The 56,775-nt window shown below is 55.9% G+C and carries 53 protein-coding genes (2 of these 53 only partly in view); 22 read left to right on the forward strand and 31 right to left on the reverse strand.

Going from position 1 to position 56,775, the window contains the following annotated elements:
- Window positions 1-1,074, forward strand: the 3' portion of a protein-coding gene (locus BFV65_RS13715) for a pyridoxal phosphate-dependent decarboxylase family protein (RefSeq protein WP_038416407.1). It extends 393 nt beyond the left edge of the window; the window shows 1,074 of its 1,467 coding nt (coding positions 394-1,467); its start codon lies beyond the left edge, outside the window; it ends in the stop codon at window positions 1,072-1,074.
- 52 nt (window positions 1,075-1,126) lie between these two features.
- On the opposite strand, the gene BFV65_RS13720 is transcribed toward BFV65_RS13715, so the two are convergent.
- The 3 genes from BFV65_RS13720 to BFV65_RS13730 are packed head-to-tail and all read right to left on the reverse strand — an operon-like array spanning window position 1,127 to window position 4,895.
- On the reverse strand, window positions 1,127-3,316 hold the full coding sequence (locus BFV65_RS13720; protein ID WP_069596768.1) for a polysaccharide biosynthesis tyrosine autokinase: 2,190 nt from the start codon (window positions 3,314-3,316) through the stop codon (window positions 1,127-1,129).
- Entirely contained in the window at window positions 3,316-3,765 is a 450-nt protein-coding gene (locus tag BFV65_RS13725; RefSeq protein WP_022648670.1) for an arsenate reductase/protein-tyrosine-phosphatase family protein, read from the reverse strand. The genes BFV65_RS13720 and BFV65_RS13725 overlap by 1 nt, the downstream gene beginning before the upstream one ends.
- On the reverse strand, window positions 3,765-4,895 hold the full coding sequence (locus tag BFV65_RS13730; protein ID WP_022648671.1) for a polysaccharide export protein: 1,131 nt from the start codon (window positions 4,893-4,895) through the stop codon (window positions 3,765-3,767). Before BFV65_RS13730 ends, BFV65_RS13725 begins: the two co-directional genes overlap by 1 nt.
- A gap of 455 nt (window positions 4,896-5,350) precedes the next feature.
- On the opposite strand from BFV65_RS13730, the gene BFV65_RS13735 reads away from it, so the two are divergent.
- Both BFV65_RS13735 and BFV65_RS13740 read left to right on the forward strand, forming a co-directional pair.
- The gene (locus tag BFV65_RS13735; RefSeq protein ID WP_022648672.1) at window positions 5,351-5,683 is read left to right on the forward strand and encodes an RcnB family protein; all 333 of its coding nucleotides are present in this window, start codon (window positions 5,351-5,353) and stop codon (window positions 5,681-5,683) included.
- Entirely contained in the window at window positions 5,634-6,110 is a 477-nt protein-coding gene (locus BFV65_RS13740; protein ID WP_045620917.1) for a GNAT family N-acetyltransferase, read from the forward strand. Before BFV65_RS13735 ends, BFV65_RS13740 begins: the two co-directional genes overlap by 50 nt.
- Before the next feature lie 89 nt (window positions 6,111-6,199).
- Here the strand turns inward: BFV65_RS13740 and apbC are convergent, their stop codons facing one another.
- A complete protein-coding gene (gene apbC / locus BFV65_RS13745) occupies window positions 6,200-7,309 on the reverse strand; it encodes an iron-sulfur cluster carrier protein ApbC (RefSeq protein ID WP_023300574.1) in 1,110 nt (369 codons plus the stop codon).
- Between the two features lie 137 nt (window positions 7,310-7,446).
- Here apbC and metG point away from each other — a divergent pair, with 137 nt between their 5' ends.
- Window positions 7,447-9,480 (forward strand): methionine--tRNA ligase, encoded by a 2,034-nt coding sequence (gene metG, locus BFV65_RS13750; RefSeq protein ID WP_023300575.1) that lies wholly within the window; start codon window positions 7,447-7,449, stop codon window positions 9,478-9,480.
- Between the two features lie 109 nt (window positions 9,481-9,589).
- On the opposite strand, the gene BFV65_RS13755 is transcribed toward metG, so the two are convergent.
- From BFV65_RS13755 to BFV65_RS13765, 3 genes are read right to left on the reverse strand one after another with little or no spacing between them, the layout of a single operon-like run.
- Window positions 9,590-10,060, reverse strand: coding sequence for a YehS family protein (locus BFV65_RS13755; RefSeq protein ID WP_015572337.1), 471 nt, complete (start codon window positions 10,058-10,060; stop codon window positions 9,590-9,592).
- Between the two features lie 46 nt (window positions 10,061-10,106).
- Window positions 10,107-10,826 (reverse strand): two-component system response regulator BtsR, encoded by a 720-nt coding sequence (btsR, locus tag BFV65_RS13760; RefSeq protein WP_022648676.1) that lies wholly within the window; start codon window positions 10,824-10,826, stop codon window positions 10,107-10,109.
- Window positions 10,820-12,505, reverse strand: a complete 1,686-nt coding sequence (locus tag BFV65_RS13765) for a sensor histidine kinase (RefSeq protein ID WP_003859271.1) — start codon at window positions 12,503-12,505, stop codon at window positions 10,820-10,822. The genes btsR and BFV65_RS13765 overlap by 7 nt, the downstream gene beginning before the upstream one ends.
- Before the next feature lie 218 nt (window positions 12,506-12,723).
- Between BFV65_RS13765 and mlrA the strand changes: the two genes are divergently transcribed.
- Both mlrA and BFV65_RS22920 read left to right on the forward strand, forming a co-directional pair.
- Window positions 12,724-13,464 carry an HTH-type transcriptional regulator MlrA gene (gene mlrA, locus BFV65_RS13770; protein ID WP_022648677.1) on the forward strand — a complete coding sequence of 247 codons (741 nt, stop codon included), beginning with the start codon at window positions 12,724-12,726 and terminating at the stop codon, window positions 13,462-13,464.
- A gap of 68 nt (window positions 13,465-13,532) precedes the next feature.
- Window positions 13,533-13,646, forward strand: coding sequence for a protein YohO (locus tag BFV65_RS22920; protein WP_022648678.1), 114 nt, complete (start codon window positions 13,533-13,535; stop codon window positions 13,644-13,646).
- Here the strand turns inward: BFV65_RS22920 and BFV65_RS13775 are convergent.
- From BFV65_RS13775 to bglX, 5 genes are all read right to left on the reverse strand, one after another.
- Window positions 13,621-14,358: an ABC transporter permease gene (locus BFV65_RS13775; protein WP_069596769.1), complete on the reverse strand. Its 738-nt coding sequence runs from the start codon at window positions 14,356-14,358 to the stop codon at window positions 13,621-13,623. The genes BFV65_RS22920 and BFV65_RS13775 overlap by 26 nt on opposite strands.
- Complete coding sequence (locus BFV65_RS13780) at window positions 14,342-15,292, reverse strand: ABC transporter ATP-binding protein (RefSeq protein WP_022648680.1); 951 nt, start codon at window positions 15,290-15,292, stop codon at window positions 14,342-14,344. Before BFV65_RS13780 ends, BFV65_RS13775 begins: the two co-directional genes overlap by 17 nt.
- Window positions 15,285-16,442 carry an ABC transporter permease gene (locus BFV65_RS13785; protein ID WP_045620886.1) on the reverse strand — a complete coding sequence of 386 codons (1,158 nt, stop codon included), beginning with the start codon at window positions 16,440-16,442 and terminating at the stop codon, window positions 15,285-15,287. Before BFV65_RS13785 ends, BFV65_RS13780 begins: the two co-directional genes overlap by 8 nt.
- Before the next feature lie 12 nt (window positions 16,443-16,454).
- Window positions 16,455-17,372 (reverse strand): glycine betaine ABC transporter substrate-binding protein OsmF, encoded by a 918-nt coding sequence (gene osmF / locus BFV65_RS13790; RefSeq protein ID WP_045620887.1) that lies wholly within the window; start codon window positions 17,370-17,372, stop codon window positions 16,455-16,457.
- 136 nt (window positions 17,373-17,508) lie between these two features.
- Window positions 17,509-19,806, reverse strand: a complete 2,298-nt coding sequence (gene bglX / locus BFV65_RS13795) for a beta-glucosidase BglX (RefSeq protein WP_023300580.1) — start codon at window positions 19,804-19,806, stop codon at window positions 17,509-17,511.
- A gap of 189 nt (window positions 19,807-19,995) precedes the next feature.
- On the opposite strand from bglX, the gene dld reads away from it, so the two are divergent.
- Window positions 19,996-21,753 (forward strand): D-lactate dehydrogenase, encoded by a 1,758-nt coding sequence (gene dld, locus BFV65_RS13800; RefSeq protein ID WP_038416416.1) that lies wholly within the window; start codon window positions 19,996-19,998, stop codon window positions 21,751-21,753.
- Window positions 21,754-21,855: 102 nt separating this feature from the next.
- Window positions 21,856-22,410, forward strand: coding sequence for a GNAT family N-acetyltransferase (locus tag BFV65_RS13805; protein WP_022648685.1), 555 nt, complete (start codon window positions 21,856-21,858; stop codon window positions 22,408-22,410).
- Between the two features lie 105 nt (window positions 22,411-22,515).
- Here the strand turns inward: BFV65_RS13805 and pbpG are convergent, their stop codons facing one another.
- Window positions 22,516-23,439, reverse strand: coding sequence for a D-alanyl-D-alanine endopeptidase (gene pbpG, locus BFV65_RS13810; protein ID WP_069596770.1), 924 nt, complete (start codon window positions 23,437-23,439; stop codon window positions 22,516-22,518).
- 167 nt (window positions 23,440-23,606) lie between these two features.
- Complete coding sequence (locus BFV65_RS13815; protein WP_003859296.1) at window positions 23,607-24,194, reverse strand: Yip1 family protein; 588 nt, start codon at window positions 24,192-24,194, stop codon at window positions 23,607-23,609.
- Between the two features lie 157 nt (window positions 24,195-24,351).
- Here BFV65_RS13815 and BFV65_RS13820 point away from each other — a divergent pair, with 157 nt between their 5' ends.
- The gene (locus BFV65_RS13820) at window positions 24,352-24,924 is read left to right on the forward strand and encodes a DedA family protein (RefSeq protein ID WP_022648686.1); all 573 of its coding nucleotides are present in this window, start codon (window positions 24,352-24,354) and stop codon (window positions 24,922-24,924) included.
- 101 nt (window positions 24,925-25,025) lie between these two features.
- Here the strand turns inward: BFV65_RS13820 and BFV65_RS13825 are convergent, their stop codons facing one another.
- Window positions 25,026-25,790 (reverse strand): SDR family oxidoreductase, encoded by a 765-nt coding sequence (locus tag BFV65_RS13825; RefSeq protein ID WP_022648687.1) that lies wholly within the window; start codon window positions 25,788-25,790, stop codon window positions 25,026-25,028.
- 50 nt (window positions 25,791-25,840) lie between these two features.
- Window positions 25,841-27,259: a multidrug resistance outer membrane protein MdtQ gene (mdtQ, locus tag BFV65_RS13830; protein ID WP_069596771.1), complete on the reverse strand. Its 1,419-nt coding sequence runs from the start codon at window positions 27,257-27,259 to the stop codon at window positions 25,841-25,843.
- A gap of 205 nt (window positions 27,260-27,464) precedes the next feature.
- Between mdtQ and yohP the strand changes: the two genes are divergently transcribed.
- Window positions 27,465-27,548 (forward strand): small membrane protein YohP, encoded by an 84-nt coding sequence (gene yohP, locus BFV65_RS23185; RefSeq protein ID WP_000698460.1) that lies wholly within the window; start codon window positions 27,465-27,467, stop codon window positions 27,546-27,548.
- A gap of 45 nt (window positions 27,549-27,593) precedes the next feature.
- On the opposite strand, the gene dusC is transcribed toward yohP, so the two are convergent.
- On the reverse strand, window positions 27,594-28,529 hold the full coding sequence (gene dusC, locus BFV65_RS13835) for a tRNA dihydrouridine(16) synthase DusC (protein ID WP_022648689.1): 936 nt from the start codon (window positions 28,527-28,529) through the stop codon (window positions 27,594-27,596).
- 168 nt (window positions 28,530-28,697) lie between these two features.
- Between dusC and BFV65_RS13840 the strand changes: the two genes are divergently transcribed.
- The 4 genes from BFV65_RS13840 to sanA all read left to right on the forward strand — a co-directional run bounded on the left by BFV65_RS13840 (window position 28,698) and on the right by sanA (window position 31,636).
- On the forward strand, window positions 28,698-29,093 hold the full coding sequence (locus tag BFV65_RS13840; RefSeq protein WP_022648690.1) for a CidA/LrgA family protein: 396 nt from the start codon (window positions 28,698-28,700) through the stop codon (window positions 29,091-29,093).
- Entirely contained in the window at window positions 29,090-29,785 is a 696-nt protein-coding gene (locus BFV65_RS13845; RefSeq protein ID WP_038416419.1) for a CidB/LrgB family autolysis modulator, read from the forward strand. Before BFV65_RS13840 ends, BFV65_RS13845 begins: the two co-directional genes overlap by 4 nt.
- Window positions 29,786-29,913: 128 nt before the next feature.
- Window positions 29,914-30,798 (forward strand): cytidine deaminase, encoded by an 885-nt coding sequence (gene cdd, locus BFV65_RS13850; protein ID WP_022648692.1) that lies wholly within the window; start codon window positions 29,914-29,916, stop codon window positions 30,796-30,798.
- A 127-nt stretch (window positions 30,799-30,925) separates the two neighbouring features.
- Window positions 30,926-31,636 (forward strand): outer membrane permeability protein SanA, encoded by a 711-nt coding sequence (gene sanA, locus BFV65_RS13855; RefSeq protein ID WP_022648693.1) that lies wholly within the window; start codon window positions 30,926-30,928, stop codon window positions 31,634-31,636.
- 127 nt (window positions 31,637-31,763) lie between these two features.
- Here the strand turns inward: sanA and mglC are convergent, their stop codons facing one another.
- From mglC to BFV65_RS13890, 7 genes are all read right to left on the reverse strand, one after another.
- The gene (gene mglC, locus BFV65_RS13860) at window positions 31,764-32,774 is read right to left on the reverse strand and encodes a galactose/methyl galactoside ABC transporter permease MglC (RefSeq protein ID WP_022648694.1); all 1,011 of its coding nucleotides are present in this window, start codon (window positions 32,772-32,774) and stop codon (window positions 31,764-31,766) included.
- Window positions 32,775-32,789: 15 nt separating this feature from the next.
- Window positions 32,790-34,310 (reverse strand): galactose/methyl galactoside ABC transporter ATP-binding protein MglA, encoded by a 1,521-nt coding sequence (gene mglA / locus BFV65_RS13865; RefSeq protein ID WP_003859320.1) that lies wholly within the window; start codon window positions 34,308-34,310, stop codon window positions 32,790-32,792.
- A gap of 79 nt (window positions 34,311-34,389) precedes the next feature.
- A complete protein-coding gene (mglB, locus tag BFV65_RS13870; RefSeq protein WP_022648695.1) occupies window positions 34,390-35,388 on the reverse strand; it encodes a galactose/glucose ABC transporter substrate-binding protein MglB in 999 nt (332 codons plus the stop codon).
- Window positions 35,389-35,683: 295 nt separating this feature from the next.
- A complete protein-coding gene (galS, locus tag BFV65_RS13875) occupies window positions 35,684-36,706 on the reverse strand; it encodes an HTH-type transcriptional regulator GalS (RefSeq protein WP_003859324.1) in 1,023 nt (340 codons plus the stop codon).
- Window positions 36,707-36,861: 155 nt separating this feature from the next.
- Entirely contained in the window at window positions 36,862-38,019 is a 1,158-nt protein-coding gene (yeiB, locus tag BFV65_RS13880; RefSeq protein ID WP_023300585.1) for a DUF418 domain-containing protein YeiB, read from the reverse strand.
- 18 nt (window positions 38,020-38,037) lie between these two features.
- Window positions 38,038-38,706: a GTP cyclohydrolase I FolE gene (gene folE, locus BFV65_RS13885; protein WP_017383384.1), complete on the reverse strand. Its 669-nt coding sequence runs from the start codon at window positions 38,704-38,706 to the stop codon at window positions 38,038-38,040.
- Window positions 38,707-38,808: 102 nt separating this feature from the next.
- Window positions 38,809-39,957 (reverse strand): YbfB/YjiJ family MFS transporter, encoded by a 1,149-nt coding sequence (locus BFV65_RS13890; RefSeq protein WP_069596772.1) that lies wholly within the window; start codon window positions 39,955-39,957, stop codon window positions 38,809-38,811.
- A gap of 137 nt (window positions 39,958-40,094) precedes the next feature.
- On the opposite strand from BFV65_RS13890, the gene fghA reads away from it, so the two are divergent.
- Complete coding sequence (gene fghA, locus BFV65_RS13895) at window positions 40,095-40,922, forward strand: S-formylglutathione hydrolase (protein WP_038416422.1); 828 nt, start codon at window positions 40,095-40,097, stop codon at window positions 40,920-40,922.
- A 261-nt stretch (window positions 40,923-41,183) separates the two neighbouring features.
- Complete coding sequence (locus tag BFV65_RS13900; protein WP_032623906.1) at window positions 41,184-43,169, forward strand: ligand-gated channel protein; 1,986 nt, start codon at window positions 41,184-41,186, stop codon at window positions 43,167-43,169.
- Window positions 43,170-43,223: 54 nt separating this feature from the next.
- On the opposite strand, the gene BFV65_RS13905 is transcribed toward BFV65_RS13900, so the two are convergent.
- On the reverse strand, window positions 43,224-44,693 hold the full coding sequence (locus BFV65_RS13905) for an amino acid permease (RefSeq protein WP_022648700.1): 1,470 nt from the start codon (window positions 44,691-44,693) through the stop codon (window positions 43,224-43,226).
- A 170-nt stretch (window positions 44,694-44,863) separates the two neighbouring features.
- The gene (gene yieE / locus BFV65_RS13910; protein WP_045308655.1) at window positions 44,864-45,730 is read right to left on the reverse strand and encodes a DNA-binding transcriptional regulator YeiE; all 867 of its coding nucleotides are present in this window, start codon (window positions 45,728-45,730) and stop codon (window positions 44,864-44,866) included.
- Window positions 45,731-45,827: 97 nt separating this feature from the next.
- On the opposite strand from yieE, the gene BFV65_RS13915 reads away from it, so the two are divergent.
- Both BFV65_RS13915 and nfo read left to right on the forward strand, forming a co-directional pair.
- A complete protein-coding gene (locus tag BFV65_RS13915) occupies window positions 45,828-46,874 on the forward strand; it encodes a YeiH family protein (RefSeq protein ID WP_069596773.1) in 1,047 nt (348 codons plus the stop codon).
- A gap of 64 nt (window positions 46,875-46,938) precedes the next feature.
- On the forward strand, window positions 46,939-47,796 hold the full coding sequence (nfo, locus tag BFV65_RS13920; protein ID WP_023300589.1) for a deoxyribonuclease IV: 858 nt from the start codon (window positions 46,939-46,941) through the stop codon (window positions 47,794-47,796).
- A 74-nt stretch (window positions 47,797-47,870) separates the two neighbouring features.
- Here nfo and fruA read toward each other — a convergent pair whose 3' ends face one another.
- From fruA to fruB, 3 genes are read right to left on the reverse strand one after another with little or no spacing between them, the layout of a single operon-like run.
- On the reverse strand, window positions 47,871-49,556 hold the full coding sequence (gene fruA, locus BFV65_RS13925; protein ID WP_022648704.1) for a PTS fructose transporter subunit IIBC: 1,686 nt from the start codon (window positions 49,554-49,556) through the stop codon (window positions 47,871-47,873).
- Between the two features lie 16 nt (window positions 49,557-49,572).
- Window positions 49,573-50,511 (reverse strand): 1-phosphofructokinase, encoded by a 939-nt coding sequence (gene fruK / locus BFV65_RS13930; protein WP_006811313.1) that lies wholly within the window; start codon window positions 50,509-50,511, stop codon window positions 49,573-49,575.
- On the reverse strand, window positions 50,511-51,641 hold the full coding sequence (gene fruB / locus BFV65_RS13935; protein WP_045308656.1) for a fused PTS fructose transporter subunit IIA/HPr protein: 1,131 nt from the start codon (window positions 51,639-51,641) through the stop codon (window positions 50,511-50,513). Before fruB ends, fruK begins: the two co-directional genes overlap by 1 nt.
- 75 nt (window positions 51,642-51,716) lie before the next feature.
- On the opposite strand from fruB, the gene BFV65_RS23190 reads away from it, so the two are divergent.
- Together BFV65_RS23190 and setB are read left to right on the forward strand one after the other, a co-directional pair.
- Entirely contained in the window at window positions 51,717-51,896 is a 180-nt protein-coding gene (locus BFV65_RS23190) for a hypothetical protein (protein ID WP_139154318.1), read from the forward strand.
- 103 nt (window positions 51,897-51,999) lie between these two features.
- Complete coding sequence (gene setB, locus BFV65_RS13940) at window positions 52,000-53,181, forward strand: sugar efflux transporter SetB (RefSeq protein ID WP_038416423.1); 1,182 nt, start codon at window positions 52,000-52,002, stop codon at window positions 53,179-53,181.
- On the opposite strand, the gene BFV65_RS13945 is transcribed toward setB, so the two are convergent.
- A complete protein-coding gene (locus BFV65_RS13945) occupies window positions 53,178-53,432 on the reverse strand; it encodes a YkgJ family cysteine cluster protein (protein WP_069596774.1) in 255 nt (84 codons plus the stop codon). The two genes, setB and BFV65_RS13945, sit on opposite strands and share 4 nt — an antisense overlap.
- Before the next feature lie 164 nt (window positions 53,433-53,596).
- Here BFV65_RS13945 and yeiP point away from each other — a divergent pair, with 164 nt between their 5' ends.
- On the forward strand, window positions 53,597-54,169 hold the full coding sequence (gene yeiP / locus BFV65_RS13950) for an elongation factor P-like protein YeiP (RefSeq protein ID WP_003859355.1): 573 nt from the start codon (window positions 53,597-53,599) through the stop codon (window positions 54,167-54,169).
- 116 nt (window positions 54,170-54,285) lie between these two features.
- On the opposite strand, the gene uxuA is transcribed toward yeiP, so the two are convergent.
- Entirely contained in the window at window positions 54,286-55,476 is a 1,191-nt protein-coding gene (uxuA, locus tag BFV65_RS13955; protein WP_022648722.1) for a mannonate dehydratase, read from the reverse strand.
- Between the two features lie 205 nt (window positions 55,477-55,681).
- Here uxuA and BFV65_RS13960 point away from each other — a divergent pair, with 205 nt between their 5' ends.
- Window positions 55,682-56,775, forward strand: partial view of a mannitol dehydrogenase family protein gene (locus tag BFV65_RS13960; RefSeq protein WP_069596775.1) — the 5' portion only. It continues 373 nt past the right edge of the window; the window shows 1,094 of its 1,467 coding nt (coding positions 1-1,094); its start codon is at window positions 55,682-55,684; its stop codon lies beyond the right edge, outside the window.

The raw sequence follows: 56,775 nt of genomic DNA on the forward strand, positions 1-56,775 counted from the left end.
CGTACCCGCGTGGGTTATCAGGCTGGCGACGCAGGCGTCTTCACCAGCGGCGGCACCCAGAGTAACCTGATGGGCCTGATGCTGGCGCGTGATGCGTTCTTCGCGCGTCAGGGCCACTCGGTACAGCAGGACGGTCTGGTGGGCGATCTGCGCAAAATTCGCGTGCTGTGCTCTGAAAACGCCCACTTCTCCGTGCAGAAAAACATGGCGCTGATGGGCCTGGGCTACCAGTCCGTGGTGCAGGTGAAAACTGATGAATTCTCCCGCATGGATCTCACCGATCTGGCGGCGAAAATCGAACAGTGCAACGCGAACGGCGAACAGATCCTGGCGATTGTGGCCACGGCCGGCACGACGGATGCGGGTGCTATCGATCCGCTGCGTGCTATTGCTGAGCTGGCTGCGAAACAGAATATCTGGGTACACGTTGATGCGGCCTGGGGCGGCGCGCTGCTGATGTCTGAGCAGTATCGTCACTATCTGGACGGAATTGAACTTGTGGACTCCGTAACGCTGGACTTCCACAAGCAGTTCTTCCAGACCATCAGCTGCGGTGCGTTTCTGCTGAAAGAAGCGCGTCATTATGAGCTGATGCGCTATCAGGCGGCTTACCTGAACTCTGAGTTCGATGAAGAAGCGGGCGTGCCTAACCTGGTTTCCAAATCTCTGCAAACCACCCGTCGTTTCGACGCGCTGAAACTGTGGATGAGCCTGGAAGCGCTGGGTCAGGAGCAATATGCGGCAATTATCGATCACGGCGTGACGCTGGCACAGCAGGTTGCGGCTTACGTAAAAGAGCAGTCTGCTCTGGAACTGGTTATGCAACCCCAGCTGGCAAGCGTGCTGTTCCGCTTCCGTCCGCAGACTCAGATGGATGACGCCGGTATCGCCCTGCTGAACCAGAAAATTGGCGATGCGCTGCTGGAATCCGGCCGCGCAAACGTCGGGGTGACCGAGCATAACGGCGTCACCTGCCTGAAGCTGACCCTGCTGAACCCAACCGTGACGCTGGAGGACGTTAAAGTCCTGCTGTCTCTGGTTGAGCGTACCGCGCAGGAAGTGATGGCGAAGTAATGCTTTTCCCTCTCCCATCCGGGAGAGGGTTTATTATCCCGTCCTGACGCCCCTATCCTTTTTTCCTCGAAGCATAACCGTAGTCATACTGGCTGTACCCCGAGCTGTAAAACAGCGCTGCGGATTTAACAATATCGTTGAGGATTGTGCCGCTGACCTTCACGCCAACGTGCTGTAGACGTTTAACGGTATTCTCCATCTCTTTCACGCTGGTTTTATCGTAACGGGCAACCATTAGCGTTGTTCCGGCTGCTCTGGCAACCAGCGCGGCATCATTGACGGCAAGAACTGGGGGTGTATCGATGATGACAATGTCATATTGCTCGTTAACCCAGGACATGATGTCAATGAACCGTTCGCTTAACAGCATTTCTAACGGACGCAGGGGTTCCGGGCCGCAGGTGATGACGTCAATTCCCCCTTTTTCAGCATGCTGAATGACCTCCCCAAAGTCGCGCTTCCCTTCCAGCAGGCAGGATAATCCGTGGCGGTTCTCCAGGCCAAAAATATTATGCACATAACCCTGGCGCATATCCGCATCAATAAACAGCGCCCGCTGACCGCTCTGCCCGGCAATGGCCGCCAGGTTCGTCGCCACCAGTGTTTTTCCGCAGTCCTGCGTGGGGCCAGAAATCATCACAATGCGATTCTCAGCCTCCATCATGGTGAAATGCAGACTGGTTCGCAGCCCGCGTACCGCTTCAACAAACATATCAGCAGGGCGATCGACTGGCAGGAAAGGCACATCCGAGGTTTTGTGTGTCCAGCGACGAGAAAACGGATTTTTTCTGCGCAAATGCGTTTTACTCCACAGCCACTGTGAACGTGGTAACGTCGCCAGAACCGGCATCCCCTGCGCTTCCAGCTGTTCGGAAAGCGTGATCCCACGTTTGAACGCTTGACGTACCAGTACGGTCCCCATTGAAAGGATGAGCCCGAACAGCGCGCCAAGCGCAATGATTAGCGCTTTTCGCGGTTTTATCGGATCCGGGAGTGTAACCGCCTCATCAATGATCCTCACGTTCCCGACAGCGCTGGAGCGGGAAATATTCAGCTCCTGCTGACGCGTCAAAAGCTGTAAATAAATCGTGCGGCCCGACTCAACATCGCGGCTCAGGCGTAAAATCTCCTGCTGCGTGGAGGGCATCGAGGACACACGGTTATTAAGACGATCCCGTTCCCGCACAAGGGTTTGTCTTTTTTCATGCAATGCACGGTAGGTAGGGTGACTCTTTTTAAAGAGCTGGGAAATTTCTGCCTCCCGGAACGTCAGCTCATTTAGCTGATTCTCAACGTTCACAACCTGATCCAGGACGGATTTTGCCTCTAAAGACAGATCCACAGAGTCGCGCTGCGCCCGGTAGGCATTCAGCCGCGCTTCAGCCTGATCCAGGTCCGCTCTGATTTTCGGTAACTGCTCCTGTAAAAAATCCAGACTACGCGAATCCTGAGCCTCCTGGCGCGCGATATTTTGCTGAAGATAATTTTCAGCAATCGCATTCAGCACCCGGGCGATTTTGTCAGGATCTTCACCCGTCAGGGTTAAGGTCACAATACCGCTCTGTTTCTCCGATTCCACGACCGTCAGACGCTTCTTCAGCGTGTTGATCGTCTCCAGGCGCGTCAACGACTTAAGCGAAAACTGTGTGCCTGGCGTCGCCTCAATCGAGGTCACCCGCAGCACGATCCCTTGCGTAACCAGCGTTTTACCAACCCGGCCGTCTGCCTCAATGTTTTCGCCCGTCAGGTGATACCTTCCCGCTTCCTGTACGGTCAGCGTGAGTTCTTGCGCTTTGCCCTCCACCTGCGGGATCTGGAGTTCGCCTAACGTTATGTTGCCCTGCCCACGCCCTTGCAGACGCTGCCAGAGACGCCCCACCACAGGCAAAACGCGCTGCTTTGCCTGATACGTCAGATCTAATTTGTCGACGGTCTCGCCAAGGATCATGCGAGATTTCAACAGTAAAATTTCAGGGGCAACATCCGGCGAAATATCGGTGCCCAGCTGGCTCAAGCCTTTGAGCAGGCCGTTATCCTGTTTGCTTTCTATTTGCACCATAGCATCCGCCTGATAAACAGGTGGCGTAACCCAGGCATAGAGGCCCGCGCATAAAGTGAAAAGGAAAGTCACGCACAATATCATCGTGCGGTGGTCGATCATTTCGCCGAGCAAACGAACGAGATCGATTTCATTTTGTTCGGGTGCCCCTGCACCATAACTGTCTGTTGTGTAAGACGACATTAATGCTTTATTCCTTTCTGTCCTAAACGACGTGCCCATTCCTGGCTGGCTTTACCCAATAGCCCGAACACATATTCAAACGCTTCACGGCTTTTACGATAGGGGTCTGGGATATCCTGCGGCTCCAGCCACTGCCCAAAAAGCAGCGACTTCCCCCTGTTTTCCGGTGCCATGGCTGCAATGAAGCGAAGATGTTCCGGCTCCATAACCAGGATGAGATCGGATCCCTGCATCAGCCTGCGTGTCAGCCTGCGCGCCACATGACCGTCGAGGGAGATCCCATGCCGCCAGGCCACGTCCTGGGCGCACTCATCCGCCGGATACCCCTCAAGGCCGAGTATTCCCGCCGAGGTGATGTGTCTGTCGGGCAAGTGCTGGCGCAAAAGCCGTTCTCCAATCGGAGAACGGCAGACATTTCCGGTACATACCACGAGTATTGATTCGAACATTATTGCGGCCACGATCTGATATAACGAACCGTTTCGGTGAGGTCATGCACCCCGCTGATTGTCGGAACAAGCTGTGTTATTACGCGATTCCAGCGGGAGAGTGGAGCAGTGGTGACATAGACAATGTCGTAAGGCTCAAGCTGAAACTCGGTGCCCAGCACCATGGCCGAAGCGTCTTTTGCATTCAGTTGATAGATATTCGCAATTTTCCCGGACTCGCGTACCGAGCGGATAACAAAAATACCCGTCGCATCAGCCATATTCTGGTCCAGGCCACCGGCATTGCCGAGCGCTTCAGCCAACGTCATGCCGCTGCGATCCATCTTCAGCGTGCTCTGTTTAACAACTTCGCCCATCACGAATACTTTCAGCGCATCGTTGCGGGGAATAAACAAGATGTCGCCAGGGTTGAGCAGCTTATTCTGGGTTAAATCGCCATGCTGCATCAGGGCATACAGGGAAATTCGGGAATCCTGGCCGTTGTGAGTCAGCACCACGTTCCGCCAGTCCGCATCAGCAGTAAGCCCACCTGCGGCATTAACGGCATCCATAACCGTCAGCGGAATGTTGGTGATGGCCTGCTGGCCAGATTTCGCCACTTCTCCCGTAACGTAGGCTTTTTGCGAACGGAAAGCGGCAACGCTGACGTCGACCTGGGGGCTTTCAATGACGTTATCCAGCCGCGCGGTGATCTCCTCGCGCACTCTGGAAACCGTTTTTCCCGCCACGTGCAGTTTACCCACGTAAGGATAAAAGAGCGTGCCATCGGCATTGACCCAGTTTCCCGTATCGCTTGCGCTGCGATACTGTCCCGCGGGCGTAGTCAGCTCCGGGTGATCCCAGACGGTGACCGTCAGGATGTCACCGATTCCAATACGGTATTCCCAGTTTTTGACCTGCTCATCAAGATTAGGATTTGCCTGAGATTTAGCTGCTGCGGGACGTAGTTTCTCAATTAATCCGGGCGTAAGTGGATAAATTTCGATTTGTTTATCTAAACTATTATTGAGATCAGCCGGCGCAATTATTTTTTTGCCTGCGGAACTTAACGTTTGGCCAGGAGAAATTACGCACCCCGCCAACTGACTTATTGCTAAGAATATTACAGATAATGCTGTTGTGTTTTTCATTTATATATACTTATCATCCCTGCTCGTAGCGAACGCCCGACGGGGCGCAGCCCTGCGCTAACCCACGCTTGAAATAAGTTTCTTTTCAAGGGAATACTAAAACGTAATCTAAAAGTGAAGACACGAATTGCCCGATCTGTGACGGGCAATTAATTAAAATATAATCTTCCTGAAAATCTTAAAGCCTGTGGCAAAAAAAAGCACGATCTACAGTTTATAAAATTACGGCAACAATGTATTTTCAGAATTAATTCAGCAAAACGATAGTTACAATGAATTATTCCCGTCAGCACGCATTCATATCAAAAATACTCACAACCGCTGGCACTACACAAAACCGTTCACTTTTGTTACATTTTTTTTCAAACACACCCTGTTTTGATACTTAAAATAGGCTGTCTGCCGCACTGTCCCCCGCAGACAAGCGTATCCATAACGATTTCACTGGAGAAAAAATGGCTAAGCGTAAATTGGTGCTTCTGGGTGTATTACTGTCTCTGGCGGGCTCCGCATTCGCAGCCCCGCAAACGGCCGCCGCGCCTTCCGGCATTAAGGCTTATGAAGAGCAGGAGTTCATCGCCGACTTCACCAAATTTAAGATTGGCGATACCGCGCCCGCGCAGTATCAGACGCCAGAGTACACCATCAAACAGTACCAGCTACGTAACCTTCCCGCGCCCGATGCCGGTACGCACTGGACCTACATGGGTGAAAATTACGTTCTGATTGGTGATGCTGATGGCAAAATCTACAAAGCCTATAACGGAGATATTTTCTATCACCGCTGATACGATGATCCGGCCCTGGCAGGAGGACGACCGGCCATTTCTGCGCACGCTGTACCTGCATGCACGACGCGTGGCCTGGCCATGGCTGGACAATTCTGAATGGCAGCTTGAGGATTTTGACGCCGCAACGCGTGACGAGCAGATCTGGGTTGCGATTCACGACGGTCACCGGGTAGGGTTTGCCTCCGTCTGGGAAAATGATAACTTTTTGCACAATCTGTTTGTCGACCCGCTGTATCAGCGTCTGGGAGTTGGCCGTTTGTTACTGGAACAAGTACAGAGGACGTTTACCAGTACAGGCGCGCTGAAGTGTCTGGTGAAGAATGAGCGGGCGGTTGCGTTTTACCAGCGCCACGGCTGGCACATTGAGGCGACGGGGGATTCTCCGGAAGGAGAGTATTATTTGATGCACTATCGGCTTGGGTAAAGTCAGGTGGCGCTACGCTTACCTGACCTACAAAATCGAGGTAGGCCGGGTAAGGCGAAGCCGCCACCCGGCACTGACGCGCAGAGGCGTTATACCGCGCGGAAGGCGATCTCACTCGGGATCACGTCCCCCTGCCAGTACAGTTGCGCCGCAACGCGCCCCGCCAGCTGACGATAGATTTCCGTGAATTCGCTATCAGGACGGCTGACCACCGTCGGCTTACCGCTATCCAGATCTTCACGCAGTGTGATATGCAGCGGCAGTTGCCCCAGCAGCTGGGTGTGATATTGCGCCGCCAGCTTCTCCGCACCGCCGGTACCGAAGATCGGCTCATGGTGTCCACAGTTGCTGCAAATGTGCATGCTCATGTTCTCGACGATGCCGAGTACCGGCACCTCCACCTTCTCGAACATCACGATGCCTTTTTTGGCGTCGATCAGCGCGATATCCTGCGGCGTGGTGACCACGACGGCGCCGGTGACCGGAATGTTCTGCGCCAGCGTCAGCTGGATATCACCGGTGCCCGGCGGCATGTCCAGCACCAGATAATCGAGGTCAGGCCACATTGTCTCCTGCAACATTTGCAGCAACGCTTTGCTGGCCATCGGGCCGCGCCAGACCATTGCGTTATCGTCCGTGACCAGGTAACCAATGGAGTTGGTCGCCAGACCGTGCGCCACGATCGGCGCCATGTGGGTACCGTCCGGCGAAGTTGGACGCTGGTTTTCAGCACCCAGCATGTTCGGAATGGACGGGCCATAAATATCCGCATCCAGAATGCCGACTTTCGCCCCTTCTGCCGCCAGCGCAAGCGCCAGGTTCACGGCGGTCGACGATTTACCCACCCCACCCTTGCCAGAACTGACGGCGATGATGTTCTTCACGCCGTTAACGCCCGGCTGATTTTTCACGCGCTTGAGCGTGGCGATGCTGTGGCTTAGCTTCCAGTCAATTGCTTTTGCGCCAGTAATGCGCAGCAGCTCAGAGCTGGTTTGCTCTTTCAGGGCATCAAAGGCGCTGGTCCAGACGAACGGCATCTGCAGCTCAATGTGCAGCGTATCGTCCAGCCATGCGACATGATGAAGCGCTTTCAGCGTCGTGAGATTGTGCTTCAGGGTTGGATGCTGAAAATTAGCCAGCGTCCCGGCGACCATTGCTCGTAAGGCTTCCGGTGATTTGGCCTGGGATTGAGAACTCATCCCGACTCCTTTGTTCTTGTGAATAAGACCTTAGATGAACAAGTTTACCTGAAAGGCCGTGGTTTGTGCTTACTTAATAATGCCCCTTTTGGTAATATCGAAAACCCTTTTCACAGTTAAAAGAAGTAATGCCTACTATGACTCAAGTCGCGAAAAAAATTCTGGTAACGTGCGCCCTGCCGTACGCCAACGGCTCAATCCACCTCGGCCACATGCTGGAGCATATCCAGGCTGATGTCTGGGTCCGTTACCAGCGAATGCGCGGCCACGAGGTTAATTTCATCTGTGCGGACGATGCCCACGGCACCCCAATCATGCTGAAAGCGCAGCAGCTGGGAATTTCCCCGGAACAGATGATCGCCGAAATGAGTCAGGAGCATCAGACCGATTTTGCTGGCTTTGACATCAGCTATGACAACTATCACTCCACGCACAGCGACGAGAACCGCGAGCTGTCAGAGCTGATCTACACCCGTCTGAAAGAGAACGGTTTCATTAAAAACCGCACCATCTCTCAGCTGTACGATCCGGAAAAAGGCATGTTCCTGCCGGACCGTTTCGTCAAAGGCACCTGTCCGAAATGTAAATCCCCGGACCAGTACGGCGATAACTGCGAAGTGTGTGGCGCGACCTACAGCCCGACCGAGCTTATCGAGCCGAAATCCGTGGTTTCCGGCGCCACGCCGGTGATGCGTGACTCCGAGCACTTCTTCTTCGACCTGCCGTCGTTCAGCGAAATGCTGCAGGCGTGGACCCGCAGCGGCGCGCTGCAGGAGCAGGTGGCGAACAAGATGCAGGAGTGGTTTGAATCCGGTCTGCAGCAGTGGGATATCTCCCGCGATGCGCCATACTTCGGCTTCGAAATCCCGAACGCGCCGGGCAAATATTTCTACGTCTGGCTGGATGCGCCAATCGGCTACATGGGCTCCTTCAAGAACCTGTGTGACAAGCGCGGCGATACCCTAAGCTTCGACGAGTACTGGAAGAAAGATTCCACCGCCGAGCTGTACCACTTCATCGGCAAAGACATCGTTTACTTCCACAGCCTGTTCTGGCCAGCGATGCTTGAAGGCAGCAATTTCCGCAAGCCGACTAACCTGTTCGTACACGGCTACGTAACGGTCAACGGTGCGAAGATGTCCAAATCTCGCGGGACGTTTATTAAGGCCAGCACCTGGCTGAACCACTTCGATGCGGATAGCCTGCGCTACTACTACACCGCGAAGCTCTCTTCCCGCATCGACGATATCGACCTGAATCTGGAAGATTTCGTGCAACGCGTGAACGCGGACATCGTCAACAAGGTGGTGAACCTGGCGTCCCGTAACGCAGGTTTTATCGCTAAACGCTTTGACGGCGTGCTCTCTGCCGAACTGGCCGATCCTGAGCTGTATAAAACCTTCACCGACGCCGCCGCTGCGGTTGGCGAAGCCTGGGAAAGTCGTGAATTTGGTAAAGCCATTCGCGAAATCATGGCGCTGGCAGACGTGGCCAACCGATATGTCGACGAGCAGGCACCATGGGTGGTGGCGAAACAGGAAGGCCGCGACGCCGACTTGCAGGCGATCTGCACCATGGGTCTGAACATGTTCCGCGTGCTGATGACCTGGCTGAAGCCGGTTCTGCCGCAGCTGGCAGCCCGCGCGGAAGCATTCCTGAACACCGAACTGACCTGGGATGCCATCCAGCAGCCGCTGCTCGGCCACAAGGTGAACACCTTCAAGGCGCTGTATAACCGCATCGAGATGAAACAGGTTGACGCGCTGGTGGAAGCATCAAAAGAAGAGGTGAAAGCGGCTGCCGCGCCGGTGACCGGCCCGCTGGCGGACGATCCGATTCAGGAGACCATCACCTTTGATGATTTCGCCAAAGTCGACCTGCGCGTGGCGCTGATCGAAAACGCGGAGTTCGTGGAAGGTTCTGACAAACTGCTGCGTCTGACGCTGGATCTGGGCGGCGAGAAACGTAACGTCTTCTCCGGCATTCGTTCCGCGTACCCTGATCCGCAGGTGCTGATCGGTCGTCAGACCGTGATGGTGGCAAACCTGGCGCCGCGTAAAATGCGCTTCGGCATCTCTGAAGGGATGGTGATGGCCGCAGGCCCGGGCGGAAAAGACATCTTCCTGTTAAGCCCTGACGAAGGCGCGAAGCCGGGTCAGCAGGTGAAGTAATAAAAAAGCCGGATGAGAATCCGGCTTTTTTTTGCCCGGCGGCGCTACGCTTGCACGGACCTACGAGTTTTGTAGGCCGGGTCAGGCGAAGCCGCCACCCGGCTAAAAATCACCCCTTCTGGTTATGCACCCGCTGCGTCAACCCACGCAGGAAATAACGCAGAAACTGATCCCCACACTCGCGGTAATTTTTATGATCCGGCGCGCGCATCATGGCGGTGATTTCCGGCATCGACACGCGAAATTTCTGCTCGGTCATGATCGCCAGAATGTCGTCAGTTTTCAGGGAGAACGCAATACGCAGCTTTTTCAGCACCGTGTTATTGTTCACCCGACGCTCCAGCGCCAGCTCAGGCGCAGATTCATCTTTGCCGCGCTTGTCGTAGATCAGGCCGTTCAGGAAGCCCGACAGAATGATGTCCGGGCAGCGAACAAAACCCTCTTCATCTTCTTTAGTCATCCAGGTGTCGAACCCGGCGGACGTGGATTCCATGTCGGAGAGCGCAAGAATGCGCACCATGTCATTATTGTTCGCTTTCAGGGTGTAGCGCAGGCTACGAAGAATATCGTTACTTAGCATAGAGCCTTCGAATGTCGATGATGCAATGGCGCGCAGTGTACCAGTTTTACAGCCCTATCGCCTCTTTCAAACTTTTCAGATAGCGACGACTGACGGGCACGGTTTGCCCTGCACGTAGCACCAGTTCGGCCTGGCCGTTATCTTCCAGGCGGATCTCCTTCAGGTGCGCCATGTTCACCAGATACTGTCGATGACAGCGAATCAGCGGCGTGCGGCTCTCCAGCGTGCGTAACGTAAGCTCGGTAAAGCCTTCGTTGCCTTCAGCGCTGGTGACGTATACCCCGCTCAGACGACTGCTGACAAAGGCAACGTCGTCCATTTGCAGGAGGTAAATCCGGCTGTGCCCGGTACAGGGGATAAACTTCAGGGGCTGCTGATGCTCCGGCAGCAGCGTCACGTCCTGCGCGGTACGCTCCTGGCGCAGACGGGTCAGGGTCTTTTCAAGGCGTTTCTCTTCAATCGGTTTCAGCAGATAATCAAACGCGTGCTCTTCAAACGCCTTTACCGCGTACTCATCAAAGGCCGTCAGAAAGACGATATAGGGACGGTGCTCCGGGTCGAGCATGCCGACCATCTCCAGACCGCTGATGCGCGGCATCTGAATATCGAGGAACAGCACGTCCGGGCGCAGTTTATGCACAGCACCGATGCCTTCAATGGCATTGGCGCATTCCCCCACGACCTCAATATCACTCTGCTCCTGCAACAGGACACGCAGGTTTTCCCGTGCTAACGGCTCATCATCAACAATCAGCACTCTTAACATGCGTTCTCCTCCAGCGGCAATCGTAAGGTAATTCGGGTATAGCGGTCTGGCTCACAGGCGACGGTGATACCGCAGTCATCACCAAAATGTGCGCGCAGGCGCTTATCCACCAGGCTCATGCCCAGACCGCCTGACGCGGAGGCTTCATACAGCCCCGCGTTATCTTCAATATCCAGCACCAGATGGTGGTTAAAACGGGAAGCGGAAATCATGATTTCTCCGGTTCCCAGCAGCTGCGACGTCCCATGCTTAATGGCGTTCTCCACAATCGGTTGCAGGGTAAAGGCCGGAAGATGCTGATACGCCAGCTCATCCGGGACGGATAACGACACCTGTAATCGTGACTGGAAGCGCGCTTTTTCAATTTGCAGATAGGCGTTTACATGCTCAATCTCGTCCGCGAGGGTGACGATCTCCGAGGGACGCTTCAGGTTTTTGCGGAAAAATGTCGACAGAAATTGCACCAGCTGCGCGGCCTGATCGCTGTCGCGGCGGATCACCGCCTTCAGCGTGTTGAGCGCGTTAAACAGGAAATGCGGATTCACCTGAGCGTGCAGGAGCTTAATTTCTGACTGCGTCAGCAGCGCTTTTTGCCGTTCATACTGCCCCGCCAGGATTTGCGCCGAAAGCAGCTGGGCGATCCCCTCCCCCAGCGTGCGGTTGATGGAGCTGAACAGGCGATTTTTGGCTTCGTAAAGCTTAATGGTGCCCATGACGCGCTGGTTTTCGCCCCGCAGGGGAATGACCAGCGTAGAGCCAAGTTTGCACTGCGGATGCAGGGAACAGCGGTACGGCACTTCATTCCCGTCGGCATACACCACTTCACCCGTTTCAATAGCGCGCAAAGTGTAGGCCGAGGAGATCGGCTTACCTGGAAGATGGTGGTCGTCCCCGGTACCGGTAAACGCCAGCAACTTTTCGCGATCGGTAATCGCCACGGCCCCGATATCCAGCTCTTTATACAGCACCTGCGCCACCTTCATGCTGTTCTCCTCGTTGAATCCCTGCCGCAGGATCCCTTCCGTCGACGCCGCAACTTTTAATGCGGTGGCAGAAAATGCCGAGGTGTATTTTTCGAACATGGCGCGTTTGTCGAGCAGAATGCGCATAAACAGCGCCGCACCAACGGTATTGGTGACCATCATCGGTGCGGCAATGCTGCTGACCAGATGTAACGCATCGTCAAACGGGCGCGCGATCAGCAGGATGATCGCCATCTGCGCCATTTCCGCCACGAAGGTGATCGCCCCGGCGGTAAGGGGACTGAACACTTTATCCGGCCGTCCGCGCTTAATCATATAGCTGTGGACGAGACCACCGAGCAGCCCTTCGACAATGGTGGAGATCATGCAGCTTAGTGCCGTCATACCGCCCATCGAATAGCGGTGCAGGCCGCCGGTTAACCCCACCAGACCGCCCACGACCGGGCCTCCGAGCAGCCCGCCCATTACCGCGCCAATGGCGCGCGTATTGGCGATGGAATCTTCAATATGGAGACCAAACCAGGTCCCCATAATGCAGAATATGGAAAATACGACGTAGCAGAGGAATTTGTGCGGCAGACGGACGGTGACCTGCATCAGCGGAATGAACAGGCGCGTTTTGCTCATCAACCAGGCGATGACAAGAAACACGCACATCTGCTGAAGCAACAGCAGCACCAGATTAAACTCGTACATACTCACAAACCGCACATTCTAAAAACGCGTAACATACACTGATGGCGGTTAACTTTCTTTGAAACGTGCCAAAAAAGCGATAAATCGTGTCCGTCATCACACCTTTTGCCGGAGATAACCTGTCTTTCGTATAATTTGTACAAAAAAGAATCAAATCTTCCTGGTTCCGCAAAGTGGGTCTACAGTTAAGCTGGGGACGCGCAAGCCTGGGGGCGAAAATGGCGCTTTACACGATAGGTGAAGTGGCACTCCTGTGTGATATCAATCCCGTTACGCTACGGGCGTGGCAGCGACGGTATGGATTGCTTAAGCCGCAAAGAACGGACGGCGGGCACCGCCTGTTTAACGATGCGGATATTGACCGGATCCGCGAGATCAAAAGCTGGATCGACAATGGCGTACAGGTAGGCAAGGTGAAATCGCTTCTGAGCCAGGACGATCCAGATACGCAGCATCTCTGGCGCGAGCAGCAGGAAACGCTGCTGAGGCTGTTGCAGACCGGCAATTTGCAGCGTCTGCGCGGCTGGATCAAAGAACAGGGTCGAGACTACCCCGCGCAAACCCTGATCACCCATCTTTTTATTCCCCTACGGCGTCGGCTTCAGTGTCAGCAAACCACCTTACAGGCACTGCTCAGCATGCTTGATGGCGTGCTGATTAACTATATTTCCGTCTGTCTTGCCTCAGCGCGGAATAAAAACAGCAAAGATGCGCTGGTGATCGGCTGGAACGTCCACGATACCACCCGGCTGTGGCTCGAAGCCTGGATTGCCACCCAGCAGGGCTGGCGCGTTGACGTGCTTGCACACTCCCTGGCACAGCTCAGGCCGGAACTGTTTGAGGGGCAGACGCTGCTGGTCTGGTGTGGCGAAGTCCCCTCCGCTTCCCAGCAGCAGCTCCTGACGGAATGGCGCGAACATGGTTATCCCGTTTACTCGCTGGGGCCAAATGCGTTGTAACGCATTTAATGGTTCATTAACAGCTGCGCTTCACCGTATAATTGTTCCGTTAACAACAGGAGCACATGATGAAGGCAACGAAACTGGCCGTAATTACCCTTTTTGCACTGATGGCCGTCAGCGGTATCGGTGGCGTTATGCTTGCAGGTTACTCGTTTATTGTTCGCGGCGGTGTTGGCTGAGGTATCCGGCCAGGCGTTCAAACAGGCGATCCACCACAATCGCCGCCAGCGCAACCAGAACCGCCCCCTGAATAATATAGGCCGTGTTAAACCCGCTTAACCCGATAATGATCGGCGTCCCCAGCGTATTGACCCCGACCGTCGACGCGATGGTTGCCGTACCAATGTTGATGATCACGGACGTCCGCACACCGGCAATAATCACCGGTGCGGCCAGCGGCAGTTCAACCTTCAGTAGCCGCTGCCAGGCGCTCATTCCCATCCCTTCCGCTACGCTCAGCACCGATGCAGGCACCGCCGCAATGCCCGCCAGCGTCCCTTGCAGAATGGGCAACACGCCGTACAAGATCAGCGCAATGATGGCAGGCTCCTGCCCAAAACCGATCGCCGGCACGGCAATCGCCAGCACGGCCACCGGCGGGAAGGTCTGCCCCGTTGCGGCGATGGTCTCCACCAACGGACGGAACTCCCTGCCCGCAGGCCGCGTCACCGCAATACCGGCACCTATGCCCAGCACGATGGCAATCACGCTTGACACCGCTACCAGCCAGAAGTGCGCCAGGGTGAGATTAACAAAGCTCTCCTGCTGGTACACCGGGCGCGGCAGCCCGGGAATAAGCGCATTAAACAGCGCCGCGCTGTGCGGCATCAGGTAGAGTAAGGCGATAAACAGCCCTGTCAGCCAGAGTAACGGATCACGGACCCACTTCACGCGTCACCTCCCCCGCCAGCAGATCGCGAAAATGGATCGTCCCGCATGGCGTACCCTGCCCGTCCGCAACGGGCAACACCTCACACTGCCGGGCGACAAACGCCGAAAGGGCATCGCGCAGGCTCATCCCGTCATGCAGCGGTTCACCACCGATTTGCGCATCCTGCGGACGCAGATAGTCCCTGACGGTGCGCAGCGAGAGCAGCCTGACACCCAGCTCGCTGCGGCCAAAGAACTCACGCACAAAATCGTTTGCCGGCGACGTTAACAGCTCAAGCGGCGTACCCTGCTGGACGACTTCGCCGTGATCCATCAGTACCAGACGATCGGCCAGCCGCAGTGCTTCGTCGATATCATGCGTCACCAGCACGATGGTGCGCCCGAGAATACGGTGGATGCGGCTCATCTCGGCCTGAAGTGCGCCGCGGGTGACCGGATCCAGCGCGCCGAAGGGCTCATCCATCAGCAGTACCTGCGGGTTAGCGGCCAGCGCGCGCGCCACCCCGACCCGCTGCTGTTGTCCGCCGGATAGCTGGTGCGGGTAGCGGTCGCGAAGCGACGCGTCCAGGCCCAGCAGCGCCATCAACTCGTCGACACGCTCATTGATCTTCCCCCGGGACCATTTTTCCAGCTGTGGCACGGTGGCAATGTTCTGCGCCACCGTCCAGTGGGGAAACAGGCCGATGGACTGAATGGCGTAGCCCATACGCCGCCGCAGCTCCAGCACCGGCAGGCTGCGGATCTCCTCTCCGGCAAAGCGAATCGTCCCGCTGTCGTGCTCCACCAGCCGATTGATCATCTTCAGCGTCGTCGATTTTCCCGACCCCGACGTCCCGATCAATACCGAGAACGCCCCCTCGGCAAAATGCAGATTGAGATGGCTTGCCGCCGGACGGCCCGCAAAGGTTTTACTCACATCATGAAATTCAATCATTGGCTCTTCTCCTGAGCAGCGCGAGCCACAGGGCAAACAGGGCATCCAGCACGACCGCCAGCGCAATCGTGGGCACAACGCCCAGCAACACCAGATCCAGCGCGCTGCTGAGCAGCCCCTGGAACACCAGCGCCCCAAAGCCGCCCGCCCCGATCAGCGCGGCAATTACCGCCATCCCAACGGTTTGCACCGTCACCACCCGCAGGCTGCGAACAAGCAGCGGAAGCGCAAGCGGCAGCTGTATTTTCCAGAAACACTGGCGCGCACTCATCCCCATCGCATGGGCGCTTTCCAGCACGTCGGGCGGAACCTGGCTTAACCCCGCCACCACGCCGCGCACCAGTGGCAGCAGCGCATACAACACAAGGGCAATCAGCGCCGGGGTCAGCCCGGTTCCGGCAATGCCTGCCGCGGCCAACGCAGGGAAGGATTTAACCAGACCGGCGAGGGGGGCAATCAGCAGGCCAAACAGGGCAACGGAGGGGATGGTCTGAATAACGTTGAGCACGGTAAAGACGGCACCCTGGCGGCTGGGATGTCGGTAGCACCACATGCCCAGCGGCACGCCCAGCAGCAGCGCCGGGACCAGCGTCCCGAACAGGATCGTCAGATGTTGCGCCAGCGCGTTGTCAAACACCTCCTGACGGTTGACGTACTCTTTTAACAGCGAGAGTTGATTCAGCTCGCCGCTGAAGAGGATCAGCAGGGGAATCACCCAGAATTGCGCGTTCAGCAGCCAGCGCCACACAGGTATCGGCGTCAGGCGGCGAATGGCATCGCTACAGGCCAGCAGGCAGAGTGCCAGCCACAGCCACAGGCCGCTGCCAATCGACGTGCGCGCCAGCGGGCTTTCAACCGAGGCCATCTGCGTTGCCGCCTGTCCTGCGCTCCAGAACAGTACGATAAACAGCGCTTCGCTGAGCAGAAGCGTCAGCCACAGCGCGGTTCGCCCCGGCCAGAAGGCTAAGACTACGGTACTCGCCAGCGCCGCGCCCAGCAGCAGCGGCGTAAATGCCCAGATCTGCCACAGCGCGCGCGGTTCGCCCGACACCAGACGGTTTGGCGCGACATTCACAAAAGGTAACGCGACCGCCACGATGGCCACACAGACCAACAGCAGCAGGACGCGGTTATGACATTTTATTGGCACAGCCTTATCCCGTTACTTCACAAGCCCTTGTTGTTTCAGGAAGTCGGCAGCCACTTTTTTGGCATCCAGCCCCTCTACGGCAATGCTGGCATTCAGCTGTTGCAGCGTTTTCGCATCCAGTTTTTCAAACACCGGTTTGAGCCAATCGTCGATATCCGGGTAGGCTTTCAGCACCGCCTCGCGCACGACCGGGGTTGGGGCGTAAATTGGCTGAACGCCTTTCGGGTCGGTCAGGGTTTGCAGACCAAGTGCCGCGACCGGGCCGTCGGTGCCGTAAGCCATCGCCGCGTTGACGCCGGAGGTTTGCTGCGCCGCCGCCTTAATGGTCACCGCCGTGTCGCCGCCCGCCAGAGAGAGCAGCTGTGCCTGATCGAGCTTGAAATCATAAGCTTTTTCAAACGCTGGCAGGGCATCAGCGCGCTCGATAAACTCTGCCGAGGCCGCGAGCTTAAACTCGCCCTTCTCTTTCAGGTAGCGGCTGAGATCGTCAAGCGAGGTGAGCTTGCCTTTCTCGGCGATATCTTTGCGCACCGCGATGGTCCAGGTGTTGTTGGCCGGTGCCGGTGTAAGCCAGACCAGCTTATTTTTTTCCGCGTCCAGCTTTTTGACTTTTTCGTACCCGGCTTTGGCATTTTTCCAGGCCGGATCGTTTTCATCCTTGAAGAAGAATGCCCCGTTGCCGGTGTATTCCGGGTAGATATCCAGCTCGCCGGAAGTGATAGCACCGCGCACGACAGGCGTAGTGCCAAGCTGCACTTTATTGACCGTTTTCACGCCGTGGCTTTCGAGCACCTGCAAAATGATATTGCCGAGCAACGCGCCCTCGGTATCAATTTTGGAACCCACCTTAACCGGCTCTGCGGCCTGTAACGGCAGGCTCAGCGCCGCCAGAAGCACCGCCGACCCTGTTATCCCCTTAATAATCGTCATTCTGCTTTCCTCATTATTTTGTGGCCTTTTTCATAGGCTTGAGAGAAAAGCGTAGCTTAAAACAGTGAATTTAACCGTTTTTCGTACCAGATGAGAGGCATCCCCCGCCAGGCGGGGGATAGGGAGAAAGGTAAGATTATTGCAGTTCAAACTCGGCTTTGTTCACGCGGGCGGAATCCACGCCGATGAAGACGTTGAATTTGCCAGGCTCGGCATCGTATTTCATCTGCTGATTCCAGAACTTCAGCGCATTTACGTCAATCGGAAAGCTGACCGTTTTGGTTTCGCCCGGTTTCAGGTTGACCTTTTCAAAGCCGCGCAGCTGTTTCACCGGACGGCTCATGGAGGCCGTGACATCCTGAACGTACATCTGGATCACCGTCGCACCTTCGCGTTTGCCGCTGTTGGTCACCTCCACGCTGGCGGTCACTTTGCCGTCACGCTTCAGGGTCGGCGCCGACATTTTCACGTCAGAGACCTTAAACGTGGTGTAGCTCAGGCCATAGCCAAACGGATAGAGCGGGCCGTTAGCCTCGTCGAAGTAACGGGACGTGTACTTGTTCGGCTTGTCGGCGTTGTACGGACGACCGGTGTTCAGGTGGCTGTAGTAAACCGGGATCTGCCCGACGGAGCGCGGGAAGGACATCGGCAGCTTGCCGGACGGGTTGTAATCGCCAAACAGCACGTCGGCAATGGCGTTACCGCCTTCGGTACCGGCGAACCAGGTTTCCAGAATGGCGTCAGCCTGCTGGTCTTCTTTCACCAGCGCCAGCGGACGCCCGTTCATCAGCACCAGCACCAGCGGCTTGCCGGTGGCTTTCAGGGCCGCGATCAGGTCACGCTGGCTTTGCGGGATCGTGATGTCGGTCCGGCTGGAGGCTTCGTGCGCCATCCCCTGCGCTTCACCCACCACGGCGACCACCACGTCGGACTGCTTCGCGGCGTTAACCGCTTCGTCGATCATCTCTTTCGGCGTGCGTGGATCCACCTTCACCGCTTCCTCATACTGGTTGAGGAAGGTCACGATGTCTTTATCGTCGGTGACGTTTGCGCCTTTGGCGTAAACCACTTTTGCATTATCACCCACAGCGCTCTTAATGCCTGTCAGCACGGTAACGGACTGATCCGCCACGCCTGCGGCGGACCAGCTGCCCATGACGTCACGCTTGCTGTCGGCCAGCGGACCGACCACGGCAATGGTGCCGGATTTTTTCAGCGGCAGCGTGTCGAGACGGTTTTTCAGCAGCACCAGGCTTTCGCGCGCCACTTCGCGGGCTTCTTTGCGGTGCAGGCGGCTTTCAGCATTGGTGTCCGCCGGATCAGATTCCTTCGGCCCCAGATGGCTGTAAGGATCGTTAAACAGCCCCATGTCATATTTCACGTTCAGCACGTGGCGAGCGGCATCGTCCAGCTCCGCCATCGTCACCTTGCCGCTCTTCACCAGCCCCGGCAGGTATTTGCTGTAGTATTCGTCGCTCATGCTCATGTTGATGCCGGACTTGAGCGCCACGCGTACCGCATCTTCCGGGTCAGACGCTGTGCCGTGCTTGATCAGCTCTTTAATCGCCCCGTGATCCGAAACGGTGATGCCCTTGAAGCCCCACTGGTCGCGCAGCACATCTTTCAGCAGCCACGAATCGGAGGTGGCAGGCGTGCCGTTGAGAGAGTTCAATGCCACCATCACCGCGCCGCTGCCCGCGTCAAGCCCCGCTTTGTACGGCGGCATATAGTCGTTAAACAGGCGCTGCGGACTCATGTCCACGGTGTTGTACTCTTTGCCGCCTTCCACCGCGCCATAGGCGGCGAAGTGCTTGACGCTGGTCATCACCGAGTAACGATCTGCCGGACTTTTGCCCTGCATCGCTTCCACCATGGTTTTGCCCATCGTGGCGGTTAAATAAGTATCTTCCCCAAAGCCCTCCGAAGCACGGCCCCAGCGCGGATCGCGGGAGACGTCTACCATCGGCGCCCAGGTCATGTTCAGGCCGTCGTCTGCGGCTTCATATGCCGATACGCGCCCGACGGTTTTCACCGCATCGAGGTTAAAGGAGGAGGCTAAGCCGAGGCTAATCGGGAAGACGGTACGCTGGCCGTGCACCACGTCGTAGGCGAAGAACAGCGGAATTTTCAGGCGGCTCAGTTCCATCACCTGATCCTGCATTTTGCGGATATCCTGGCGGGTAACGGTGTTAAAAATGGCTCCTACCTGCCCGTCTTTGATCATCTCGCGAATGGCTTCTTTCGGGTTCTCCGGGCCGACGCTGATCAGGCGCAGCTGGCCGATTTTCTCATCGACCGTCATCTTTTTGAGTAAATCCGTGACAAAGGCGTCGCGGGCTTCAGGCGTGAGCGGGTGATTACCAAACAAATCCTCTGCCAGCGCAGGTTGCAGCGCCAGGCTGACGGCGACACCTACAGAACATAGCCATTTCATGTTGTTATTCTCTCTCATCAATAACCGCGGGAAGCACCCGGCCAGACCGTGCGAAAAGCGCAGTGTGCCACAAAGCCTGAAAACCTTGCAGGGTTATTCTCTGATTTTTCTCATGAATACCCGACCGCTCAACGGCTAATCGCGCTATGCTTTACAGCGAGAAATTTGCCCCACCACAAGGAGTGGAAGATGTCTTCTGTTCGAACTAACGATAACACTACTTTTATTAACGAACTGTCGCGCCTGGTTGGTCACTCTCACCTGCTTACCGACCCGGCCAAAACCGCCCGCTACCGTAAGGGCTTTCGCTCCGGCCAGGGCGACGCGCTGGCGGTGGTCTTCCCCGGTACGTTGCTCGAACTGTGGCGCGTGCTCAGCGCCTGTGTTGCGGCAGACAAGATTATTTTAATGCAGGCTGCTAACACCGGCCTGACTGAAGGCTCCACGCCGAACGGCAACGATTACGATCGTGACATCGTGATTATCAGCACCCTGCGCCTCGACAAACTGCACCTGCTGGACAAGGGTGAACAGGTACTCGCCTTCCCCGGCACCACGCTCTACTCGCTGGAAAAGGCGCTTAAGCCGCTGGGTCGCGAACCGCACTCGGTGATCGGCTCTTCGTGCATTGGTGCCTCGGTGATCGGCGGGATCTGCAATAACTCCGGCGGCTCGCTGGTGCAGCGCGGCCCGGCCTACACGGAGATGTCGCTGTTTGCCCGTATCGATGAAAACGGCAAGCTGACGCTGGTTAACCATCTGGGGATCGATCTGGGTGTAACGCCAGAGCAGATTCTCAGCAAACTTGACGATGACCGCGTGAAGGACGAAGACGTTCAGCACGATGGCCGTCACGCGCATGACCACGATTACATCACCCGCGTGCGCGATATCAATGCCGATACGCCAGCGCGCTATAACGCCGATCCGGATCGCCTGTTTGAATCCTCCGGCTGCGCGGGCAAGCTGGCCGTTTTTGCGGTGCGCCTCGATACCTTCCCGGCAGAGAAAAAGCAGCAGGTGTTTTACATTGGCACCAATCAGCCGGAGGTGCTGACGGAGATCCGCCGTCATATTCTGGCCGAGTTCACTCACCTGCCGGTGGCGGGCGAGTATATGCACCGGGACATTTATGACATCGCTGAGCGCTACGGCAAAGATACCTTCCTGATGATCGACAAGCTCGGCACCGACAAAATGCCGTTCTTTTTCACCATGAAGGGCCGCACCGACGCGATGCTGGAGAAAGTCTCGCTGTTCAAACCGCACTTCACCGACCGCTTTATGCAGAAACTGGGCAACGCCTTCCCGGCGCATTTACCGGAGCGGATGAAGACCTGGCGCGATAAGTATGAGCACCACCTGCTGCTGAAAATGGCCGGGGACGGAATTGCCGAAGCGCAGAGCTGGCTCACCGAGTTCTTCAAAACTGCCGACGGGGATTTCTTCGCCTGCACGCCGGAAGAAGGCAGCAAAGCCTTCCTGCACCGCTTCGCCGCGGCGGGTGCGGCTATCCGTTATCAGGCTGTGCATTCCGAAGAGGTAGAGGATATTCTGGCGCTGGATATTGCCCTGCGTCGCAACGATACCGAGTGGTTTGAACATCTGCCGCCGGAGATTGACAGCAAGCTGGTGCACAAGCTCTATTACGGCCACTTCATGTGCTATGTCTTCCACCAGGATTACATCGTCAAAAAAGGGGTGGATGCGCATGCGTTGAAAGAGCAGATGCTGGCGTTGCTGCACGAGCGTGGCGCGCAATATCCTGCCGAGCACAACGTGGGGCATCTGTACAAAGCGCCGGAGACGCTTAAACAGTTTTATCGCAAAAATGACCCTACAAACAGTATGAACCCCGGCATTGGTAAGACAACGCGGAAGAAATACTGGAAAGAGAGTGCCGAAACAGAGAAGCAAAATACGCAAGCCTCTGATGAACGCCTATAGCCAAATTTAAGAGATTGTTAAGCTCTCCTCAATCGAACTAGAGTATCTGCCTGTTGCCAGAGAAACGTTTCTCTGGCTTTCCAAAAAAGGAGCGGGCAGAACATGTCGGCTGTAGAGATTTTACCCGAAACTGAAATCGAGGTGCGCGACGCCCTTCCTGACGATGCACATGCCATCTCGGCGATATACGCCTGGCATGTGCTTCATGGCCGTGCGTCGTTCGAGGAAGTTCCCCCCACCGTCGATGAGATGCGTCAGCGGATGAAGAGTGTGACCGACAGCGGTTTACCGTGGCTGGTTGCGCTGTATCGCGGCATTGTCGTCGGCTATTGCTACGCCACGTTTTATCGTCCACGCCAGGCCTACCGGTACACCCTTGAGGAATCCATCTATGTGGATGCCAGCACCACCGGGCGCGGGTTTGGCTCGGCGCTGATGGATGCCCTGATTGCACGGTGTGAGCAAGGTCCCTGGCGGCAGATGATTGCTGTGGTCGGTGACGGAAACAATAATGCGGGATCGTTACGGCTGCATAAAAAACATGGCTTCGAGGTTGTCGGTCAACTGCGCAGCGTGGGGTATAAGAAGGGCGACTGGCGGGATACGTTGATCATGCAGCGTCCACTCAACGATGGTGACTGGACGCTGCCGGAGTAGGCGCTTTCGCCCGGTGGCGCTCCGCTTACCGGGCCTACGTATCGGGGCCGCTTTAGGGCCGTAGGCCGGGTAAGGCGAAGCCGCCACCCGGCACAGACAGGCGACTCAGTCGTTCTGCGCCGTCGCCATCTGTTCCGCTTTCTGCTTTTTATACGCCAGCGCTGAAGCCGGCACCGGCTGCACTTTCCCGGTTTCAATCCAGGTGCGCAGGCGGCTGGCATCCGCAAAGTGGGTATATTTGCCGAAGGCATCCATCACCACCAGCGCCACTGGTTTACCGTTAAACACGGTGCGCATCACCAGGCAGTGCCCTGCCGCATTGGTAAATCCGGTCTTGGTTAACTGAATATTCCAGTTATCGCGATACACCAGATGGTTAGTGTTGCGGAACGGCAGCGTATACGCCGGGTTCGAGAATGTCGCCATCTCCTCACGCGTGGTGCTGAGCTGACCAATCAGCGGGTATTGCTTACTGGCGATCAGCAGCTTGGTTAAATCACGCGCCGTCGAGACGTTATGGATCGACAGACCGGTTGGCTCCACGAAATGGGTATTTTTCATCCCCAACGCTTTGGCTTTGGCATTCATCGCGCGGATAAACGCGTCGTAACCGCCAGGATAATGGTGGGCAAGGCTCGCCGCCGCGCGGTTCTCTGAGGACATCAGCGCCAACAGCAGCATATTTTTACGGCTGATTTCACTGTTCAGACGCACGCGAGAGTAGATCCCTTTCATCTCTGGCGTGTGGCTGATATCCACTTTTAGCTTTTCGTCCAGCGGCAGTCGTGCATCAAGCACCACCATCGCGGTCATGACTTTGGTTATGGAAGCGATCGGGCGCACCAGATCCGGGTGACTGGCGTAGATCACCTTGTTGGTCTTCAGGTCAACGATCATCGCGCTGCCGGACGCAATCTGGGGTTGCGCAGCAGCGGTGGCAACTGCGGGCGTTTTGGCGATGGCTGGCGCGGTAGCGGAGACGCCCAACAGTAGCGCAAGACTAAGGAGTGACACTCGAAATTTCAGCATGATGAGACTTCTGATAATGATTCACGCACGTTATGACGTACACCGCCTGTGTCGACGGATAAACACAGGCTGGCTTCGGCATCATAGCGGTCACCGTGCGTTGTCGCCAGCGGAGAATCATAACCAGATGCTGCATTGCTGGCATTTACGCCAGCAATGCAGGGGACTTAAAAGAGACGGTATCCATAACCCCAAAGAATAACTGTCAGGGCCAGTAGCGCCTCAAGGACCAGCACGCCGATGGCAAGCGTAGAGCTGGAGAAGCTCAGGCCCTCTTCTTTATTGATGTTGAGGAAGGTTGGCACTCCTACATACAGCAGATAACCGGTGTAAAAGAGGGCAACCGTACCGATCAGCGCGCACAGCCAGACCAGTGGATAGAGCGCAACAATACCGCTTAAGAACAGCGGGGTCGCGACGTATCCGGCGAAGACCATACAGTGTGCCAGCGACGGGCGCTGCGGATAGTTGCGCGCCATCCAGTGGATGACCCGCCCCATTACCGCCACCCCGGCCAGCATCAGGCCATAAAACAGAATGGCCAGGTACAGTCCGGTAAACCAGGAAAGCTGAACCACGGTGCCGTCACCAAAGTTCCAGCCTATTTGCGTAGTACCAATAAACGCGCAGACCACCGGCACCGCTGCCATCAGCAGGACGTGGTGGGTGTAGTGATGCGCGACCGTTTCGTTCTCGTTACGGATGACCTGCATTTCACGATCGGGATGGGAGAAAAGTCCCCAGACATGGTTCATAACGCCCCCTTGTTGTCGGCCCGTCAGCGATAGCTAAAGTATAATGCAGGCTTTAGATTATTTTATGTACAGTGGGAAATTTCCGTTGATTGCCGCGTGGTTGATGGATGGGGTATATGATTAACGCAGGCACAGTAAGGGAGATGACATTTACTTAATGGATATCAACGGTCTTATTGAACAATATGGATACGCCGCGCTGGTCATCGGCAGCGTGGCAGAGGGTGAAACCATCACGCTGCTGGGCGGAGTGGCCGCACATCAGGGATTGCTGAAATTCCCGCTGGTGGTCGCCGCCGTCGCACTGGGCGGTATGATTGGCGACCAGCTGCTCTACTTTCTGGGTCTGCGCTTTGGTCCGACGCTTTTACAACGTTTTGCTAAGCATCAAAAGAAAATTCGTCGTGCTCAGCGGCTTATCCAGCGGCATCCCTATATGTTTGTGATTGGCACCCGCTTTATGTATGGCTTTCGCATCATTGGGCCAATACTGATTGGCGCGAGCCGCTTACCGCCGAAAATTTTCCTGCCGCTGAACATTATCGGGGCGATTGCCTGGGCGTTGATTTTTACCACGCTTGGCTACGTGGGTGGCGAAGTGATAGGCCCGTGGCTGCATAATCTCGATCAGCATCTTAAACACTGGGCCTGGCTGATCCTGGTTGTTGCGGTGGTGATTGGGGTACGGCTGTGGCTCAAGCATCGTGAAAAGCGGCGGGATGAAGAGTGAGTGCGGCCTGCTGCCCCTCACCCTACCCCTCTCCCCTTTGGGGAGAGGGAACTTTATACACCCTCTCCCCTTTGGGGAGAGGGCTGGGGTGAGGGGAATGTTTATTCTGCTGGCTTAAACTGCGGATTCGCCAGCATAAAACCGCCGTCGACGATAAACGACTGCCCGGTGGTGTAGCTGGCGTCGCTGTCACACAGCCACGCCACCAGGCTGGCTATTTCTTTGGTATGCCCTGGCCGTGCCAGCGGGATTTCCGGCATTGAACCTTCTTTCACTTCGCTGTCGTCCATATCATTCATCGGCGTGGCGATCGCACCAGGCGCAACGGCGTTCACCAGAATCTTATGTTTAACCAGCTCCAGCGCCATCGATTTTGTTAACCCGCCCAGCGCATGTTTGGCCGCCGTATAGGCGCTGGCGTCCGGCAATGGTGTATGTTCATGCACCGAGGTGATGTTCACGATCCGCCCCCCTTCTCCCTGCTTCACCATCTGACGCGCCGCGATTTGCGAGCAGAGAAACGCGCCGTCCACGTCAACGGTGAATATGTGCCGCCAGTCGTCAAACGACAGGTCCAGAAATGGCGCTTTGTTCATCGCCCCGGCATTGTTAACCAGCACATCCAGCCGCCCGAAACGCGTAATCAGGGTTTCAATGGCCTTTGCGCCTTCCGGCAAATTGCTTAAGTCGAGCTGGATGGCCTCGGCACGCTGCCCGCGCGCTTCAATTTCACGGCAGGTTGCCAGCGCCCCTTCCTCATCTGAATGCCAGGTCACCCCGATATCAAACCCGCGTTCGGCCAGCATCAGGGCCGTCGTTTTGCCAATTCCTGAATCTGATGCGGTAACAATTGCGACTCGCGTCATACTCACCTCCTGAAAATCTGCAAAGAGGTAAGTATAGATAATGCGCGATTTTAGCTGTGATGATATCCGCCACCCAGCGCGGAGGTGAGCTGGAGCGTAGCATCCACGTACTGACCTTTCAGCATCAACCCGGCAATACGCTCTTTGAGCGCCGGAATTTTTGCTTCACTCACCCGCGAGCCGGCAATGATCCCCGCGCTGAAGCGCGCCTGTGCCAGCGCAACGACGCGCGCCGCATCTTTTTCGATCTGCTGCTGGTGCTGATTTTTGGCGGTCAGGGTTTCCACTTCGCTGGCCGTCCGGGCAACCTGGTTTACGGCGTCCACTACGGCCTTGTTGTAGTTCGCCACGGAGAGGTTGTTTTGCGCCTGGGCGATATCCAGGTTCGCATTCAACCGACCACTGTCAAAAATTGGCAGCGTCAGCCCCGCGGTTACGCCCATTTGCTGAGCAGATGAGCGGAACAGGTCGCTAAGGTGCAACGCATCCTGCTGCAAGAACGCCATCAAATTGATGTCAGGGTAGAACGCGGCTCTGGCGGCATCCACTTCGCTCATGGACGCTTCGATATACCAGTGCGCCTCCTGCAAATCCGGGCGGCGAGCCAGCAGCTCATAACCGAGCGTTGACGGCAGCGACGCCTCTGCGTCAGATAAGGCATGCCGGGCGAGCGTGACTGAAGGGGTATTGGTCAATGCATTCAGACGCGCCTCAATGGCCTTCATTTTGCCGTGCACGTCAGCGAGCTGTTCATCGGTTTTGCTGGCATTGATATCTGTTTCAACGCCTTCCACCGAGGAGGTAATGCCGTGCTGATAAAGCTCACGATCGGCACCGATGATATTTTCCTGCTCCCGTTTGATCTGCGCGAGCACGTCACCCACCGCGGCCTCGGTCTGCCAGTCCCAGTACAGCCGCGCTACGCTGCTGGCGAGCAGCTGTCGGGTCTGCTCCAGCTCCGCTTTTTGCGCATTCACTTTACCGATGCGGGCCTCAATTTGGGCGCGGTTTTTACCCCATAAATCCAGATCCCATCCGGCCGTCAGACCAAAGGTGCCGTTGGTGTACCAGGGTCCGGTTGTCCCCGCCGCCGGGTCAGTCAGGGCGAATGGCCCCATCAGCCCCTCTGCCGACATCTTTTGCCGTTCCACATCTGCGGAAAAATCCATTTGTGGACCATCAGCAGCGACAGCGGCTTTCGCCTGTGCTTCTGCCAGGGTGATGCGCTGCCGGGCAATTTGCATATCCGGTGCATCCGCCAGCGCTTTAGCAATCAGCGCGTTAAGCTGAGGGTCATTAAAATCTTTCCACCATTCGTTTTTTGGCCAGTCGGCATGACTTAGTTGGGTATTTACAGCAGCGGCGGCGGCTTGCGTTTTCACTGGAGACACCGTGGCATGTTCCGGCGCGCAGGCGGCCAGCATAAAAATAAGGGGAGCACTCAGAGATAAAGTGAGGGTACGTTTCATTACGCCATGAACTCAAAAAAAATAAAGACGCAACTTACGCTTACTGACGTTCCGTTTTTTAGTAACGCGTGGCAATCCGCATATTGTTATACATTTTCATATCCGGAAATTTATTCCCCAAGCGAATGATTTAATTTCACCTATTCATACCAATTATGAATTGACTGCTACACTTACTGACGACAGACATACGCAGGAGAGGCGAATGAAAATATTATTGTGGGCTATTTTGATTATATTTCTGATAGGGCTGCTGGTGGTAACCGGCGTATTCAAAATGATTTTCTGATACGTTTGCCCGGCTCCGCGCCGGGCAAACGTATTCACACTTCACTCAGTGCTTCGACTGGATCACACGGGCAATATCCGCAGACGTCTGTAGCGTACGGATCTCCTGAAATAATCCCAGCGCGTCGTCGTACTCTTTCCGTAAATAACTCAGCCACTGCTTAATGCGCGCGACATGATACAACCCGGTATCGCCCTGCTTTTCCAGCCGCGTGTATTTTTGCAGGAGTTTCACCACGTCCGCCCACGGCATCCGCGGCTCATTGTATTTCACCACCCGGCTGAGGTTCGGCACGTTCAGCGCACCGCGGCCAATCATCACGGCATTACAGCCGGTCTCTTTGAGGCAGGCCTGCGCGCTCTCGTAATCCCAGATTTCGCCGTTAGCAATCACCGGAATAGTAAGCCGTTTGCGGATCTCGCCAATCGCCTGCCAGTTAATGCGCTCGGCTTTATAACCATCCTCTTTGGTTCGCCCGTGCACCACCAGCTCGGTGGCGCCCGCCTGCTGCACCGCGTCGGCAATTTCAAACTGCTTGTCGCCGCTGTCCCATCCCAGACGCACTTTGACCGTCACCGGCAGATGCGATGGCACCGCCTCACGCATGGCCTTTGCGCCGCGATAAATCAATTCCGGATCTTTGAGTAACGTCGCCCCGCCGCCGCTGCCGTTGACCAGCTTTGACGGACAGCCGCAGTTAAGATCGACACCGTACGAGCCAAGCGCTACCGCGCGGGCGGCGTTTTCCGCCAGCCACTCAGGATACTGGCCGAGCAGCTGGACGCGCACCAGCGTACCGGAGGGGGTGCGGCTCTGACGATGCAGTTCCGGACAGAGACGATAAAATGATTTTTCTGGCAGCAACATATCGACCACGCGCAAAAACTCCGTCACGCAGAGATCGTAATCGTTCACCTCGGTAAGCAGCTCGCGCACAAGAGAGTCGAGCACGCCTTCCATCGGGGCCAGTAAAACACGCATTCTGAGTACCTGTGAAAAAAGACGCGCTATAGTAGCTGCTCTCTATGTATGTTGAAAGCCCGGCGTTCCATTCTGGAATGTCTGGTATGCCCAAAATTCATGATGTGATCCGTGGCACATTTTCAGGTTTAATTGTATGATGAATACGTCTCAGCAAGGACTTTCACCATGAGCAAATCACTGAATACTATCTGGCAATACCTTCGCGCCTTCGTCCTGATTTATGCCTGCCTGTACGCCGGCATTTTTATCGCGTCGCTGCTGCCTATTACCATCCCCGGCAGCATTATCGGCATGTTGATCCTGTTTGTGCTGCTGGCATTACAGGTGCTGCCCGCGAAATGGGTCAACCCGGGGTGCTTCGTTCTCATTCGCTATATGGCCCTGCTTTTTGTGCCTATCGGCGTTGGGGTTATGCAGTATTACGATGTGCTTAAGGCGCAGTTCGGCCCGATAGTGGTCTCCTGCGCCATCAGTACGCTGGTAGTTTTCCTGGTCGTCAGCTGGAGCTCACACATTGTGCATGGCGAACGTAAGGTCATCGGGGAGAAAACAAAAAAATGATGGCGAATATCTGGTGGTCCCTGCCGTTAACCCTGGTGGTGTTCTTTGCTGCGCGTAAGCTTGCGGTTCGTTTCAAAATGCCGTTGCTCAACCCGCTGCTGGTCGCCATGGTGGTGATTATTCCTTTTCTGCTGCTCACCGGCATTTCTTATGAACGTTACTTCGCCGGGAGCAAGATCCTCAACGATTTGTTGCAGCCGGCCGTGGTGGCTCTGGCGTTTCCTTTATATGAGCAACTGCATCAGATCCGCGCGCGCTGGAAATCCATCATAACCATCTGCTTTGTGGGTAGCCTTGTTGCGATGATCACCGGTACCTCGGTGGCCTTATTGATGGGCGCATCGCCGCAGATCGCCGCCTCTATTCTGCCTAAATCCGTTACTACGCCGATTGCCATGGCCGTGGGCGGCAGTATCGGCGGCATTCCGGCCATCAGCGCCGTGTGCGTGATTTTCGTCGGTATCCTGGGCGCGGTGTTTGGTCATACGCTGCTGAATATCATGAAAATTCGGACCAAAGCGGCGCGCGGTCTGGCGATGGGTACCGCCTCGCACGCGCTGGGCACCGCACGCTGCGCGGAGCTGGATTATCAGGAAGGGGCATTCAGCTCCCTGGCGCTGGTGATCTGCGGGATTATAACCTCCCTGGTCGCGCCGTTTATCTTCCCGATTATTCTGGCAGTAATGGGCTAAAATTTGCGATGCGTCGCGCAAATTTCATTTTCATTTCATAAGTTGCATACATAATGAGATTTGGATCACATATAAAGGCCGTACGGCTCCGTACACTACCGATCCATTAACCTTGATGAGGCAACGTCATGCATCCACGTTTTCAAGCTGCTTTCTCTCAGCTTGCAGAGAATTTGCAATCAGCCCTGGCTCCGGTTCTGGCGGATGCGCATTTCCCCGCCCTGCTGACGGCAGATCAGGTCACGACGCTTAAACAGGCAACGGGGCTGGACGAAGACGCGCTGGCTTTCGCCCTGCTGCCGCTGGCGGCTGCTTGCGCCCGCGCTGACCTTTCCCATTTTAACGTTGGCGCAATTGCGCGCGGTGTGAGCGGGACCTGGTACTTCGGCGGGAACATGGAGTTTCTCGGTGCGACCATGCAGCAAACCGTTCATGCGGAGCAGAGTGCCATCAGTCACGCCTGGCTGCGCGGCGAAAAGGCCCTGCGCGCCATCACCGTCAACTATACCCCTTGCGGCCACTGCCGCCAGTTTATGAATGAGCTGAACAGCGGTCTTGAACTGCGTATCAACCTGCCGGGACGCGCGCCGCATACGCTGGGTGATTACCTGCCGGATGCTTTTGGCCCTAAAGATCTTGAGATCAAAACCCTGCTGATGGACGAGCAGGACCACGGTTACGCGCTCTCAGGGGATGCGCTCAGCGAAGCGGCCATTGCCGCCGCCAATAAAAGCCACACGCCATACAGCAAATCACCAAGCGGCGTCGCCCTTCAGTGCCGCGACGGCCGCATCTTCACCGGCAGCTATGCAGAGAACGCCGCGTTTAACCCGACGCTGCCTCCGCTCCAGGGCGCCCTGAACCTGCTCAGCCTGAACGGGTATGACTACCCGGATATTCAGCGCGCGATCCTCGCTGAAAAGGCCGATGCACCGCTGATCCAGTGGGACGCGACCGCAGCCACGCTGAAAGCGCTGGGCTGTTCAACCATCGACCGCGTGCTGCTGGCATAATCTGTTCGGCGGGCAAATTTGCCCGCCAGTCTGACGAAAAACCCCTCAGTTGAATCGCTGTTTCTTGCGCTAACCAGGCGGGTACAGTAGCCTGAGGGAAATTTCATCATCGGTACGAGCCATCTGCATGTTAAAGCGCGTGTTTTACAGCCTGTCTGTCCTGGTCGGCATACTGCTGTTGATCGTGCTGGGTCTCGACCGCTGGATGAGCTGGAAAACAGCTCCCTACATTTTTGACGACCTACAGGACCTCCCCTACCGCCAGGTTGGCGTGGTGCTTGGCACCGCCAAGTATTACCGCACCGGCGTCATCAATCAGTATTACCGGTATCGTATTCAGGGCGCGCTGAACGCCTATAACAGCGGCAAGGTGAACTATCTGCTGCTGAGCGGCGATAACGCGCTGCAAAGCTATAACGAGCCGGTGACGATGCGCAAAGACCTGATTGCCGCAGGCGTCGACCCGGCCGATATCGTGCTCGACTACGCCGGATTCCGCACGCTTGATTCCATCGTGCGTACCCGCAAGGTGTTCGACACCAATGATTTCATCATCATCACCCAGCGTTTCCACTGCGAGCGGGCGCTGTTTATCGCCCTGCATATGGGGATCCAGGCCCAGTGCTACGCCGTGCCGTCGCCAAAAGATATGCTGAGCGTACGCGTACGTGAGTTTGGCGCTCGTTTTGGCGCGCTGGCTGACCTGTACCTGTTCAAGCGTGAACCGCGCTTTTTAGGCCCGCTGGTGCCGATCCCAACGATGCACGAAGTGCCTGAAAATGCGCAAGGTTATCCGGCGGTGACGCCGGAGCAGCTGCTGGAAATGCAGAAGAAGTAATAACTGATGTCGGGTGGCGGCTTCGCCTTACCCGACCTACGATCGCGATTTTGTAGGCCCGGTAAGCGTCGCGCCACCGGGCAAAAAAAGGCCCGCTACGTGAGCGGGCCTTTCCATTCTGAAGAACTTATTTCTTACGCGCGTACTTCAGTGAATCCAGGGCAACCGCGAAGATAATGATCGCGCCCTTGATGATGTACTGCCAGTACGGGTTCACGCCGATGTAGGTCAGGCCGTAGTTGATCACGGTGAAGATGATCACACCGGTCACCACGCCCAGCACGGTACCCACGCCGCCGCTGAAGGAGACGCCGCCGACCACGCAGGCCGCAATCGCATCCAGCTCGTACATAAAACCGAGGTTGTTGGTGGCAGAGCCGATACGGCCTGCTTCCAGCATCCCGCCGAAGGCGTAGAACACACCGGACAGGGCATAAATCATCAGCAGGTTCAGAGCCACGTTGACGCCGGAGACTTTCGCCGCTTCCGGGTTGCCGCCGATAGCAAAGATGTTTTTACCGAAGCGGGTTTTGTTCCACAGGATCCAGACGAACGCCACCGCAATCAGCGCATAGAAGGTGATATAGGAGAGACGGAAGCTGCCCAGCGCAACAAACCCCTGCGTGAAGGTCGAGAAGCCGCTTTCGAAGCCAGAGATTGGAGACGCGCCGACGAAATCGTAGTACAGGGAGTTGATACCATAAACGATGATCATCGTGCCAAGCGTGGTGATGAATGGCGTCACGTTCAGGTAAGCAATGATGATGCCGTTAATCAGGCCAATTACCGCGCCGATGGCGCATACGATCAGGATCACCACGAAAATCGGCATGGTCGCCATCTCCGGGAACACCTTGTTGGCGTTTTCCATCGACTGCAACAGGGTTGCCGCAATAACCGCCGCCAGACCCACCTGGCGCCCTGCCGAAAGGTCTGTCCCCTGGGTAACGATGAGCCCTGCCACGCCCAGTGCGATGATAATACGTACGGAAGACTGGGTCAGAATATTACTTAAGTTCAGCAGACTTAAGAACGTTGGGTCCTGGAAAATAATTATCGCCAGCAAGACTAAAAGAACAACGTAAATACCGCCTTCTTTCAGATAAGTGAGAAAACTTTTTTTATTTAACGCACTCATGAGGAGCCCCTGATCTTAAAGGTGCAAAGACGCAAGACGCAAAATTTCGTTTTGCGTTGTCGTTTTGGTTTCAACAATACCGGCAACGAGACCATTGCTCATAACCAGAATACGGTCTGTGATCCCTAACAATTCCGGCATTTCGGAAGAAATAATAATGATCCCTTTATCTTTTTTCGCCAGCTCTGCGATCAGCTGGTAAATCTCGAATTTTGCACCCACGTCGATACCGCGCGTAGGTTCATCCAGCATCAGTATTTCAGGCTGGGTTAATAGCCAGCGACCAATAATGACTTTCTGCTGGTTCCCTCCCGAGAGTGAGCCAATTTGCGTGCGGTGGCCCGGCGTTTTCACGCGCATGGAGTCAATCACCCATTGGGTATCGCTCTTCATGCGGGAATTATCCAGCAACCCGACCTTGTTTTTGTAATTGCGAATATTAGAAATTAACGAGTTAAAGTTAATATCAAGATAAGCGTAAATACCGGTGGAACGCCGCTCTTCCGTCACCAGCGCAAAACCATTATTAATGGCTTCATTGGCGTTGTGGTTGTTGATTTTCTTACCGTGCAGGGTAATGGTGCCTTCGGCTTTCTCACGGATACCAAACAGGGTTTCCACGATATCGGTGCGCTTAGCGCCCACCAGCCCTGCGATACCAAGGATCTCGCCCTTGTGCAAATCGAAAGAGACATCGCGGATGGACGGCTGACGCAGTGAGGTCAGGTTACGCACCTCCAGAATCACTTCGCCCGGCTTGTTTTCTTTATCCGGGAAGCGCTGGTTCAATGAACGGCCAACCATCATGGCGATGATCTTGTCCATGTCCAGCCCTTCCAGCGGCTGGGTGGCAATCCACTGGCCATCGCGCAGGATGGTAATTTCATCGCACAGCTGGAAGATCTCTTCCATTTTATGTGAGATATAGACAATGCCGCAGCCGCGATCTTTCAGCTTACGGATGATGGTAAAAAGGTGGTTAACCTCTTTTTCCGTTAATGACGATGTCGGTTCATCCATGATCACGATTTTCGCATCATAGGAGAACGCTTTGGCAATTTCGATCATCTGCATCTGGGAAACGGATAATGTCCCGACGCGTGCGCGCGGGTCAATATCAATATCCAGCTCATCGAAAATGGCTTTGGTGTCGCGATACATTTTATCCTGATCGACAAAGACACCTTTGGTTGGATAGCGGCCCAACCACATATTATCCATAACTGAACGTTGCAGAACCAGGTTTAATTCCTGGTGTACCATCGAGATACCGTTCTCCAGCGCTTCTTTCGCTGAATGGAAGTCGATCTCTTTTCCCTGAAAAAGAATGCTGCCAGAATCTTTTTGATAGATCCCAAAAAGGCATTTTAATAATGTTGATTTACCCGCACCGTTTTCACCCATTAACGCATGAATAGAGTGAGGACGAACTTTTAAATTAACATTATCGAGCGCCTTAACACCGGGGAATGACTTGTTAACACCGGTCATTTCCAACAAGTATTCACCGGACGACTGAGTAGTTGTGCTGACCATAATTATACCTTGTTGGCCTCGCATATCGCGTTATAAAAGGGCGCAACGAATTGCGCCCAGTGAAGACAATTCAGATAACTTATTTACCGATAAACTCAGCCAGGTTGGACTGGTCTACGCCCACGTAAGGAACGCGAACGATTTTGTTTTCAATTTTCCAGCTGGTGCCGTCAGCAGCGCCTTTACCATCAGCGAGGTTTTTCGCCAGATCGAAGGTGGCTTTCGCCTGGTTGTTAGCATCGTTCAGCACGGTACCGGCCATTGCGCCAGATTTCACCAGCGCCAGCGCTTCTGGTAGGGCATCCACACCGAATACAGGAATGGCGGATTTGTTGTGTGCTTTCAGCGCTTCAACTGCACCCATTGCCATTGCATCGTTGTTGGCGATGACCACTTCAATTTTGTTGGCGTTCGGGCCAGAGAGCCACGCATCCATCTTATCTTTCGCCTGAGCGGTGTCCCACATTGCGGTGTCTAACGCCAGCTGCTGGGTTTTCAGGCCCTTGTCGTTCAGCTCTTTAATAACGTAGGTGGTACGTGCTTCAGCATCCGGATGGCCCGGTTCGCCTTTCAGCAGAACGAACTGGATCTGACCATCTTTGTTCATATCCCAGTTTGGGTTCGCCGCCCAGTGTTTCGCAATAAGATCGCCCTGGATAATCCCGGACTCTTTGGAGTCAGTACCCACGTAATACGCTTTATCGTAGCTGTCCAGCGCTTTACGGGAAGGCTCTTTGTTGAAGAAGACAATCGGCACGTTCTGGCCGCGTGCTTTCTCGATCACCGTACCTGCCGCAGCCGGGTCAACCAGGTTAATAGCCAGCGCTTTCACGCCTTTTGCCAGAAGAACGTCAATCTGATCGTTCTGTTTAGACTGGTCATTCTGGGAGTCATTCATCAGCAGCTGCACGTCTGGCGCTGATTTAGCATCTTTTTCAATTGCTTTACGCACAACGGACATGAAGTTGTCGTCGTATTTATAGATAGTCACGCCAATACGGGTATCCGCTGCGTGTGCTGCTGCGCCAAAAAGCATGCTTGCCATGACAGCAGACAGAGTCAACACCTTCTTATTCATGGTATCTCCGGTTTTTTTTATGCAGGGTAGTTCTTGTGAAAAACGGTCGGCGGGCAGATGTTAATAAAACGTTACTGATCGCCGAAGTTCACTTATAAAATGTCCAGCTTCCGTGTTCGGTAACGCTCCAGAAATGCGTTTTATTCGTTGTTTGAGGCATTCTGGTAACGGTAAAAGTGAATAATCACCGTTACATTGTGTTTCAGCCCCTAAAACGCTGACATCATAGACAGCGGCTTGTTAAGATACTGTGAATTTACTCACAGATTGAAAACGGTTACATCACGTGATGTTATCAGTTAGTGATCGGAGCCACAGTTTGTCGAATAGCGACCGAATGGCGGCGTACTAAAGTCGGCATAAAACAATGCGTTGCGTCAGGATCTAACAGCCCTGCCGCCCCCTGTAACGCCAGCTCTGTTGCCAGTTTCGCCATCGACGCAATGGGGTAACGCACCGTTGTCAGCTGCGGATCGGTGTAACGGGCAATTGGGATATCATCAAAACCGATCAGCGATAAATGCTGCGGCACCGCAATGCCATTATCTTTCAGCGCGGTAAGCGCACCTGCCGCCATGCTGTCGTTATAGGCAAACACGGCGGTCAGCTGAAGGTTACGCCCCAGCAGTTCAACCATTGCCGCTTCACCGCCCTGCATGTCCGGCGAACCGGTACCTACCCAGCTCTCCAGCGGCGCAATGCCCTGCTCTTTCAGGGCGTTTTGCCAGCCCTCGCGGCGCATCATGTCGTCTTCAATACCGTGGCTTGAAGCCAGATAACCAATGCGCTGATGGCCGTTGCTGATGAGCATCCGCGTCGCCATCATCGCGCCGCTGATGTTATCCAGACCGACACAGCGGTGCGCATAACCGGGGACGATACGGTTGATCAGCACCATACCGGGGATCTGCTCCATAAACCCGGCCAGCTCTTCATCGCTCAGGGCTTTTGAGTGCACAATCAGGGCGTTACAGCGCTGGCGGATCAGTACCTCAATGGCATAACGCTCTTTTTCAGCCTCGTGATAGCTGTTGCCAATCAGCACATATTTCTGGTGCTGCTGAGCAACGACGTCCACCGCTTTGACCAGCGCGCCGAAGAAGGCGTCCGACACGTCCATCACCACGACGCCAATGGTATCGCTGACCTGCGTCGCCAGCGCCTGAGCATTGGCGTTTGGCCGGTACCCCAGCTGGGTCACGGCTTTCATTACGGTTTCACGCGTTTCAGGGCTGACCAGCGCACTGTTGTTCAGCACGCGGGAGACAGTAGCAACAGAAACACCCGCCTGGCGGGCGACGTCACGAATGGTGATCATATTCACCACCCTTAAAAGGATTGCAGCAACTCACAGACACCCCCTGTGTTTAGCAAGGTGGCTATTCTGGCAGCGAGAGAGAAGAGACTACGTGAAGAAGCTCACACAGATGAAAACGCTTACATCCGTTTTGTTAATGATTGTGATCCAGATCGTTATCTGGATGTATTACGCAATGACACGCCCGACGCAAGGGCGGTTAACCGTCGCCATACCCACTCCAGCGGGCCCTGGCGGAAAAAACGCAGCCAGATAACTGAAAACACCACGTTAACAATCCAGACCGGAATAACAAACGCCAGCAGCGTCAGGCGGTCGAATTTCATAAACAGGCCGAATCGGTAGAAAAGCGTGGTGCATATCAGCGTTTGCAGGATGTAATTGCTTAACGCCATCCGTCCAACGCAGGCCACCGCACTGACGATCCACAGGCGAGAAAGCCGGGGCCATAAGCCATAGATCAGCGCCGCATAGCCAATGGTCTGGAACGGCGCGCTCAGCTCTCGCGGCACCTGCAACAGGAACGCGCACCAGCGGTAATCCCACTGAAGATGCCACTGTAAGATCACCGCCGGAAGGTTAATCATCACGCCGAGCAGTACCAGGCCAGCGCCTGTGAGACGATAGTGTCGCAGGCTAAATTCTCCTTTCAGCCAGCCGGTGCGCATCAGGGCTGCGCCCATCAGCATCATCCCCGCCAGCTGCCAGCCGTATTGCGCCCCCAGCGCCAGCAGGTTATCGCCGAGCATATCGGCCCGGTTGCCGATCGCTTCCATGCCACCTTTCAGCTTCCAGAACTGCTCATATTGCAGATTGGCCGCATCCGGGATCCACGAACGACTGGTGGAAGCATCGGCAATCATGCCAAGCAGCAATAACACGGTCAGTCCCATGACATAGAGCATCACGCCAGTGTTAAAGAGGCTTTTTACACCGGGCGCGTCGCGGATCAGCCGCCAGCAAATCAGGCCCACCAGACCATACGCGAGCAGAATATCGCCGTCCCAGAAAAGCAGCCCGTGAATAAAACCGAGGATAACCAGCAGCGTTAAACGCGACTGGATCCAGCGCGTACCGCGTTTGAGGAGAAGCTGAAGTCCCGCGCCAAACAGAAGCGCAAAGAGGGTCAGAAATTTAACCTGTGCGAAGAGATCAAGGATTGCCCACGTCCAGGCGTCGCTGCGCGTGATGTCGCCATACCACGCAGGGTTCAGATAGGCGGCCTTCGGCAGACCGAAGGCGCTGATATTCAGCAGCAGGATACCGAGAATGGCGACGCCGCGAACAAAATCGAGCGTGACGTTTCGCTCCATGGTCCCTGCCCTGTCTGATTAGTTGTGGTGGCGCACGGCGCGCAGAAACTCCTGGCGGGTGTTCTGGCTCGATTTGAACAGGCCGCCCAGCGAGGTGGTGGTAGTCGCGCTGGTTGCATCACGCACGCCACGCGCTTTCACGCAGTAGTGAACCGCGTCGATAGACACCGCCACGTTGTTAGTCCCCAACAGGGTTTGCAGTGCGGTCAGGATCTGCTGCGTCAGACGCTCCTGCACCTGAGGACGCTGGGCAAAGAACTGCACGATGCGGTTGATCTTGGACAGGCCAATGACCGTATCTTTTGGAATATAGGCCACCGTCGCTTTACCATCGATGGTCACAAAGTGATGCTCGCAGGTGCTGGTCAGCGTGATATCGCGTACCGTCACCATCTCATCGACCTTCATCTTGTTTTCAATGACGGTGATTTTCGGGAAGTTCGCGTAATCCAGGCCGGAGAAAATTTCGTCGACGTACATTTTCGCGATGCGGTGCGGCGTCTCCATCAGGCTGTCGTCGCTCAGATCGAGATTCAGCAGTTGCATGATCTCCGTCATATGGCCGGCGATCAGACTCTTGCGGGTAACATTGTCCAGCTCCTGCACCGGCGGGCGCAGTGGCGTTTCAAGACCGCGCGCAACCAGCGCTTCATGGACAAGGGCTGCTTCTTTACTGAGTGATGACATTCTTTTCTCCTGCAGGTGTGGCGTCTTTTGCCCTCGTTGTGGCAAAAGTGTGCGCTCATTGTGCGTGAGGCGACGCACATAATCCAGTATTCACGTCGATAATTATTGCAATTGCTGTTGCCTTTCAGCCTGACGGTTCCAGACTAACGCTCCGCCAGCGAACAGCGCGATCCCCGCCAGCCCCAGCGCAGGTTCCAGCCGGTGCGTGAGCCAGGTCGAGAGTGCCGACGTGACCGGACCAATCAGCTGACCAATGGCATACCCGGTGGTGAGCAGTCCCGCCATATAACGCGTATGATCTGGCGCCAGCTCGCGACCGTACAGCAGAGAGAGCTGCACGGCGCAAAGGAACCCGCCGCCCACCAGCAGCCCACCCGTCAGCAAGCCGCCAATGCCCGGCAGCAGCCAGGCCGCCAGCACGCCAATCCCCTGTAACCAGAGAACAATCGCCAGCCTGCGGTTAGCGCTTGATGTATGCCGCAGGGCAATACTGAGCGCAATCCCCACCACCGAGGCGGCGCCAAATATTGGCCAGACAAACTGGGCAAACAGGCTGCCCGGGAAACGCACCGCCGCCATTTGCGACAGGAAGGTCGCAGGGAGGATATAGCCGAACCCTGCCAGGCTGTAGCTCCAGACCAGACGCCTGAGATCCGCGGTCAACAACAGCGGCTCAGGCGCGGTACCGGGGCGATGAAGCTGGCCCGCGCGCGGCAGGTAGCGCGCCACCAGCGCAATCAGCACCAGCGCCAGTACGCCGTAGATTTGCCATGCCGCCCCGGCGGACAAGGATTTCGCCTGAATATAGACCGCCAGCAGGCCACTCAGGGCGATACCGGCCCCGGGTCCGGCAAAGACGGCTGCACTAAGCCCCGGCTTGCCCGGCTGCCCCAGCCGCTCGTTGGTCCAGGCGGCAATCAGCACCATCGACCAGCCGCTCATGCAGCCGATCACAAAGCGCAGCAGGCCGTGAACGACAGCATTATCTGCCGCCGCAGAGAGCAGCGTCAGCGCCACCGCGCCAGTGATGCCAAGCCAGAGACGCGTTTCAACGAAGCGATGAGCGCGCATAGCATCCCATGCCCCCACCAGATAGCCCAGGTAGTTCATTGCCGCCACCAGCCCCGCGCTGGTAAGCGTGAGTTGCCCGGCGGCAATCATCAGCGGCACCTGAGGCGTGAAGGCGAAGCGCCCTATCCCCATCGCCACGACCAGAACCACAAATCCGCTGAGCGCGATACGCAGCGCCATGTTCGCTCCAATTGTTAAAGAAAAGTAAATTTATGATGCAACATCTCGCCGTCCTGCGAAAGTGAAAGTTGCTCACAGGTCAATGAAAACTCTGTATTATGCGTTTTATGAATAGTCTTTCGGATAAGGAGCCCTGCATGGAACTGCTCGAAGAGCATCGTTGTTTTGAAGGTCGACAGCAGCGCTGGCGGCACGACTCCACCACGCTGAACTGTGCTATGACGTTCAGCATTTTCCTGCCCCCTGCGGACAATCCACCGGTGTTGTACTGGCTTTCAGGCCTGACCTGCAACGACGAAAATTTCACCACCAAAGCGGGTGCCCAGCGTATTGCTGCCGAACTGGGCATTGCGCTGGTGATGCCAGATACCAGCCCGCGTGGCGATGACGTGGCCGACGATGCCGGATACGATTTGGGTAAAGGCGCCGGGTTCTATCTCAACGCCACGGAACAACCCTGGGCGAGCCATTACCGCATGTATGACTACATTCGCGATGAACTGCCTGCCCTGGTGCACTCTCAGTTCGCGGTCAGCGAGCGCTGCGCGATAAGCGGACATTCGATGGGTGGCCACGGGGCGCTGATAATGGCGCTGAAAAATCCGGGGAAATACACCAGCGTGTCCGCATTTGCGCCGATTGTGAACCCAACGCAGGTGCCGTGGGGGCAAAAAGCCTTCACGCACTATCTGGGTGAGGATGCAGAGAAATGGCAGGAATGGGACAGCTGTGCGCTGTTGCTTGCAAGCCAGCCAGAAGACGCTATCCCGATGCTGGTGGATCAGGGTGATGCCGATCAGTTCCTCGCCGGGCAGTTACAGCCTGCGGTGCTGGCGGAAGCCGCGCGCCAGAAGGACTGGCCGCTGACTCTGCGCATACAGCCGGGATACGATCACAGCTATTACTTTATGGCGTCCTTTATTGAAGATCATCTTCGCTTCCATGCGACACATTTGTTCGCGTAAATACAGCTGTTTGCCCGATAGCCTCTCGCCTGTCGGGCCTTTCCCCTCATTTACATAATCCTATCCGCTTGAATCCAGCCTGTTTTCCGTCGCCCTCACTCAAACACAAATGATTTCAATTATCATTTGTGTTTACAATTCTACATTCTTTTGTACAATTCCAGGCTCTTCTCCATCTCAAAGAGTTCTTACAAGACAAAAACATACAGTTCTCAGGGTTATCCCGATGGAGTTTTTTTCATTTTTATACGGAATGTACAAATGACAATACCACGCATTAAGCTCCTGGCCGTCGCCATTGGCGCTGCCACATGTTCCCCCTTCGTTCACGCAGCCGATCAGGATACCGTTGTCGTTACCGCGACGGGTTTTGAACAAAAGATCCAGAATGCCCCCGCCTCCATCTCTGTGATTTCAAAACAGCAGATTGAAGATAAAGCCTACCGTGATGTTACCGATGCCCTGAGAGATGTCCCGGGCGTCGTCGTCACCGGCGGTGGAAGTAGCAGTGATATCAGTATTCGCGGCATGGCCTCTCAGTACACCCTGTTCCTGGTGAACGGCAAACGCGTCAGTACGCGAAGCACCCGCCCAAACAGCGACAACTCGGGTATTGAACAAGGCTGGCTGCCGCCGCTGGAGTCCATTGAGCGCATCGAGGTCATCCGCGGCCCGATGTCCTCGCTTTACGGCTCCGATGCTATGGGTGGCGTCATTAACGTCATTACCAAAAAAGTCTCGAACACCAAAGCCTGGACCGGTTCGTTGCATGGCGATGCAACCTTCCAGGAAAACCATGATTCCGGCGATATCTTCCAGACCAACGCCTACGCCTCTGGTCCCCTGATTGACGGGCTGCTGGGTGCAAAAGTGACGGGGCTGTTGTCACGCCGCGCAGAAGATAAAATCGTGAACGGCTATAACGAGCAGAAAATGCGTAACGGTGGCATTACGCTGAACTTCACGCCGGACGAGAAGAACGATTTCGATCTCGACTTTGCTCGCGAGCTTCAGGACAGAAACAGCACCCCGGGGATGTCGAAAGCAGCTGAAACCTGCCGGGGAACAACCTGTACGCCAAATACCAAAAGCGACTCGCGCTATGAGCACACGACCTACTCGTTAACCCACAGTGGTTATTACGACGACTTCAATACCACCAGCTATATCCAGCAGGAAGAGACCAATAATCCAGGTCGCAAAATGCGTTCCTACAACACCACCTTTAACAACCAGAACCAGATCTTCCTCGGCGATCATACGTTGACCCTCGGCGGACAGTACCGTTATGAGAAATTGCGCGACAACGGCAATCAGCTGGAAGCTGCTGACGGCCTGAACAAACTGACGCGCTGGAGCTGGGCCCTGTTTGCCGAAGATGAATGGTCAATGACGGAAAGCTTTACGTTGACCGGCGGCCTGCGTATGGACAAAGACCAAAACTACGGGACGAACTGGACGCCGCGCGGTTACGGCGTATGGCACCTGGCCGATCAGTGGACGTTGAAAGGCGGGGTTTCTGCTGGCTATCGTGCGCCGGATCTGCGTCAGTCGTCTGCCAGCTGGGGCCAGGTGACAGGTGGCGGCCGTCTTGACGGTATCATCGTCGGCAACCCGGATCTGAAACCCGAGAAGAGCCTGAGCGAAGAGCTCGCCCTGCTCTGGGATAACAACGATAACCTTAATGCCGGTGTGACCCTGTTTAATACCGACTTCAAGGATAAAATTACGGAAGTTCGCCGCTGTAACAGCAGCGCCGATCCCGCCTGTACGATTGGCGATCATAGCTATGATTTCGTCAGCGATCGCGTCAACGTGGACAAAGCCAATATGCGCGGTGTGGAGTCCTCCTTCGGCTGGAAAATCACGCGCGATGTGAACTGGACTGCAAACTACACCTATACGGAATCCGAGCAGAAGAGCGGCCAGTTCTCCGGCAAGCCACTGAACAAAATGCCAAAACACATGTTCAACACCACCCTGGACTGGCAGGCGACGCCCGACGTCGGCTTCTGGAGCCGTCTGAACCTACGCGGTAAAACGTCTGAGTACCTGAGCCGCACGTCAATGTCCCAGGGTACACCGTCCTACACTCAGGTGGATGTCGGTATGCGCTACAACGCCAACAAAAACCTGCTGGTTACTGCCGGTGTGTATAACATGCTCGATAAGCAGATTGACTACGATACGTATGACACCGTGCTGGATGGCCGTCGCTATACCGTTGGCATGACCTACAGCTTCTGATCTGCCCATAAAAAAGCCCGCTCGATTGAGCGGGCTAAAAGAGAGGAAGTGCGGTTATTGTTTAAATCGTTCCGGGAAATCCATTTCACTGTAGCGAACGAAGCGCGTTCCTTTCGTCAGTTTGTAGCCAAACCAGATGATCAGGAACAGCGGAATGCCAATATAGGTGGCCGTGACGGCGCCCCAGTCAATGGTGTCCGCAAGGAAGGCCTCATAGTTCTGGCCCAGGGTAATGATCAGGCACAGAACGAAGGCGAAGATCGGCCCCAGCGGGAAGAACCCTGACCGGTACGGCAGGTTATTCAGATCATGACCCTGCTTGACGTACCCGCGACGGAAACGGTAGTGGCTGATGGCAATGCCCAGCCAGGCAATGAAGCCCGTCATACCAGAGGTGTTAAGCAGCCACAGGTAGACCGTCTGGTTGCCGAACATGGAGGTCAGGAAACAGAGACCCGCAATCACCGTGGTCGCATACAGCGCGTTGCGCGGCACGCCACCGCGAGACAGTTTCGAGAAAATACGCGGCGCTTTACCGTCGCAGGCCAGGGTGTAGAGCATGCGGGTAGAGGCGTACATCCCGGAGTTACCCGCAGACAGTACCGCCGTCAGGATCACCGCGTTCATCACCGCCGCCGCAGAGAGCAGACCCGCGTGCTGGAAGACCAGGGTGAACGGGCTGACGCTGATGTCTTTCACATCGTTACGCAGCAGGCTTGGGTCGGTATACGGAATGATCAGGCTGATAATCAGGATCGCGAACACATAGAACAGCAGGATACGCCAGAACACCTGACGCACCGCGCGCGGGATGGTCTTCTCCGGGTTTTCGGATTCACCGGCCGCGATACCAATCAACTCGGTACCCTGGAAGGAGAAGCCGACAATCATCGCCACGCCAATCATCGCCGAGAAGCCCCCGGCAAACGGCGCATCGCCTATTGTCCAGTTACTCCAGCCCGCCGGTTCAGCCCCTTTGAAAATACCAACGATCATCGCCACACCGACGACGATAAAGATGATGACGGTTGCCACTTTAATTAAAGAGAACCAGTATTCCGCTTCGCCGAAACCGCGCACGGAGATGTAGTTCAGCAGGAAGATGACCGCCAGGAACAGGGCGCTCCAGATCCAGCCGGGCGTGTCCGGGAACCACCAGGTCATCACCAGCTGTGCCGCGACGAGGTCAACGGCGATGGTCACCGCCCAGTTGTACCAGTAGTTCCAGCCCAGCGCGAAGCCGAAGCCTTCCTCAACGTATTTTTGTCCGTAGGTCGAAAACGAACCAGACACCGGCATGTATGCCGCCAGTTCGCCCAGGCTGGTCATCAGGAAGTAGACCATCAGGCCAATCAGGATATAAGAGAATAATGCCCCACCCGGGCCGGCTGCCGAAATTGTTGCGCCAGAGGCAACGAAAAGACCCGTACCGATGGAGCCGCCAATGGCGATCATCGTCAGGTGACGCGCCTTAAGTGCGCGACGTAGCGCGGGCGCTTCTGTGGTTTTAGTTTCTGAAACCATGTGAAAATGCTGTCCATTCAATAAATGAGGCGCGATTGTAGCAGACGATCTGCGTTGCTTCCGGCAGAAATGCTCAGTTATAAGAGAGCTTCATGACTCGGCCAGGATTATAAGTAAAGCATAATTTTTCCCTCTCCCCTTTGGGGAGAGGGCCAGGGTGAGGGGCGCTTTTACATCTCGCAGTAGCGCAGAAAACGCTGGAGCGAGCTGGAAAGGTGTTTCTGACGATGGTGGATGCACCACAGCGTGCGCACCAGCTTCGGCAGCGGAACGGGGATCTCAACCAGAGAGCCGGTTTCCAGCTGTTCGGCAATCACCCGTCGGGAAAGACAACTAATGCCCAGACCATGGCGTACGGCATGCTTAATGGCCTCGGAGTTACCTAATTCCATCCCTAACTGGAACTGCGGCAGATGGGACAGCAGCAGATAATCGACAATCTCACGCGTGCCGGAGCCCTGCTCTCGCAGGATCCACTGCGCTTGCGCCAGCCGCTCCAGCGTGACCTCGCCCTTGAGTAAAGAAGAGGCCGGGGAAGCAAACACCACCAGCTCATCCTCAAGCCAGGGCTCCGCAATGATATCCACGTTGTGGCACGGCCCTTCGATAAGACCGATGTCCACGCGGAAATCAATCACCGCGTTAATCACGTCCTGGCTGTTGCCGACGCTCATCTCCAGCGGCAGGGTCGGAAAATCCCGGCGGTAGCGGGCGATCACTTCCGGCAGGATGTAGTTACCGATCGTGCTGCTGGCGTAGACGCGAATAGCGCCGTTGTCCTCGCGGAACAGCTGTTCGATCTCCGTAGCCTGCTCCAGCAAGGCCAGGGCACGCGGATACAGCAGGCGGCCATGTTCGTTCACCACCAGTCGCTTTCCTACCCTGTCGAAAAGCTGGACGCCCAGTTGCCCTTCAAGATCGGTCAGGGCCGCGCTAACGGCGGACTGCGAGAGCGCCAGCATTTGTGACGCCTGGGTTGTCGAGCCGCTTTTCAGCACCTCGGCAAAAACCTCCAGCTGACGCAATGTAATGTGCATGGTTGCTTACCACTTATAAAGATTGATTATAAATATATAATCAATTTTATTTTTAAGCCAGAGCGCCGTAACCTTTAGCCTGACAAAGGAGAAGGTTATGTCAGAAATCACCTTACAACATCATCGTACAGTGTGGCACTTCGTGCCGGGTCTCGCGCTCAGCGCCGTGGTTACCGGCGTGGCCTTATGGGGTGGCAGTATACCGGCTGTTGCCGGTGCAGGGTTCAGCGCCCTGACGCTGGCCATTCTGCTCGGCATGGTGGTCGGGAACACCGTTTACCCGCACATCTGGAAATCCTGCGACGGCGGCGTGATTTTCGCCAAGCAGCATTTATTACGTCTCGGGATCATCCTTTATGGCTTCCGTCTCACCTTTTCGCAGATTGCGGATGTGGGTGTCAGCGGGATTGCCATCGACGTCCTGACCCTTTCGAGCACCTTTTTACTGGCGTGCTTTATCGGCCAGAAGATCTTTGGACTGGACAAACAGACCAGCTGGCTGATCGGTGCGGGTAGCAGCATCTGCGGCGCAGCGGCTGTACTGGCAACAGAGCCGGTAGTCAAAGCCGAAGCCAGTAAAGTCACGGTTGCCGTCGCGACGGTAGTTATCTTCGGTACGCTGGCGATCTTCCTGTATCCAGCCATGTATCCGCTGGTGGCGCACTGGTTTAGCCCGGAAACCTACGGCATTTATATCGGCTCAACCATGCACGAAGTCGCGCAGGTGGTGGCGGCAGGTCACGCCATTAACCCGGAAGCGGAAAACGCGGCGGTCATCGCCAAAATGCTGCGCGTGATGATGCTGGCCCCGTTCCTGATTTTCCTTGCGGCGCGGGTTAAACAGCTGGCTCCGGCAGGCGGCAGCGAGAAAAGCAAAATCACCATTCCGTGGTTTGCGATCCTGTTCATCGTGGTCGCTATCTTCAACTCTTTCCACCTGCTGCCAAAAGCGATGGTGGATATACTGGTCACGCTGGATACGGTCCTGCTGGCGATGGCAATGGCGGCGCTGGGCGTCACCACGCACGTCAGCGCGCTGAAAAAAGCCGGGTCGAAACCGCTGCTGATGGCGCTGGTGCTGTTCATCTGGCTGATTGTTGGCGGCGGTGCGATTAACCTTGCGGTACACAGCCTGTTGGCATAAACCATCTCGTCCTTCTCCTGTTAACCCGCTATCATAGGCATTTCGGGTTAACAGGAGTCTTTTTATGAAATATGTTGGAGCGCACGTCAGCGCTGCCGGTGGCCTTGCGAATGCCGCCATTCGCGCCGCCGAAATCGAGGCGACCGCTTTCGCCCTGTTCACCAAAAACCAGCGCCAGTGGCGCGCAGCTCCCCTCACCGCGGAAGTGATTGATGACTTCAAAGCCGCCTGCGAGAAATACCGCTATGGGCCTGGGCAGATCCTCCCGCACGACAGCTACCTGATTAACCTCGGCCACCCGGTTGCTGAGGCGCTGGAAAAATCCCGCGAAGCATTCCTGGATGAGGTTCAGCGCTGCGAACAGCTGGGGCTGACGCTGCTGAACTTCCATCCCGGTAGCCATCTGATGCAAATCGACGAAGACGCCTGTCTGGCGCGCATCGCCGAGTCCATCAACATGACGCTGGATAAAACCCAGGGCGTGACGGCGGTGATTGAGAATACCGCCGGTCAGGGCAGCAACCTCGGCTTTAAGTTTGAGCATCTGGCGGCGATCATCGACGGCGTGGAAGACAAATCCCGCGTGGGCGTGTGCATTGATACCTGCCACGCGTTTGCCGCCGGGTATGACCTGCGCACAACCGAGGCCACGAAAAATACCTTCGAAGAGTTCGAGCGTATTGTTGGCTTTAAGTATCTTCGCGGTATGCACTTAAACGATGCGAAAAGCGCGTTCGGCAGCCGCGTAGACCGTCACCACAGCCTGGGCGAAGGTAATATCGGCCACGATGCGTTCCGCTTTATCATGCAGGATCCCCGCTTCGACGGCATTCCAATGGTGCTGGAAACCATCAATCCGGATATCTGGGCAGAAGAGATTGCCTGGCTGAAGGCACAGCAGACCGCTGAACAGGCGGCATAAAAAAAGCCGGGCGCTTAACGCGACCCGGCTTTTTTGTAGGTCGGGTAAGGCGAAGCCGCCACCCGACACCTCTTTTAGGCTGCTTTTGCGACCACTTCCGCTTCCGGACGCTTCAGCACCGCGTAAGACAGACCCGCCACCAGCGTACCGGCAACAATCGCCAGCAGGTAGCCCAGCACCGGCGTGATGGCGCCAGGGATCAGCAGGACGAACAGACCGCCGTGCGGTGCCATCAGTTTCGCACCTACCGCCATGGAGATAGCTCCCGTTACCGCACCGCCGACGATACAGCATGGCAGAACACGCATTGGATCGCGCGCCGCAAACGGGATTGCGCCTTCGGTAATGAAGCACAGACCCAGCACCAGCGCCGCTTTGCCGCCTTCCTGCTGCGCTTTATCGAACTTACGACGGGCAATGATTGTCGCCAGGCCAAGCGCCAGCGGAGGCACCATACCTGCCGCCATGATCGCCGCCATAGGCGCATAGGTCTGGGTACTCAGCAGGCCAACGCCGAACGCGTATGCCGCTTTGTTTACCGGACCGCCCATGTCGGTACACATCATACCGCCGAGGATTGCGCCCAACAGCACCGCGTTCGCCGTCCCCATGGTTTGCAGCCAGTGGGTCAGACCTTCCAGAATGCCCGCGACCGGCTTACCAATCAGGTAAATCATCGCCAGACCGACCACCAGGCTGGAAATCAGCGGGATGATCAGGATAGGTTTCAGCGCCTCCATACTCTGCGGCAGCTTCAGCTTAGAGCTGATGAGCTTCGCCACGTAACCGGCAAGGAAACCGGCAATAATACCGCCGATAAAGCCAGAACCAGTGCTCACGGCCAGCATACCGCCGATAAGACCCGGCGTCAGACCCGGACGGTCAGCGATGGAGAAGGCGATAAAGCCCGCCAGCACCGGCACCATCAGCGCAAACGCGGAGCCGCCACCAATCTGCATCAACGCTGCCGCCAGCGTGCCCTGCTCTTTAAAGGCTTCGATACCAAAGGCAAAGGAGAGCGCAATACACAGGCCGCCCGCCACCACCATCGGCAGCATGTAGGAAACCCCGGTTAACAGGTGACGATAGGCACCCGCAGACTCTTTCTTACCTTCGCCAGGCGTTTTAGCCGCACCGGTCGCCTGATAAGGTTTGGCTTCCGCCAGCGCTTTATCAAACTCCTGCGCAGTTTTCTTCAGCGCCAGGCCGGTTGAGGTGCGGTACATCGGCTTACCGGCAAACTTCGCCAGATCCACTTCGATATCGGCCGCCACGATCACCAGATCGGCTTCGGCCACCTCTTCCGGCGTGATGGCATTACCCGCGCCAACAGATCCGCGAGTTTCAACCTTCACCCACCAGCCGCGTTTTTTCGCTTCGGTTTCAATGGCTTCAGCCGCCATAAAGGTGTGAGCCACACCTGTCGGGCAAGCCGTTACCGCAACAATGCGTTTCGGCCCAGCGGTTGCGACCGGCGCGGCCTCAACGGGTGCACTGTAAACCGTCGCATGACCTTTTGCTTCGCTCAGAAACAGTTCAGGGTGTGCCACCGCGCGGTTAATATCGCCCAGCCACACTTTTTTGCCGTTCAGGGCGCTGTCCGCGGGGATTTTGTCGCCCAGAACAATCGCCATTTCAGCATCACCCGGGTTATCAATGATATCCAGGTGCGCTTTTTGTGCCGCCGCGCCCAGCAGGGTCTTCGCCATATAGGCACGAGCCTGTCCGAGACCGGAGTCAATGATCAGCAGCGTTTTCATTATTCCTCTCCTGCTGTTAGTTAAAAGGTTTTAAGTCAACGCGCGCCATCATCGCGGCTAACTGGGTACGATCGGTAATACCGACATTGCTCTGGCTCACGGCCAGGGCCGCAACGGCGGTAGCAAGGCGTAGGGTATGTTCACTGGATTCGCGCATCAGCAGACCGTAGATCAGGCCGCCAACCATCGAATCCCCGGCACCCACGGTGCTGACCACTTCCATAGAAGGCGGTTTGGCAATCCATTCCCCGGAGGCGTTAACCCACAGGGCACCTTCTGCACCCAGCGAAATCACCACATGAGCGATACCCTGCTCGCGCAGCGCATGGGCAGCGTCAATCACATCCTTTAATTCTGGCAGCTTACGGCCCGCCCAGATTTCCAGTTCACGGCGGTTAGGCTTAACCAGCCATGGCGAGGCTTTCAGACCGGCGACCAGCGCGTCGCGGCTGCTGTCAAAAATAATGCACGGGCACTGGCTGCGCAGGCGCGTCATCCAGTCGGTGAACGCTTCCGGGCTGACGCCGGACGGCAGGCTACCGCTGACGCACACCATGTCAAACTGGCCCAGCCAGCTCAGGGAATCGGCAACGAAGCGCTCCCAGTCAGCCGGGGTCACTTCGAAGCCGGAGAAGTTCAGATCGGTTACTTCACCGTCTTTCTCGGTCAGCTTAACGTTAATACGGGTACGGCCCTGCACAACCTGAAAACGGTTGGCGATGCCCAGTTCACTGAACAACTGCTGAAAACCGTCCTGGTTGTCTTTGCCAAGGAAGCCGCCAACGGTGACGTCGATGCCGAGATCTTTCAGCACCTTCGCCACGTTAATCCCTTTCCCTGCGGCATGCAGGCCGGTGGTTCGCACCAGGTTAACTTCGCCACGCTCAATTTCCGGGCAGAAGCCCACCAGATCGTAAGCCGGGTTCAGCGTAATGGTCGCAACACGTCTGCTCATTATGCGCCCTCCCCCAGACCGGCCGCGATGGCGTCGCCAATCGCTTTCAGCGCCTGTTCAGCATCAGCACCCTGCGCGGTAAAACGCAGACGATGGCCTTTCTTCACACCCAGCGCGACAACTTTCATCAGGCTGCGCCCGTTGGCTGGTTTACCCGAACCGTCCAGATTGGTCACGGTGATCTCACTTTCAAATTGTTTAATGGTATTCACCAGCATGGTGCCCGGACGGGCATGCAGGCCGTGTTCGTTACGCACCACGTACTCCGCGCTCAGCAGGTTGTCCGTCAGCGCATCGTCGCTGGTCAGCAGGGCCAGCACCGTCGCCGCGTCTGCGTTCAGCAATTTTTCAGCTTTATTGTTCAGCAGCAGATCGCCAAGGCGCTTCAGGACGGATACCGGCTGATCGTCAGCCATGGCAACGGTTACCAGCATCGCGGCGCGTTCGCCGTCTGTCTCAAAGGCAACCGCAGCACGGCTGACCGCGATAGCACTGCGCAGGTTGCCTTCAGCACTGTCGTTCAGCCAGATGCCCTGACCCAGGTTTAAAGGCTTATCATTGATGGTGCGGGTCACAAAGGCGGTATCAGCCGCCCCCACCTCTTTCAGGCGAGCCGCGTTCAGCGCCTGGAGCGTCACCAGATCGGACGCAACGACGTCCAGCATCAGGGTTTCATTATCCAGCTTCAGCGCTTCGCTCTGTTTTTCGCCCATCAGCAGGGCACGCAGCTCTTCAGCAGTGGTGGCGGATTTAAGCTGTTCCGCGACGGCATCATCGCTCAGCACGTGCGTCAACTGACGCAGCAGGCCCAGGTGTTCGTCACCGCTGGCCGCGATACCGATCGCCACGTAAGCCACCTGCCCCTCGCCCCAGAGCACGCCCTGCGGGAACTGGTAAACCTGCACGCCGGTTTTCAGCACCTGATCGCGGGTGTCCGTGGTGCCGTGCGGAATTGCAATACCGTTACCGAGGAAGGTGGAGGTCTGCTGTTCACGCGCCAGCATGCCGTTGACGTAGCCGTCCGCCACGTTGCCAGCCTGCACGAGCGCAGCGGCGACCTGGCGAATAGCCTCTTCTTTATTCCCGGCCTGTTCGCCCGGGTGGATATCCTGAACAGATAACTGGAACATGATTCTCCTCTCCTGCTGAAATTGAATCGTTTCAGCTTAACTGAGAAAATATGCGCTAACCTGCTTCTACAGGACATGCAAGATAGCGCTGAAACGTTTCAAGAAGTCTTGTCTTTTCTACAAAAGGTTGCAAGAAAAGTTACATTTCTTGTTGCAGAATTTAGAAGTGCAGCACATTTCTTCTTCAATAGGGAGGTTTTTGCTGATGTTCAGCAAACAGGTTCAGCACACTTCAGCGAAACAGCGTTAAACTGAAATGCTATTTTGATCTATTGTGGCAATCTTGATTTTGCCCTCTGTTTATTTAATGACAGGCGGCGTAAACTCCGCCTCTCTCTGTTACTCGCAAAGACTGAACATGCATAACACCCCCGCTGCCGCCTCACCAAAGCCCTTTGATTTGACGTCAACGGCGTTTTTGATTGTTGCTTTCCTCACCGGTATTGCCGGTGCGTTACAAACGCCTACGCTGAGCCTGTTTCTGACCAACGAAGTCCACGCGCGTCCGGCGATGGTTGGCTTCTTCTTCACCGGGAGCGCCATCATTGGCATCCTGGTCAGCCAGTTTCTGGCCGGGCGTTCCGACAGAAAAGGCGATCGCAAAAGCCTGATTGTTTTTTGCTGTCTGCTGGGCGTTTTCGCCTGCGTGTTGTTTGCCTGGAACCGCAACTATTTCATTCTGCTGTTTGTTGGGGTGTTCCTGAGCAGCTTCGGCTCGACCGCCAACCCGCAGATGTTCGCCCTTGCCCGCGAGCACGCCGACCGTACAGGACGGGAAGCGGTGATGTTCAGCTCGATACTGCGCGCGCAGGTGTCGCTTGCGTGGGTGATTGGCCCCCCGCTCGCCTACGCGCTGGCAATGGGTTTTGGCTTTACGGTAATGTACCTCAGCGCGGCGGTAGCCTTCGTGGTGTGTGGCGCAATGGTATGGTTCTTCCTGCCTTCCATGCGTAAAGAGCCGAAAGTGGCGACCGGTACGCTGGAAGCACCGCGGCGTAACCGGCGCGACGCACTACTGTTATTCATTATCTGTACGCTGATGTGGGGAACGAACAGCCTCTATATCATTAATATGCCGTTGTTTATTATTGATGAGCTGCATCTGCCGGAGAAGCTGGCCGGGATCATGATGGGAACCGCCGCGGGGCTTGAGATCCCCACCATGCTGATTGCGGGCTATTACGCGAAGCGCTTCGGCAAGCGCTTTTTGATGCGCATCGCCGCCGTTGCCGGGCTGCTGTTTTATATCGGTATGCTGACGGTTCATACGCCAGCGCTGCTTCTTGCTTTACAGCTGCTGAACGCCATTTATATCGGCATTCTGGCCGGTATCGGCATGCTCTACTTCCAGGATCTGATGCCGGGTCAGGCAGGCGCTGCCACCACCCTTTATACTAATACCACCCGCGTGGGCTGGATTATTGCAGGCTCACTGGCGGGCGTTGTGGCTGAAATCTGGAACTATCATACGGTGTTCTGGATTGCGCTGGTGATGTGCGTCCTGACGTTGAGCTGCCTGACGCGGATCAAAGACGTTTAAGGCGCGGTGAGCGCTTCCAGCTCAAGCAGGTAAGTGATGGCCTGCTGCCGCGTACTGCCGCACATTTCGGCGCCAGGCTGGAGCCCGGAGCACACCTTCGGGCGTAAAGGCGAGCCAAATATCATGCACAGGTTAGATTCAGAGAGCTGAACGCAGCGGGTATCGGCAGGCTTGCCTTGTGGCATGCCTGGAATGGGGCTTGAGATGGACGGTGCGGTACAGCACGCGCCACAGTCGGAACGACAATCCATACATGCTCTCTGTTGGTGGCAGATGCCCGCGCAGTCGGGCATTGCGCGCACAGTAACACCTTTTATGTATTGATAGCAAAACCCACGAATTCCGCTTGCCTGAAAGGCCGCGCGCGAGTAATTTGGCGCGATATTTTTTACCTCCCGTAAACAGGATTACTGCAATGCCAAGAGCGAACGAAATCAAGAAAGGTATGGTACTGAATTACAACGGCAAACTGCTGATTGTGAAAGATATCGACATTCAGGCACCCAGCGCCCGTGGCGCAGCAACGCTGTATAAAATGCGTTTCTCCGATGTCCGTACCGGCCTGAAAGTGGAAGAACGTTTTAAAGGCGACGATATCGTGGATACCGTGACCCTGACCCGTCGCTACGTTGATTTTTCTTATATCGACGGCAACGAATACGTGTTCATGGATAAAGAAGATTACACCCCGTATATCTTCACCAAAGATCAGATCGAAGAAGAGCTGCTGTTTATTCCTGAAGGTGGAATGCCGGACATGCAGGTGCTGACCTGGGATGGCGTGTTGCTGGCGCTGGAGCTGCCGCAGACCGTTGATCTGGAAATCGTTGAAACGGCACCGGGCATCAAAGGCGCGTCTGCAAGCGCGCGTAACAAACCGGCTACCCTGACTACCGGTCTGGTCGTACAGGTGCCAGAATACCTGTCAGCGGGCGAGAAAATCCGTATCCATATCGAAGAAAAACGCTATATGGGTCGCGCTGACTGATTGTGGCGTTTGCCGGGTGGCGGCTGCGCCTTACCCGGCCTACAAAAACACAAAAACCGGCCTCAGAGCCGGTTTTTCGTAGGCCCGGTAAGCGTAGCGCCACCGGGCAATCAGGCTTACAGAAGCTCTGGATACTTCGTCATTTTCAGCGCCAGCTCAATACCGCGCACTTCCGCCATCCCTTTCAGACGGCCAATCGCCGAATACCCTGGATTCGTTTTCTTGCGCAGATCGTCCAGCATCTGATGCCCGTGATCCGGACGGAACGGGATAGGACGTACATCCCCCGCCTGCTTACGACGTACTTCTTCAGAGAGAATGGCATCCACCACCGCAACCATGTTCACGTCGCCGCCAAGGTGGGCTGCTTCATGGAAGGTTTTTGGATTCTCTTCACGGCAGGTTGCACGCAGGTGAGTGAAATGAATGCGATCCCCAAAGGTTTCGATCATCCGCACCAGATCGTTATCCGCACGCACGCCGTAAGAGCCCGTACACATGGTAAAGCCGTTGTAGATGCTGTCCACCGTCTCTTTTAGCCACTGCATATCCTCAATGGTCGACACGATACGCGGCAGGCCAAGGATTGGGCGCGGAGGATCGTCCGGATGGACCGCCAGCCGCACGCCCGCTTCTTCTGCCACCGGCACGATAGCGCGCAGGAAGTGCGCCATGTTTTCACGCAGCTGGTTTTTATCGATATCGCCATATTCCGCCAGGCGCGCGCGGAACTGATCGAGGGTATAGCCCTCTTCCGCCCCCGGCAGGCCCGCGATAATATTGCGAACCAGCTTCTCAATGTCCGCTTCACTGGCGGCATTGAACCACGCCAGCGCCTGCTGCTGCTCTTCGGCGGTGTAGTCTGCTTCCGCCCCCGGACGCTTCAGAATGTGCAGCTCGAAAGCCGCAAAAGCGATTTGATCGAAACGCAGCGCCTTCGAACCATCGGCCATTTCATATTCCAGGTCGGTACGCGTCCAGTCCAGAATTGGCATAAAGTTATAGCAGACGGTATCAATACCGCAGGCCGCCAGGTTACGAATGCTCTGCTGATAATTCGCAATCCAGGTTTCACACTCACCGGAGTGGGTTTTGATATCTTCGTGAACCGGAATACTTTCCACGACAGACCAGGTTAGACCCTTCTCTGCCAGCTGTGCCTGACGCTTTTGGATTTCCTCCACCGGCCACACCTGACCGTTCGGAATATGATGCAGCGCCGTGACCACACCCGTTGCGCCAGCCTGACGCACATCATCAAGAGAAACCGGATCGTTCGGCCCGTACCAACGCCAGGTTTGTTCCATTGCCCCACCCTCTCAAGTTGTTATACCAATATGAATTACCTCAATGACGACTACCATACATGTTTAATCGAAGTGGTCAACACAGCGCGCGACATTGATTGATCAAACTCACATAACCGGGATATTTACGGCTTACCAATTTAATTTGTTGTCATATAACTTTACACTGGCATTGTTAATTAATGGTTAATCAGGTGTGTACTACATGAAGACTATTGCCTCCACCGCGCTTCCTGCTCATGTCCAGCAGCCCCGCTACGATCGCGAGCAGTTACGCTCCCGCATCGTCCATTTCGGCTTTGGCGCGTTCCACCGGGCGCATCAGGCGTTGTTAACAAACCGGGTGCTGAACGCCAAAGGAGGCGACTGGGGTATTTGTGAGATTAGCCTCTTTAGCGGCGATGTTCTCATGCGCCAGCTCCGCGCGCAGGATCATCTGTTTACCGTGCTGGAGAAAGGTGCCGAAGGCAATCAGCCCATTATTATCGGTGCGGTAAAAGAGTGCCTGAACGCAAAACTCGACTCGCTGGCAGCCATTATTGAGAAGTTCTGCGAACCGCAGGTGGCCATTGTCTCCCTCACCATTACCGAAAAAGGCTACTGCATCGATCCGGCGACGGGGAAACTGGATATGCACAACAGCCGCATTCTGCACGATCTTGAGCATCCGTCTGAGCCGCATTCCGCGCCGGGTATTCTGGTCGAAGCGCTTCATCGCCGCCGCGAGCGCAGCCTGCCAGCGTTTACCGTGCTCTCCTGCGACAATATTCCCGACAACGGCCACGTGGTAAAAAATGCCGTTCTCGGCATGGCCGGAAAGCGATCCGCAGAGCTGGCCGGATGGATCGAGGCGCACGTGAGCTTCCCTGGCACCATGGTCGACCGAATCGTGCCCGCCGCCACTGACGCCTCACTCGCGGAAATCACCCAGGAACTTGGCGTTGAAGATCCCTGCGCCATCAGCTGTGAACCGTTCATTCAGTGGGTAGTGGAAGATAACTTTGTCGCCGGGCGTCCGGAATGGGAGGTTGCAGGCGTACAGATGGTTGAGGATGTCCTGCCCTGGGAGCAGATGAAGCTGCGGATGCTGAACGGCAGCCACTCCTTCCTGGCGTATCTGGGCTACCTTGCCGGCTACGCGCACATAAATGAATGTATGCAGGACGACAGCTTCCGCGAGGCTGCCCGCAGGCTGATGCTGAATGAGCAGGCCCCTACGCTGCGCATCACCAACGTTGATCTGACAGACTATGCTGACAGCCTGCTTGACCGCTTCGCCAACCCGGCGCTACAGCACCG

This window comes from Enterobacter hormaechei subsp. hoffmannii (genome assembly GCF_001729745.1).
GTDB lineage: Bacteria > Pseudomonadota > Gammaproteobacteria > Enterobacterales > Enterobacteriaceae > Enterobacter > Enterobacter intestinihominis.

Bases quoted from the DNA above. Each gene is read 5' to 3' on its own strand.
- BFV65_RS13720 (WP_069596768.1), bottom strand. From the start codon at position 3,316: ATGTCGTCTTACACAACAGACAGTTATGGTGCAGGGGCACCCGAACAA.
- BFV65_RS13725 (WP_022648670.1), bottom strand. From the start codon at position 3,765: ATGTTCGAATCAATACTCGTGGTATGTACCGGAAATGTCTGCCGTTCT.
- BFV65_RS13730 (WP_022648671.1), bottom strand. From the start codon at position 4,895: ATGAAAAACACAACAGCATTATCTGTAATATTCTTAGCAATAAGTCAG.
- BFV65_RS13735 (WP_022648672.1), top strand. From the start codon at position 5,351: ATGGCTAAGCGTAAATTGGTGCTTCTGGGTGTATTACTGTCTCTGGCG.
- BFV65_RS13740 (WP_045620917.1), top strand. From the start codon at position 5,634: ATGGCAAAATCTACAAAGCCTATAACGGAGATATTTTCTATCACCGCT.
- apbC (WP_023300574.1), bottom strand. From the start codon at position 7,309: ATGAGTTCTCAATCCCAGGCCAAATCACCGGAAGCCTTACGAGCAATG.
- metG (WP_023300575.1), top strand. From the start codon at position 7,447: ATGACTCAAGTCGCGAAAAAAATTCTGGTAACGTGCGCCCTGCCGTAC.
- BFV65_RS13755 (WP_015572337.1), bottom strand. From the start codon at position 10,060: ATGCTAAGTAACGATATTCTTCGTAGCCTGCGCTACACCCTGAAAGCG.
- btsR (WP_022648676.1), bottom strand. From the start codon at position 10,826: ATGTTAAGAGTGCTGATTGTTGATGATGAGCCGTTAGCACGGGAAAAC.
- BFV65_RS13765 (WP_003859271.1), bottom strand. From the start codon at position 12,505: ATGTACGAGTTTAATCTGGTGCTGCTGTTGCTTCAGCAGATGTGCGTG.
- mlrA (WP_022648677.1), top strand. From the start codon at position 12,724: ATGGCGCTTTACACGATAGGTGAAGTGGCACTCCTGTGTGATATCAAT.
- BFV65_RS22920 (WP_022648678.1), top strand. From the start codon at position 13,533: ATGAAGGCAACGAAACTGGCCGTAATTACCCTTTTTGCACTGATGGCC.
- BFV65_RS13780 (WP_022648680.1), bottom strand. From the start codon at position 15,292: ATGATTGAATTTCATGATGTGAGTAAAACCTTTGCGGGCCGTCCGGCG.
- osmF (WP_045620887.1), bottom strand. From the start codon at position 17,372: ATGACGATTATTAAGGGGATAACAGGGTCGGCGGTGCTTCTGGCGGCG.
- bglX (WP_023300580.1), bottom strand. From the start codon at position 19,806: ATGAAATGGCTATGTTCTGTAGGTGTCGCCGTCAGCCTGGCGCTGCAA.
- dld (WP_038416416.1), top strand. From the start codon at position 19,996: ATGTCTTCTGTTCGAACTAACGATAACACTACTTTTATTAACGAACTG.
- BFV65_RS13805 (WP_022648685.1), top strand. From the start codon at position 21,856: ATGTCGGCTGTAGAGATTTTACCCGAAACTGAAATCGAGGTGCGCGAC.
- pbpG (WP_069596770.1), bottom strand. From the start codon at position 23,439: ATGCTGAAATTTCGAGTGTCACTCCTTAGTCTTGCGCTACTGTTGGGC.
- BFV65_RS13815 (WP_003859296.1), bottom strand. From the start codon at position 24,194: ATGAACCATGTCTGGGGACTTTTCTCCCATCCCGATCGTGAAATGCAG.
- BFV65_RS13820 (WP_022648686.1), top strand. From the start codon at position 24,352: ATGGATATCAACGGTCTTATTGAACAATATGGATACGCCGCGCTGGTC.
- BFV65_RS13825 (WP_022648687.1), bottom strand. From the start codon at position 25,790: ATGACGCGAGTCGCAATTGTTACCGCATCAGATTCAGGAATTGGCAAA.
- mdtQ (WP_069596771.1), bottom strand. From the start codon at position 27,259: ATGAAACGTACCCTCACTTTATCTCTGAGTGCTCCCCTTATTTTTATG.
- yohP (WP_000698460.1), top strand. From the start codon at position 27,465: ATGAAAATATTATTGTGGGCTATTTTGATTATATTTCTGATAGGGCTG.
- dusC (WP_022648689.1), bottom strand. From the start codon at position 28,529: ATGCGTGTTTTACTGGCCCCGATGGAAGGCGTGCTCGACTCTCTTGTG.
- BFV65_RS13840 (WP_022648690.1), top strand. From the start codon at position 28,698: ATGAGCAAATCACTGAATACTATCTGGCAATACCTTCGCGCCTTCGTC.
- BFV65_RS13845 (WP_038416419.1), top strand. From the start codon at position 29,090: ATGATGGCGAATATCTGGTGGTCCCTGCCGTTAACCCTGGTGGTGTTC.
- cdd (WP_022648692.1), top strand. From the start codon at position 29,914: ATGCATCCACGTTTTCAAGCTGCTTTCTCTCAGCTTGCAGAGAATTTG.
- sanA (WP_022648693.1), top strand. From the start codon at position 30,926: ATGTTAAAGCGCGTGTTTTACAGCCTGTCTGTCCTGGTCGGCATACTG.
- mglC (WP_022648694.1), bottom strand. From the start codon at position 32,774: ATGAGTGCGTTAAATAAAAAAAGTTTTCTCACTTATCTGAAAGAAGGC.
- mglA (WP_003859320.1), bottom strand. From the start codon at position 34,310: ATGGTCAGCACAACTACTCAGTCGTCCGGTGAATACTTGTTGGAAATG.
- mglB (WP_022648695.1), bottom strand. From the start codon at position 35,388: ATGAATAAGAAGGTGTTGACTCTGTCTGCTGTCATGGCAAGCATGCTT.
- galS (WP_003859324.1), bottom strand. From the start codon at position 36,706: ATGATCACCATTCGTGACGTCGCCCGCCAGGCGGGTGTTTCTGTTGCT.
- yeiB (WP_023300585.1), bottom strand. From the start codon at position 38,019: ATGGAGCGAAACGTCACGCTCGATTTTGTTCGCGGCGTCGCCATTCTC.
- folE (WP_017383384.1), bottom strand. From the start codon at position 38,706: ATGTCATCACTCAGTAAAGAAGCAGCCCTTGTCCATGAAGCGCTGGTT.
- BFV65_RS13890 (WP_069596772.1), bottom strand. From the start codon at position 39,957: ATGGCGCTGCGTATCGCGCTCAGCGGATTTGTGGTTCTGGTCGTGGCG.
- fghA (WP_038416422.1), top strand. From the start codon at position 40,095: ATGGAACTGCTCGAAGAGCATCGTTGTTTTGAAGGTCGACAGCAGCGC.
- BFV65_RS13900 (WP_032623906.1), top strand. From the start codon at position 41,184: ATGACAATACCACGCATTAAGCTCCTGGCCGTCGCCATTGGCGCTGCC.
- BFV65_RS13905 (WP_022648700.1), bottom strand. From the start codon at position 44,693: ATGGTTTCAGAAACTAAAACCACAGAAGCGCCCGCGCTACGTCGCGCA.
- yieE (WP_045308655.1), bottom strand. From the start codon at position 45,730: ATGCACATTACATTGCGTCAGCTGGAGGTTTTTGCCGAGGTGCTGAAA.
- BFV65_RS13915 (WP_069596773.1), top strand. From the start codon at position 45,828: ATGTCAGAAATCACCTTACAACATCATCGTACAGTGTGGCACTTCGTG.
- nfo (WP_023300589.1), top strand. From the start codon at position 46,939: ATGAAATATGTTGGAGCGCACGTCAGCGCTGCCGGTGGCCTTGCGAAT.
- fruA (WP_022648704.1), bottom strand. From the start codon at position 49,556: ATGAAAACGCTGCTGATCATTGACTCCGGTCTCGGACAGGCTCGTGCC.
- fruK (WP_006811313.1), bottom strand. From the start codon at position 50,511: ATGAGCAGACGTGTTGCGACCATTACGCTGAACCCGGCTTACGATCTG.
- fruB (WP_045308656.1), bottom strand. From the start codon at position 51,641: ATGTTCCAGTTATCTGTTCAGGATATCCACCCGGGCGAACAGGCCGGG.
- BFV65_RS23190 (WP_139154318.1), top strand. From the start codon at position 51,717: ATGCAAGATAGCGCTGAAACGTTTCAAGAAGTCTTGTCTTTTCTACAA.
- setB (WP_038416423.1), top strand. From the start codon at position 52,000: ATGCATAACACCCCCGCTGCCGCCTCACCAAAGCCCTTTGATTTGACG.
- BFV65_RS13945 (WP_069596774.1), bottom strand. From the start codon at position 53,432: ATGGATTGTCGTTCCGACTGTGGCGCGTGCTGTACCGCACCGTCCATC.
- yeiP (WP_003859355.1), top strand. From the start codon at position 53,597: ATGCCAAGAGCGAACGAAATCAAGAAAGGTATGGTACTGAATTACAAC.
- uxuA (WP_022648722.1), bottom strand. From the start codon at position 55,476: ATGGAACAAACCTGGCGTTGGTACGGGCCGAACGATCCGGTTTCTCTT.